The sequence below is a fragment of the Streptomyces sp. NPDC037421 genome (assembly GCF_055602105.1).
The window spans coordinates 42,550-85,734 of sequence record NZ_JBVJWV010000004.1 but is presented as its reverse complement, the minus strand read 5'-3'; the positions used below and the strand labels follow the sequence as shown (position 1 = coordinate 85,734).

42 protein-coding genes are annotated in these 43,185 nt (G+C 72.3%); 12 read left to right on the top strand and 30 right to left on the bottom strand.

Annotated features, from left to right (window positions below):
• Positions 1–120: 120 nt before the first annotated feature.
• From lgt to hisI, 11 genes are all read right to left on the bottom strand, one after another.
• Complete coding sequence (lgt, locus tag ACZ7IF_RS07960; protein ID WP_470964838.1) at positions 121–1,164, bottom strand: prolipoprotein diacylglyceryl transferase; 1,044 nt, start codon at positions 1,162–1,164, stop codon at positions 121–123.
• Between the two features lie 90 nt (positions 1,165–1,254).
• Positions 1,255–2,181: a DsbA family protein gene (locus ACZ7IF_RS07955; protein WP_470964835.1), complete on the bottom strand. Its 927-nt coding sequence runs from the start codon at positions 2,179–2,181 to the stop codon at positions 1,255–1,257.
• 96 nt (positions 2,182–2,277) lie between these two features.
• On the bottom strand, positions 2,278–3,096 hold the full coding sequence (gene trpA, locus ACZ7IF_RS07950; protein ID WP_470964832.1) for a tryptophan synthase subunit alpha: 819 nt from the start codon (positions 3,094–3,096) through the stop codon (positions 2,278–2,280).
• Positions 3,093–4,346: a tryptophan synthase subunit beta gene (gene trpB, locus ACZ7IF_RS07945; protein ID WP_007263564.1), complete on the bottom strand. Its 1,254-nt coding sequence runs from the start codon at positions 4,344–4,346 to the stop codon at positions 3,093–3,095. Before trpB ends, trpA begins: the two co-directional genes overlap by 4 nt.
• Before the next feature lie 205 nt (positions 4,347–4,551).
• Positions 4,552–4,758 carry a tryptophan biosynthesis modulator TrpM gene (gene trpM, locus ACZ7IF_RS07940; RefSeq protein WP_470964829.1) on the bottom strand — a complete coding sequence of 69 codons (207 nt, stop codon included), beginning with the start codon at positions 4,756–4,758 and terminating at the stop codon, positions 4,552–4,554.
• 8 nt (positions 4,759–4,766) lie between these two features.
• A complete protein-coding gene (gene trpC / locus ACZ7IF_RS07935; RefSeq protein WP_007263565.1) occupies positions 4,767–5,576 on the bottom strand; it encodes an indole-3-glycerol phosphate synthase TrpC in 810 nt (269 codons plus the stop codon).
• A gap of 181 nt (positions 5,577–5,757) precedes the next feature.
• Positions 5,758–6,255: a DUF2752 domain-containing protein gene (locus tag ACZ7IF_RS07930; protein WP_470964826.1), complete on the bottom strand. Its 498-nt coding sequence runs from the start codon at positions 6,253–6,255 to the stop codon at positions 5,758–5,760.
• Between the two features lie 68 nt (positions 6,256–6,323).
• Positions 6,324–6,575, bottom strand: a complete 252-nt coding sequence (locus ACZ7IF_RS07925; protein ID WP_470964823.1) for an HGxxPAAW family protein — start codon at positions 6,573–6,575, stop codon at positions 6,324–6,326.
• Between the two features lie 109 nt (positions 6,576–6,684).
• The gene (locus ACZ7IF_RS07920) at positions 6,685–7,323 is read right to left on the bottom strand and encodes a TIGR02234 family membrane protein (protein WP_470964820.1); all 639 of its coding nucleotides are present in this window, start codon (positions 7,321–7,323) and stop codon (positions 6,685–6,687) included.
• 14 nt (positions 7,324–7,337) lie between these two features.
• Positions 7,338–8,828, bottom strand: a complete 1,491-nt coding sequence (locus tag ACZ7IF_RS07915) for an anthranilate synthase component I (RefSeq protein WP_470964817.1) — start codon at positions 8,826–8,828, stop codon at positions 7,338–7,340.
• A gap of 19 nt (positions 8,829–8,847) precedes the next feature.
• Positions 8,848–9,213 (bottom strand): phosphoribosyl-AMP cyclohydrolase, encoded by a 366-nt coding sequence (gene hisI, locus ACZ7IF_RS07910; protein ID WP_405981118.1) that lies wholly within the window; start codon positions 9,211–9,213, stop codon positions 8,848–8,850.
• Between the two features lie 84 nt (positions 9,214–9,297).
• On the opposite strand from hisI, the gene ACZ7IF_RS07905 reads away from it, so the two are divergent.
• A complete protein-coding gene (locus ACZ7IF_RS07905; protein WP_385767872.1) occupies positions 9,298–9,930 on the top strand; it encodes a TIGR03085 family metal-binding protein in 633 nt (210 codons plus the stop codon).
• A 47-nt stretch (positions 9,931–9,977) separates the two neighbouring features.
• Here ACZ7IF_RS07905 and hisF read toward each other — a convergent pair whose 3' ends face one another.
• Genes hisF through hisD form a run of 8 tightly spaced genes read right to left on the bottom strand, consistent with a single transcriptional unit; the run spans position 9,978 to position 15,670 of the window.
• Positions 9,978–10,733: an imidazole glycerol phosphate synthase subunit HisF gene (hisF, locus tag ACZ7IF_RS07900; RefSeq protein ID WP_470964812.1), complete on the bottom strand. Its 756-nt coding sequence runs from the start codon at positions 10,731–10,733 to the stop codon at positions 9,978–9,980.
• Entirely contained in the window at positions 10,730–11,116 is a 387-nt protein-coding gene (locus ACZ7IF_RS07895; protein ID WP_470964809.1) for a RidA family protein, read from the bottom strand. Before ACZ7IF_RS07895 ends, hisF begins: the two co-directional genes overlap by 4 nt.
• Entirely contained in the window at positions 11,113–11,841 is a 729-nt protein-coding gene (gene priA / locus ACZ7IF_RS07890) for a bifunctional 1-(5-phosphoribosyl)-5-((5-phosphoribosylamino)methylideneamino)imidazole-4-carboxamide isomerase/phosphoribosylanthranilate isomerase PriA (protein WP_470964806.1), read from the bottom strand. Before priA ends, ACZ7IF_RS07895 begins: the two co-directional genes overlap by 4 nt.
• A complete protein-coding gene (gene hisH, locus ACZ7IF_RS07885; protein WP_470964803.1) occupies positions 11,841–12,482 on the bottom strand; it encodes an imidazole glycerol phosphate synthase subunit HisH in 642 nt (213 codons plus the stop codon). The genes priA and hisH overlap by 1 nt, the downstream gene beginning before the upstream one ends.
• On the bottom strand, positions 12,479–12,646 hold the full coding sequence (locus tag ACZ7IF_RS07880; protein ID WP_470964800.1) for a hypothetical protein: 168 nt from the start codon (positions 12,644–12,646) through the stop codon (positions 12,479–12,481). The genes hisH and ACZ7IF_RS07880 overlap by 4 nt, the downstream gene beginning before the upstream one ends.
• Before the next feature lie 2 nt (positions 12,647–12,648).
• Positions 12,649–13,242, bottom strand: a complete 594-nt coding sequence (gene hisB, locus ACZ7IF_RS07875) for an imidazoleglycerol-phosphate dehydratase HisB (protein ID WP_007263577.1) — start codon at positions 13,240–13,242, stop codon at positions 12,649–12,651.
• Positions 13,239–14,369 (bottom strand): histidinol-phosphate transaminase, encoded by a 1,131-nt coding sequence (locus ACZ7IF_RS07870; RefSeq protein ID WP_470964797.1) that lies wholly within the window; start codon positions 14,367–14,369, stop codon positions 13,239–13,241. The genes hisB and ACZ7IF_RS07870 overlap by 4 nt, the downstream gene beginning before the upstream one ends.
• Positions 14,348–15,670 carry a histidinol dehydrogenase gene (gene hisD / locus ACZ7IF_RS07865; RefSeq protein WP_470964794.1) on the bottom strand — a complete coding sequence of 441 codons (1,323 nt, stop codon included), beginning with the start codon at positions 15,668–15,670 and terminating at the stop codon, positions 14,348–14,350. The genes ACZ7IF_RS07870 and hisD overlap by 22 nt, the downstream gene beginning before the upstream one ends.
• Positions 15,671–15,792: 122 nt before the next feature.
• On the opposite strand from hisD, the gene ACZ7IF_RS07860 reads away from it, so the two are divergent.
• The 3 genes from ACZ7IF_RS07860 to ybaK are packed head-to-tail and all read left to right on the top strand — an operon-like array spanning position 15,793 to position 18,663.
• The gene (locus ACZ7IF_RS07860; RefSeq protein ID WP_470964791.1) at positions 15,793–17,382 is read left to right on the top strand and encodes an oxidoreductase; all 1,590 of its coding nucleotides are present in this window, start codon (positions 15,793–15,795) and stop codon (positions 17,380–17,382) included.
• A 41-nt stretch (positions 17,383–17,423) separates the two neighbouring features.
• The gene (locus tag ACZ7IF_RS07855; RefSeq protein WP_470964788.1) at positions 17,424–18,164 is read left to right on the top strand and encodes an LON peptidase substrate-binding domain-containing protein; all 741 of its coding nucleotides are present in this window, start codon (positions 17,424–17,426) and stop codon (positions 18,162–18,164) included.
• A gap of 4 nt (positions 18,165–18,168) precedes the next feature.
• A complete protein-coding gene (gene ybaK / locus ACZ7IF_RS07850; RefSeq protein ID WP_470964785.1) occupies positions 18,169–18,663 on the top strand; it encodes a Cys-tRNA(Pro) deacylase in 495 nt (164 codons plus the stop codon).
• A gap of 87 nt (positions 18,664–18,750) precedes the next feature.
• On the opposite strand, the gene ACZ7IF_RS07845 is transcribed toward ybaK, so the two are convergent.
• Genes ACZ7IF_RS07845 through ACZ7IF_RS07830 form a run of 4 tightly spaced genes read right to left on the bottom strand, consistent with a single transcriptional unit; the run spans position 18,751 to position 22,522 of the window.
• Positions 18,751–19,362 carry a hypothetical protein gene (locus ACZ7IF_RS07845; protein ID WP_470964781.1) on the bottom strand — a complete coding sequence of 204 codons (612 nt, stop codon included), beginning with the start codon at positions 19,360–19,362 and terminating at the stop codon, positions 18,751–18,753.
• Between the two features lie 28 nt (positions 19,363–19,390).
• Entirely contained in the window at positions 19,391–20,173 is a 783-nt protein-coding gene (locus ACZ7IF_RS07840) for an ABC transporter permease (protein WP_470964778.1), read from the bottom strand.
• The gene (locus ACZ7IF_RS07835; RefSeq protein WP_470964776.1) at positions 20,170–21,207 is read right to left on the bottom strand and encodes an ABC transporter ATP-binding protein; all 1,038 of its coding nucleotides are present in this window, start codon (positions 21,205–21,207) and stop codon (positions 20,170–20,172) included. The genes ACZ7IF_RS07840 and ACZ7IF_RS07835 overlap by 4 nt, the downstream gene beginning before the upstream one ends.
• 28 nt (positions 21,208–21,235) lie before the next feature.
• The gene (locus ACZ7IF_RS07830) at positions 21,236–22,522 is read right to left on the bottom strand and encodes an NYN domain-containing protein (protein WP_470964773.1); all 1,287 of its coding nucleotides are present in this window, start codon (positions 22,520–22,522) and stop codon (positions 21,236–21,238) included.
• A gap of 214 nt (positions 22,523–22,736) precedes the next feature.
• Here ACZ7IF_RS07830 and ACZ7IF_RS07825 point away from each other — a divergent pair, with 214 nt between their 5' ends.
• On the top strand, positions 22,737–22,901 hold the full coding sequence (locus ACZ7IF_RS07825) for a hypothetical protein (protein ID WP_470964770.1): 165 nt from the start codon (positions 22,737–22,739) through the stop codon (positions 22,899–22,901).
• Positions 22,902–22,987: 86 nt separating this feature from the next.
• Here the strand turns inward: ACZ7IF_RS07825 and dnaE are convergent, their stop codons facing one another.
• Positions 22,988–26,530: a DNA polymerase III subunit alpha gene (gene dnaE / locus ACZ7IF_RS07820; protein WP_470964767.1), complete on the bottom strand. Its 3,543-nt coding sequence runs from the start codon at positions 26,528–26,530 to the stop codon at positions 22,988–22,990.
• Positions 26,531–26,699: 169 nt separating this feature from the next.
• Here dnaE and ACZ7IF_RS07815 point away from each other — a divergent pair, with 169 nt between their 5' ends.
• The 5 genes from ACZ7IF_RS07815 (at position 26,700) to ACZ7IF_RS07795 (ending at position 32,634) form a co-directional block, all read left to right on the top strand.
• Positions 26,700–28,025: a DUF2252 domain-containing protein gene (locus ACZ7IF_RS07815; RefSeq protein WP_470964764.1), complete on the top strand. Its 1,326-nt coding sequence runs from the start codon at positions 26,700–26,702 to the stop codon at positions 28,023–28,025.
• An 84-nt stretch (positions 28,026–28,109) separates the two neighbouring features.
• Entirely contained in the window at positions 28,110–28,799 is a 690-nt protein-coding gene (locus ACZ7IF_RS07810; RefSeq protein WP_470964761.1) for a hypothetical protein, read from the top strand.
• A gap of 74 nt (positions 28,800–28,873) precedes the next feature.
• Entirely contained in the window at positions 28,874–29,668 is a 795-nt protein-coding gene (locus tag ACZ7IF_RS07805; RefSeq protein WP_470964758.1) for a DsbA family protein, read from the top strand.
• Positions 29,669–29,795: 127 nt separating this feature from the next.
• On the top strand, positions 29,796–31,445 hold the full coding sequence (locus ACZ7IF_RS07800; protein ID WP_470964754.1) for an alkaline phosphatase D family protein: 1,650 nt from the start codon (positions 29,796–29,798) through the stop codon (positions 31,443–31,445).
• 223 nt (positions 31,446–31,668) lie between these two features.
• Entirely contained in the window at positions 31,669–32,634 is a 966-nt protein-coding gene (locus tag ACZ7IF_RS07795; RefSeq protein ID WP_470965522.1) for a zinc metalloprotease, read from the top strand.
• Positions 32,635–32,703: 69 nt separating this feature from the next.
• Here the strand turns inward: ACZ7IF_RS07795 and ACZ7IF_RS07790 are convergent, their stop codons facing one another.
• Entirely contained in the window at positions 32,704–33,273 is a 570-nt protein-coding gene (locus tag ACZ7IF_RS07790) for a dienelactone hydrolase family protein (protein WP_385765239.1), read from the bottom strand.
• Between the two features lie 73 nt (positions 33,274–33,346).
• Here ACZ7IF_RS07790 and ACZ7IF_RS07785 point away from each other — a divergent pair, with 73 nt between their 5' ends.
• The gene (locus ACZ7IF_RS07785) at positions 33,347–34,384 is read left to right on the top strand and encodes a mechanosensitive ion channel family protein (protein WP_470965519.1); all 1,038 of its coding nucleotides are present in this window, start codon (positions 33,347–33,349) and stop codon (positions 34,382–34,384) included.
• Between the two features lie 21 nt (positions 34,385–34,405).
• On the opposite strand, the gene ACZ7IF_RS07780 is transcribed toward ACZ7IF_RS07785, so the two are convergent.
• The 5 genes from ACZ7IF_RS07780 to ACZ7IF_RS07760 all read right to left on the bottom strand — a co-directional run bounded on the left by ACZ7IF_RS07780 (position 34,406) and on the right by ACZ7IF_RS07760 (position 39,020).
• Complete coding sequence (locus tag ACZ7IF_RS07780) at positions 34,406–35,998, bottom strand: Na+/H+ antiporter (protein WP_470964751.1); 1,593 nt, start codon at positions 35,996–35,998, stop codon at positions 34,406–34,408.
• Positions 35,999–36,099: 101 nt separating this feature from the next.
• Positions 36,100–36,570, bottom strand: a complete 471-nt coding sequence (locus ACZ7IF_RS07775; protein WP_470964747.1) for a GNAT family N-acetyltransferase — start codon at positions 36,568–36,570, stop codon at positions 36,100–36,102.
• Complete coding sequence (locus ACZ7IF_RS07770) at positions 36,567–37,508, bottom strand: RluA family pseudouridine synthase (RefSeq protein WP_007263598.1); 942 nt, start codon at positions 37,506–37,508, stop codon at positions 36,567–36,569. Before ACZ7IF_RS07770 ends, ACZ7IF_RS07775 begins: the two co-directional genes overlap by 4 nt.
• Positions 37,509–37,572: 64 nt before the next feature.
• Positions 37,573–38,139 carry a signal peptidase II gene (gene lspA, locus ACZ7IF_RS07765; RefSeq protein ID WP_470964742.1) on the bottom strand — a complete coding sequence of 189 codons (567 nt, stop codon included), beginning with the start codon at positions 38,137–38,139 and terminating at the stop codon, positions 37,573–37,575.
• Between the two features lie 86 nt (positions 38,140–38,225).
• Positions 38,226–39,020, bottom strand: a complete 795-nt coding sequence (locus tag ACZ7IF_RS07760) for a TraR/DksA family transcriptional regulator (protein WP_470964739.1) — start codon at positions 39,018–39,020, stop codon at positions 38,226–38,228.
• Positions 39,021–39,576: 556 nt separating this feature from the next.
• Here ACZ7IF_RS07760 and ileS point away from each other — a divergent pair.
• Positions 39,577–42,723, top strand: coding sequence for an isoleucine--tRNA ligase (ileS, locus tag ACZ7IF_RS07755; RefSeq protein WP_470964736.1), 3,147 nt, complete (start codon positions 39,577–39,579; stop codon positions 42,721–42,723).
• Positions 42,724–43,185 lie beyond the last annotated feature (462 nt).

Genomic DNA, 43,185 nt, shown 5'->3' with positions numbered 1-43,185 from the left:
TGGCTGTCAGGAATCGCGGGTACCCCCTCCCCCCCACTACCCCCCCCCTGCCCCCCGTCGCCCCCCGCCCCCCCCTCCCCCTCCCCCCGGCCCCCCCCCCCCCCCTCCGGTACGACTGGTTCAGCTCTTGTCGGCCTCCGCGGCCTTCGTGAGGCTGGTCGGCTTCTTCGCCTCGGCGTCCGCGACGGGCTCGGCGTCGGCCTTGGCGTCCGCACCCGCCGGGACGGCCTTCGCCTCCGCACCCCCCGGGACGGCCTTGGCGTCGGCCGCGGCCTCCTTCGGCTCGCCCGGGACGGCCTTGGCGTCCGCACCGGCCGGGACGGCGCCCGCACCCTCACCGGAACCGCCGGAGGCGACCGGCTCGACGACCGGCTCCCGCCCCGGCCGCAGCTTCGCCGAGAGCACGAAGTACACCACCGCGAGCACGAAGACCACGATCGCGGTCCACACGTTCAGCCGCAGGCCCAGGATGTGGTGCGCCTCGTCGACGCGCATGTACTCGATCCACACGCGCCCGGAGCAGTACGCCGCCACGTACAGGGCGAACGCCCGCCCGTGCCCCAGCTTGAAGCGCCGGTCGGCCCAGATGACCAGGGCGGCCACGCCCAGGCACCACAGGGACTCGTAGAGGAAGGTCGGGTGGTAGGTCCCGGCCACCCGGTTCGGGCCCTCGCTGATCTTCAGCGCCCACGGCAGGTCGGTCGCGCGGCCGTACAGCTCCTGGTTGAACCAGTTGCCCCAGCGTCCGCAGGCCTGGGCGATGGCGATGCCCGGGGCGAGCGCGTCGGCCCAGGCGGGCAGCGGGATGCCGCGCAGCCGGCAGCCGATCCAGGCGCCGACCGCGCCGAGCGCGATCGCGCCCCAGATGCCGAGGCCGCCCTCCCAGATCTTGAAGGCGTCGACCCAGTCCCGGCCCTCGCCGAAGTAGAGCTGGTAGTCGGTGATCACGTGGTAGAGGCGACCGCCGACCAGGCCGAAGGGCACCGCCCACACGGCGATGTCCGCGACCGTGCCCGGCTTTCCGCCGCGCGCGATCCACCGCTTGTTGCCGAGCCAGACGGCGACGAAGACGCCGATGATGATGCAGAACGCGTAGCCGCGCAGCGGGATCGGTCCGAGATGGATCACGCCGGTCGACGGGCTGGGGATGTAAGCAAGGTCCATGGCAGACCTGACGCTACCCTGCCGGGCGGTGCGCACCGCAACCCGCCCGGCAAGCTGAAACCAAAACCACACATGGCGGGGCCGCCCCGGTCAGCCTCCCGACCCCGCGCGGGAGCCGGAAGCGGAACCGGAGCCGGCGGCCGGGGCGCCCTTGGTGCCGCTCTTGGAACCGCCGTTCCCGGAGGCGGAGGCGGAGGGGGACGCCGACGGTGACGGGGCGGTCTTGCCGGCCGTGCCCTCGACCTTCTCCTTCAGCTTCTGCGGGGTCAGCGGGTTCGCCTGGTCGGAGAAGATGTCCTTGCCGTCGAGCAGCACGGTGGGGGTGCCCCGGAACTTTCCGGCGAGGAAGGCCTCGTGCGACTTGCCCACCCAGCTGTTGTGGGTGCCGTCCTCCACGCAGGAGCGGAAGGCGGGGGTGTCCAGCCCGTCGACCTTGCCCGCCAGCTCCAGCAGCTTGGCGTTCTTGCCGAAGGCGTCGTCGGTCTCCGGCGGCTGGTTCTGGAAGAGGACGTCGTGGTAGGCGGAGAACTTGCCGGCGTCCTGGGAGCAGGCGGCGGCGTTCGCCCCCTTCAGGGAGCCGGTGCCGCCCATGTTCCCGTCGATCAGGGTGACCAGGTGGTACTCGACCTTGAGCAGCCCCTTGGCCTCCAGGTCGTGGATGGTGGTGCGGTAGTTGTCCTCGAAGGCCTTGCAGGCGGGGCAGCGGAAGTCCTCCCACACCGTGAGGGTGGACTTGGCCTCGTTCTTGCCCGTCTGGATGGCGAGCGCGTCCTTGCCGGTGGCTCCGGAGGGCGCGGCCACCGGGCCGGCCTTGGCGGACTTGTCGCCCTTGCCGGTGTTGGCCGCGATCACGCCGACGACGGCGGCCAGGCCGAGCACGCCGACGACGGCTCCGGCGACCAGGAGGGTCCGCCGGCGCCTGTCCCGGGCCTTCTGCCGCTCGCGCTCCTCCTGGAGTCGCTCCCGGGCCGATCGTTTCGTCGCATCGCGGTTCGCACCGTCGTTCTTCTCGCTCACGTTCGGCCAAACGAAGCGGGGAGGCACTCGCGTGCCTCCCCGCTGCCGAATCCACCCGATCGGGCTACAGAACCTCGTCCTGGACCCGGTCGCGGGTCAGGACCTGCGTACGCCTTCCGCAAGCTCGCCCGCCAGTGCCCGCACGGCCGACAGGCCCGCCGGCAGGTCCGGGGCGTCCAGGAGCAGCTTCACGAAGGCCGAGCCGACGATCACACCGTCGGCGAAGCCGGCGACCTGTTTGGCCTGTACGGCGTTGGAGACGCCCAGGCCCACGCAGACCGGGAGGTCGGTGGTCGTGCGGGTGCGGCGCACCAGATCCTGGGCCTCGTTGCCGACGGACTCGCGGGTGCCGGTGACGCCCATGAGGGAGGCGGCGTAGACGAAGCCGGAGCCGGCGGCGGTGATGGTCGCCAGGCGCTCGTCCTTGCTGCTGGGGGCCACGACGAAGACGGTCGCCAGACCGTGCTTGGCGGCGTGCTCCCGCCACAGCGCGGACTCCTGGACCGGCAGGTCGGGCAGGATGCATCCCGCGCCGCCGGCGGCGGCCAGCTCTGCGGTGAACCGCTCGACGCCGTAGCGGTCGATGGGGTTCCAGTACGTCATCACCAGGATCGGGACCCCGGTGGCCTCGAAGGCCTCGCGGACGGTGCGCAGCACGTCGGCGATCTTGACGCCGCCGCGCAGGGCGATGTCGTCGGCGGTCTGGATGACGGCGCCGTCCAGGACCGGGTCACTGTGCGGCAGGCCGATCTCGACGACGTCGGCGCCGCCCGCGATGACCGCCTTGACGGCCTCGATGCCGCCGTCGACGGTCGGGAAGCCGGCCGGGAGGTAGGCGACGAGGGCGGCGCGGTCCTCGGACTTGGCCTTGGCGAGGGTCGCGCTCAGCAGTTCGATGTTGCCCTGGTTGCTCACTTGTTCTCCCCCTCGGGCTCCGTGCCGTCGTACAGCCCGAAGTAGCGGGCGGCCGTGTCCATGTCCTTGTCGCCGCGGCCGGACAGGTTGACGACGATGAGGCCGTCCTTGCCCAGCTCCTTGCCCAGGTCGAGGGCGCCCGCGAGGGCGTGTGCCGACTCGATGGCCGGGATGATGCCCTCGGTGCGCGACAGCAGGCGCAGGGCCTGCATGGCGGCGTCGTCGGTGACCGCGCGGTACTCGCCGCGGCCGGTGTCCTTGAGGTAGGAGTGCTCGGGACCGATGCCGGGGTAGTCCAGGCCGGCGGAGATGGAGTAGGGCTCGGTGATCTGGCCCTCCTCGTCCTGGAGGACGTAGCTGCGGGAGCCGTGCAGGATGCCGGGCTCGCCCGCGGTGAGGGTGGCGGCGTGCTCGCCGGTCTCCACTCCGTGTCCGGCGGGCTCGAAGCCGACCAGGCGGACGTCCGCGTCGGGGATGAAGGCGTGGAAGAGGCCGATGGCGTTGGAGCCGCCGCCGACGCAGGCGGCGACGGCGTCGGGGAGCCGGCCGGCGCGCTCGATGATCTGGCGGCGGGCCTCGACGCCGATGACGCGGTGGAAGTCGCGGACCATGGCCGGGAAGGGGTGGGGGCCGGCGACGGTGCCGAAGAGGTAGTGGGTCTGGTCCACGTTGGCGACCCAGTCGCGGAACGCCTCGTTGATGGCGTCCTTGAGGGTCCGGGAGCCGGACTTCACGGCGATGACCTCGGCACCGAGCATGCGCATGCGGGCCACGTTGAGGGCCTGGCGCTGGGTGTCGATCTCGCCCATGTAGATGGTGCAGTCGAGGCCGAAGAGGGCGCAGGCGGTGGCGGTGGCCACGCCGTGCTGGCCGGCGCCGGTCTCGGCGATGACGCGGGTCTTGCCCATGCGCTTGGTGAGCAGCGCCTGGCCCAGCACGTTGTTGATCTTGTGCGAGCCGGTGTGGTTGAGGTCCTCGCGCTTGAGGAAGATCCGGGCGCCGCCGGCGTGCTCGGCGAACCGGGGCACCTCGGTCAGGGCACTGGGCCGGCCGGTGTAGTTGACCATGAGGTCGTTGAGCTCGGCGGCGAAGGCCGGGTCGCCCTTGGCCTTCTCGTACTCGACGGCGACCTCGTCCACGGCGGCGACGAGGGCCTCCGGGATGAACTTGCCGCCGAAGTCACCGAAGTAGCCCTCGGTGTTGGGGACGTGACCCTCCGGGTCCGGGATGAAGAACGAGCTGGTGGACATGTGCCACTACTCCTACGGGTACGGAATGCGAGGTTTCGCTCGACGCGGGCTGGATGCACCGTATTGCGCCGCCGGTCCACGGCCCGCGCACCCCGCTGGGAGGGTGGGAGCGTGCGGACGGGACGGCCCGCGCCCACGAGGGGGCGGGGCCGTACGAGGGGCCCTCGGCCGGCACCTCAGGGGTACCGGGCCGGGAGGGCCGCCGTTACGGCGCGACCGCGCCGCGCCATCGCATGCCGTTGACCTGTCCGGGCTCGGACCCGATCACGTAGCGCACCCGCCTGCCGTGCACGCGGCGGGCCGGGGCGCGGCAGCCGCGGGGGCGGCAGCCGCGCGCCAGCGGCGCGTGCGCCGTCGGCACGCCGGCCGGGCCGTGGCCCGGGCGGGTGCGGACGGAGGAGGAGGGAGGCATGGGAGTGGTCAGCTCCGCCCGTGCCGCAGGGCGGGGTGGGCGCCGGCGGCGACGAGGTCGGCCACGGCCGCCTTCGGGTCGCGGCCGGTGACCAGGGACTCGCCGACGAGGACGGCGTCGGCGCCCTCGTTGGCGTAGGCGATCAGGTCGTGGGGTCCGCGGATGCCGGACTCGGCGACCTTCACGATGTGGGGCGGGATCTCGCCGACGACCCGCTCGAAGGTGGAGCGGTCGACCTTGAGGTCCTTCAGGTTGCGCGCGTTGACGCCGATGATCTTGGCGCCGGCGGCGACGGCACGCTCGATCTCCTCCTCGTCGTGCACCTCGACGAGCGGGGTGAGGCCGATGGACTCGGCCCGCTCGATGAGGGAGACCAGGGCCTCCTGCTCCAGGGCCGCGACGATCAGCAGCACGAGGTCGGCGCCGTAGGCACGGGCCTCCCACAGCTGGTACGCCGTGACGATGAAGTCCTTGCGCAGGATCGGGATGTCCACGCGGGCGCGGACGGCCTCCAGGTCGGCGAGCGAGCCGCCGAAGCGGCGCTGCTCTGTGAGGACGGAGATGACCGCCGCCCCGCCTGCCTCGTAATCGGCGGCGAGCCCGGCCGGATCCGCGATCGCGGCCAGCGCGCCCTTGGAGGGGCTGGAGCGCTTGACCTCGCAGATCACCTTGACGCCGTCGCCACGCAGGGCGGCGACGCCGTCCTTGGCCTGGGGCGCCTTGGCGGCACGCTCCTTGAGCTCGTCGAGGCTCACGCGGGCCTGCCGTTCGGCAAGGTCTTCGCGGACCCCTTCGATGATCTCGTCGAGCACACTCACGCGAGCGGCCCCCTTCCGGGTTGATGACGGTCGGCCGCCTTGCAGACACGTTCCACTGCAAGGTCAGCACTCAAATGGTATCCGCAGGTCGCCGAGGCCTCCGCACGGACTTCTCGGTTTCCCAGGGACTGGACACTCGGAATATGGCCTTCCCGTAGTTCCCGCAAGGCCTCCGCCGGGGTCAGGGAGCCAGGGCGGAACCGAACGGGAGGTTCCGGACAATCGAGAACACCAGCACCAGGGACCCGATGCCCCACCACCAGGCCGGCCGCAGGGCGATCCGGGGGACCGGGCCGCCGCGGAAGGCCCGCAGCAGCCACAGGGCCGTGAAGGCGGCGAAGACGAGGTAGCCGGCCACCGCCACGGCGTTGGCGCCCAGCGCCGCCGCCAGGTCGCCGGTGGCGAAGGCGTGCGCACTGCGCAGCCCGCCGCAGCCGGGGCACAGCACCCCGGTCAGCCGGAACAGCGGGCAGACCGGATAGTGCCCCGGTTCGCCCGGGTCCACTGCGCCCACGTACGCGAACGCCGCCACCGCCCCGGCCAGGGTCAGCACGGGGGCGGCCAGCCGCCGGGCCCTGGAGGCCCGTACGGGCACCCGGGCGGACGGCAGCGGCTCCCAGGGGCCCGCGTGCGGGGCGTCGGTACGAGAGGCGTCCACCCGCTGATTCTCTCCGCTCATGACAAAAGGCGCAGCCCGACGGGGCCGCGCCTTTCGAACAGCGGACCGGCAGACCCGCGGGATCGCGCTCAGACCTTGGCGGGAACCCGGTTGGCCGCGATGACCTCGGCGAGGTCGCGGTGGGGGGCCTTCGGCGCGCCCATGCCGGCGGCCCGCATCGCCATGCCGACCACACCGCCGAGCGCTACGACGACCAGGCCCGCCCAGAACCCGAGCGGGTTCGCCAGCACCATGAAGGCGCCGGATACGCAGAAACCGATGAAGGCGATGACGACACCGGTCCAGGCGGCCGGGGTGTGTCCGTGGCTCGTGCCCGCCATGAGTTGCTCCTCGTTGCTCTGTCTCGCGTGCGGTGCCGCACGCTCGCTGTCATTGTCCCGCACGACGCCGCCGGTTTCTCCAGTGGGTGGCGGTCTCCGGCGGCCCCGTCTAGCGGGTGGGGTCCTCGCCGCGGTCCAGCGCCTTCCACAGGTCCTCCGGCCGGTCCGGGTCCACCGGGGCCGGGGTGCGCCCGCGGGGGCTCCCGTCGCGCTCGTAGCGGCCCCCCATCGCGGGCCAGCTGCGGCCGAAGCGCAGCGCGAGCAGTCCCGCGAGCAGGATCAGGGCAGCGCCGGAGGCGGTGACGTACGGCCACGCCGTATGGGTCAGCTCCACCACCCGGGCGGCGGTGTCGGCGGTCGCGGTGGCGGCCCGCTCGTCCAGCGCGCGCCGGTCGTCGGCGGCGGCCACCGCGGCCAGGGCGGCGCCCAGGCCGCTCAGCGCGAGCAGGCCGGAGACCAGCAGCCGCCCCCGGCCCCGTACGGCGAACACCGCGACCAGGGCCGCGAGGCCGACGATGGCCAGGGCCGCCGGAAGGCCCGTGACGGCCCGCCCGTCCGCGGTCAGGGGAAGGGTCCCGCCCCCGATGGAGGCGCTGCCCCGGGCCCAGGTGCGGCCGGAGGCGAGCAGGACGACGGTGGCGCCGAGCGCGCCGAGCAGCAGGGCGACGGCCACGGTGCGGCGGCCGGTGCTGCTCTCGGGGGCCTCGGCCTCGCTGGGGGGGTGGGGTACGGCACTCACGTACCCCACTATCCCTTACGGCCTCAGGCGCGGTGGAGGCGGTTCGCCGCTCCGACGGCGCGGAGCACGGCCGCCGCCTTGTTGCGGCACTCGCGGTCCTCCAGCTCGGGCACCGAGTCCGCGACCACGCCCGCCCCGGCCTGCACGTACGCCGTGCCGTCGCGCAGCAGCGCGGTGCGGATGGCGATGGCCGTGTCGGAGTCCCCCGCGAAGTCGAGGTAGCCGACGCAGCCGCCGTACAGGCCGCGGCGGGAGGGCTCCAGTTCCTCGATGATCTGCATGGCGCGCGGCTTGGGCGCACCCGACAGGGTGCCGGCGGGGAAGCAGGCGGTGAGCACGTCGAAGGCGGTCTTGCCCTCGGCGACGCGCCCGGTGACGGTGGAGACGATGTGCATGACGTGCGAGTAGCGCTCGATGCTCATGAAGTCGACGACCTCGACGGAGCCCGGCTCGCACACCCGGCCCAGGTCGTTGCGGCCGAGGTCGACGAGCATCAGGTGCTCGGCGCGCTCCTTGGGGTCGGCCAGCAGCTCCTCGGCGAGGTCGTTGTCCTCCTGCGGGGTCGCGCCCCGGTGCCGGGTGCCCGCGATCGGGTGGACCATGGCCCGGCCGTCCTCGACCTTGACCAGCGCCTCGGGGCTGGACCCGACCACGTCGAAGCCGTTCTCGAAGCGGAAGAGGTACATGTACGGGGACGGGTTGGTGGCCCGCAGCACCCGGTAGACGTCCAGGGCGGAGGCCTGGCAGGGGGTCTCGAACCGCTGCGAGGGCACCACCTGGAAGGCCTCGCCGGCCCGGATGCGCTCCTTCACGTCCTCGACGGCCGCCTGGTACTTCTCGCCGCCCCACAGGGCGTCGAAGGGCGGCAGCTCGGACTCCGGGAGCGCGGCGGGCGCGTAGGGCGCGGGCCGCGCGAGGTCGGCCTCCATCGCGTCGAGGCGGGCGACCGCGTCCGCGTGGGCCTCGTCGGCGCCGGTGTCGAGTGCGTTGTGGTTGATCGCGTTGGCGATGAGCAGGACCGTGCCGTCCCAGTGGTCCAGGACCGCCAGGTCGGAGGTGAGGAGCATGGTCAGCTCGGGGAGCTCCAGGTCGTCCTCGGCGTGGTCGCCGATGCGCTCCAGGCGGCGGACGATGTCGTAGCCCAGGTAGCCCACCATGCCGCCGGTGAAGGGCGGCATGCCGCCCGCGAGGTCGCGGGGGGTGTGCAGGGCCTCGACGGTGGCGCGCAGGGCGTCGAGGGGGTCGCCGTCGACCGGGACGCCGACGGGCGGGGTGCCGATCCAGTGCGCCTGCCCGTCCTTGACGGTGAGGGTGGAGTCGCTGCGGACGCCGACGAAGGAGTAGCGGGACCAGGAGCGGCCGTTCTCGGCGGATTCCAGCAGGAAGGTGCCGGGGCGTTCGGCGGCCAGCTTCCGGTAGAGCCCGACGGGGGTGTCCCCGTCGGCCAGCAGCCTGCGGCTCACGGGGATGACGCGGCGGTCGGCCGCGAGCTTGCGGAACGTCTCGAGATCCATGGGGTGGGACCCTAACTGGCTAGCTGGCGTCGCTGAAAAGGACATCGTCGTCGAAGCAGGTGCGGGCGCCGGTGTGGCAGGCGGCGCCGACCTGGTCGACCTTGACGAGCACGGTGTCCGCGTCGCAGTCGAGGGCGACGGACTTCACGTACTGGAAGTGGCCGGAGGTGTCCCCCTTGACCCAGTACTCCTGGCGGCTGCGGGACCAGTAGGTGCAGCGGCCGGTGGTGAGGGTGCGGTGCAGGGCCTCGTCGTCCATCCAGCCGAGCATGAGCACCTCACCGGTGTCGTACTGCTGGGCGATGGCCGGGACCAGGCCGTCCGGGGAGCGCTTGAGGCGGGCGGCGACGGCGGGGTCGAGGGAGGACGTACTCATGGGCCCCATTGTGCCGGGCGGAAGGACCTGTTACGGATCACCGTCCGCCTGATGGGCAGCCGCGCGGCGGGGCGCGGCCGTAGGCTGGCCCGCATGTCTACCCATGCGAAGCGTGAACGCCTGCTGCTGGCGGACCTTCTGGAGGCGGCGGGACCGGAGGCGCCGACCCTGTGCGACGGCTGGACCTGCCGGGACCTGGCGGCGCACGTCGTGGTGCGCGAGCGCCGTCCGGACGCGGCGGGCGGGCTGCTGCTGAACGTGCTGAAGGACCGCCTCGACCGGGCGATGGCCGAGTACACGGCCAAGCCGTACGAGGAGCTCATCCAGCTGATCCGCACCGGCCCGCCGAAGCTGTCCGTGTACGCGCTGAAGCAGATCGACGAGGCGGCGAACGCGGTGGAGTTCTACGTCCACGCGGAGGACGTGCGGCGCGCGCAGCCGGACTGGTCGCCGCGGACCCTGGACCCGGTGTTCTCGGACGCGCTCTGGTCCCGGCTGGAGAAGCTGGCCCGGCTGACGGGCCGCCGCTCGCCGGTGGGCCTGGTGCTGCGCCGCCCGGACGGGCGCACGGCGGTGGCGCACAAGGGCGTACCGGTGGTGACGGTGACCGGGGAGCCGGGTGAGCTGACGCTGTTCTGCTTCGGCCGGCAGAGCTCGGCCGCGGTGGAGCTGGACGGCGAGAAGGAGGCCGTGGCGAAGCTGACGGTGGCCCAGCTGGGCATCTGAGGCGCACCCGCCGACGGGGCCCGGCCGGGCCCCGTCGGCGTGGCGGCTCAGCGGACCGGGTGGCCGGCTTCGCGCAGGGCTTCCTTGACCTGGCCGATGCGCAGGTCGCCGAAGTGGAACACCGAGGCGGCGAGGACCGCGTCGGCGCCCGCGCCGATGGCGGGCGCGAAGTGCTCCAGCTTGCCGGCGCCGCCCGAGGCGATCACCGGGACGGTGACGTGCCGGCGCACGGCGGCGATCATCTCGGTGTCGTAGCCGTCCTTGGTGCCGTCGGCGTCCATGGAGTTCAACAGGATCTCCCCGGCGCCCAGTTCGGCCGCGCGGTGCGCCCACTCGACGGCGTCGATGCCGGTGCCCCGGCGGCCGCCGTGGGTGGTGACCTCGAAGGAGCCGGTCCCGGTGCGGCGGGCGTCGACCGACAGCACGAGGACCTGGCGGCCGAAGCGCTCGGCGATCTCCTGGATCAGCTCGGGCCGGGCGATGGCGGCGGTGTTGACGCCCACCTTGTCGGCGCCGGCCCGCAGCAGCCTGTCGACGTCGTCGGCCGTGCGGACGCCGCCGCCGACCGTGAGCGGGATGAACACCTGTTCGGCGGTGCGCCGGACCACGTCGTAGGTGGTCTCGCGGTTGCCGGAGGAGGCGGTGATGTCGAGGAAGGTCAGCTCGTCGGCGCCCTCGGCGTCGTAGAGCTTGGCCATCTCGACCGGGTCGCCGGCGTCGCGCAGGTTCTGGAAGTTGACGCCCTTGACGACCCGGCCGTTGTCCACGTCCAGGCAGGGGATCACTCGTACGGCGAGGGTCATCGCGCGACCTCCTTGAAGGCCTCGACCTCCACCTCGACGACCATGTTCGGCTCGACGAAGCCGGAGACGATGATCATGGAGGCGGCGGGGCGGACGGCGTCGAAGAGGGTCTTGTGGGCGCGGCCCACCTCTTCCACGTCCCGGGCGTGGGTGAGGTACATCCGGGTGCGGACCACGTCCTCGGCGCCCAGGCCGGCCTCGGCGAGCGCCTTGAAGGCGACCTCGAAGGCCTTCACCGTCTGGTCGTACGGGCCGCCCGCGTCGGCCCCGGTGCAGCCGGACACCAGCACCAGGCCGTTGGGCAGGGCAACGGCGCGGGAGTAGCCGATCACGTCCTCGTAGGGGCCGCCGGAGGAGATCCGGCGTACGTCGGAGGAACTCATGCGCGCACCGCCTCCAGGGCCTCTTCCAGGGTGAAGGCCTTGGCGTACAGGGCCTTGCCGACGATGGCGCCCTCGACGCCCAGGGGGACCAGCTCGGACAGGGCCCGCAGGTCGTCCAGGGAAGACACGCCGCCGGAGGCGACGACGGGCCGGTCGGTGGCGGCGCAGACGTTCCGCAGCAGCTCCAGGTTGGGGCCGGTCAGCGTGCCGTCCTTGCCGATGTCGGTGACGACGTAGCGGGCGCAGCCCTCGGAGTCCAGGCGGGCGAGGGTCTCGTAGAGGTCGCCGCCCTCGCTGGTCCAGCCCCGGCCCTTGAGGGTGGTGCCGCGCACGTCGAGGCCGATGGCGATCTTGTCGCCGTGCTCGGCGATGGCCTTGGCGGCCCACTCGGGGGTCTCCAGGGCGGCGGTGCCGAGGTTGACGCGGGTGCAGCCGGTGGCGAGGGCCGCGGCGAGCGAGGCGTCGTCGCGGATGCCGCCGGACAGCTCGACCTTGATGTCCATGGCGCGGGTGATCTCGGCGACCAGGGCGCGGTTGTCGCCGGTCCCGAAGGCGGCGTCCAGGTCGACGAGGTGCAGCCACTCGGCGCCGGAGGCCTGCCAGGCGAGGGCCGCCTCCAGCGGGGAGCCGTAGGAGGTCTCGCTGCCCGACACGCCGTGCACGAGGCGTACGGCCTGGCCGTCGCGGACGTCGACCGCGGGAAGCAGTTCAAGCGTGTTCGGCATCAGAGGGTCTCGATCCAGTTGGTGAGGAGCTGGGCTCCGGCGTCGCCGGACTTCTCGGGGTGGAACTGGGTGGCCCACAGGGCGCCGTTCTCCACCGCCGCCACGAACCGCTCGCCGTGGGTGGCCCAGGTGACCCTGGGGCCCCTGATCCTGGGGTTGGTGACCTCCAGCGACCAGTCGTGGGCCGCGTAGGAGTGCACGAAGTAGAAGCGGGCGTCGGCGTCCAGCCCGGCGAAGGCCTGGCTGTCGGCCGGGGCCTCGACGGTGTTCCAGCCCATGTGCGGGACGACGGGCGCCTTCAGCGGGCCGACCGTGCCGGGCCACTCGTCGAGGCCCTCGGTCTCCACGCCGTGCTCGATGCCGCGCTCGAAGAGGATCTGCATGCCGACGCAGATGCCCATGACGGGGCGCCCGCCGGACAGCCGGCGGCCGATGATCCAGTCGCCGCGCGCGTCCTTGAGGCCCTTCATGCAAGCGGAGAAGGCGCCGACACCGGGGACGAGGAGCCCGTCGGCGTCCATGGCCTTGTCGTAGTCGCGGGTGATCTCGACGTCCGCGCCGACGCGCGCGAGGGCGCGCTCGGCGGAGCGGATGTTGCCGAAGCCGTAGTCGAAGACCACGACGTTCTTCTTGGCGCTCATTCCCAAATCCCCTGGATTCGCAGGATCCCCGCGGCCAGGCACATCACGGAGCCGAGGGCGAGCAGAATGATCACCGATTTCGGCATCTTCTGCTTCTGGAAGGAGTAGACGCCCCCGGCCAGGAACAGGCCGAGGACGATCAGGATGGTGTTCAGGCCGTTCACGGCTAGAGGGCGCCCTTCGTCGAGGGCAGGATGCCGGCGGCGCGCGGGTCGAACTCGGCGGCGTAGCGCAGGGCCCGGGCGAGGGCCTTGAACTGGCACTCCACGATGTGGTGGGCGTTGCGGCCGTACGGGACGTGGATGTGCAGCGCGATCTGGGCCTGCGCGACGAAGGACTCGAAGATGTGCCGGGTCATCGTCGTGTCGTACTCGCCGATCATCGGCGCCATGTTCTCGGGCTCGGTGTGCACGAGGTAGGGGCGGCCGGAGAGGTCGACGGTCACCTGGGCCAGGGACTCGTCCAGCGGGACGGTGCAGTTGCCGAAGCGGTAGATGCCCACCTTGTCGCCGAGGGCCTGCTTGAAGGCGGCGCCCAGCGCGAGGGCGGTGTCCTCGATGGTGTGGTGGCTGTCGATGTGCAGGTCGCCGTCCGTCTTGACCGTGAGGTCGAAGAGGCCGTGGCGGCCGAGCTGGTCGAGCATGTGGTCGTAGAAGCCGACACCCGTCGAGACGTCGACCTTGCCGGTGCCGTCGAGGTCTATCTCGACGAGGACCGTGGTCTCCTTCGTGGTGCGCTCGACCCGTCCGATGCGGCTCATGCCTGCTGCTCCTTCTTCAGTGCGCGAACCGCTTCCAGGAACGCGTCGTTCTCGGCCGGCGTGCCGGCGGTGACCCGCAGCCGGCCCGGTACGCCGTTGTCCCGGACCAGGACGCCCTGGTCGAGGATCTTCTGCCATGCGGTGTGGGAGTCCTCGAACCTGCCGAACTGGATGAAGTTCGCGTCGGACTCGGTGACCTCGTAGCCGATGGCCCGCAGCTCGGTGACGAGGCGGTCCCGTTCGGCCTTGAGCTGCTCGACGTAGCCGAGCAGGGTGTCGGTGTGCTCCAGCGCGGCCAGCGCGGTCGCCTGGGTGACGGCGGACAGGTGGTACGGCAGGCGTACGAGCTGCACGGCGTCGACGACGGCGGGGTGCGCGGCCAGGTAGCCCAGGCGCAGGCCCGCGGCGCCGAAGGCCTTGGACATGGTCCGGGAGACCACCAGGTTGGGGCGGCCCTCGATCAGCGGGAGGAGGGAGTCGCGGTGGGAGAACTCCACGTAGGCCTCGTCGACGACGACCAGCGAGGGCTTGGCGGCCTGCGCGGCCTCGTAGAGGGCGAGGACCGTCTCCGCCTCGACCGCGGTACCCGTGGGGTTGTTGGGCGAGGTGATGAAGACGACGTCGGGGGTGTGCTCGGCGATGGCCCGCTCCGCCGCCTCCACGTCGATGGTGAAGTCCTCACGGCGCGGGCCGGAGATCCACCCCGTGCCGGTGCCGCGCGCGATGAGCGCGTGCATCGAGTACGAGGGCTCGAAGCCGATGGCCGTGCGCCCGGGGCCGCCGAAGGTCTGGAGCAGCTGCTGGATGACCTCGTTGGAGCCGTTGGCGGCCCAGACGTTCTCCTTGGCGACGGGGTGCTTGCCCGTGCGGGTGAGGTAGGCGGCCAGCTGGGTGCGCAGCTCGACCGCGTCCCGGTCGGGGTAGCGGTTGAGGGTGCGGGCGGCGTCGGCGACGCGCTCGGCGATGCGCCGGACGAGCGGCTCGGGCAGCTCGTACGGGTTCTCGTTGGTGTTCAGCTGGACGGGCACGTCGAGCTGCGGGGCGCCGTAGGGCGTCTTGCCGCGGAGCTCGTCCCGGATGGGGAGGTCGTCGATCCCGATGGTGCTCACTGTCCCGGCACCTTCCATCCGAAGCGGGCCTTGAGGGCCGCGCCGTGCGCGGGCAGGTCCTCGGCCTCGGCCAGCGTCACCACGTGGTGGGTGACCTCGGCGAGGGCGTCGCGCGTGTAGTCGACGATGTGGATGCCGCGCAGGAAGGACTGCACGGACAGCCCCGAGGAGTGGCAGGCGCAGCCGCCGGTGGGCAGCACGTGGTTGGAGCCGGCGCAGTAGTCGCCGAGGGAGACGGGCGCCCAGGGGCCGACGAAGATCGCGCCGGCGTTGCGGACCCGGGCGGCCCAGGCGGCGGCGTCGGCGGTCTGGATCTCCAGGTGCTCGGCGCCGTACGCGTCGACGACCTTGAGGCCGTCCTCCAGGCTGTCGACCAGCACGATCGCGGACTGCCTGCCGGCGAGGGCGGGCTTGATCCGGTCCTCGACGTGCTTGGTCGCGGCGACCTGCGGCTCCAGCTCCTTCTCGACGGCGGCCGCGAGCTCCGCGGAGTCCGTGACGAGGACGGCGGCGGCGAGCGGGTCGTGCTCGGCCTGGCTGATCAGGTCGGCGGCGACGTGGACCGGGTCGGCCGTGGAGTCCGCGAGGACCGCGATCTCGGTGGGGCCGGCCTCGGTGTCGATGCCGATCTTCCCGGTGAAGTAGCGCTTGGCGGCGGCGACCCAGATGTTGCCGGGGCCGGTCACCATGTTGACCGGCAGGCAATCCTGCGTGCCGTACGCGAACATCGCGACGGCGACGGCGCCGCCGGCCGCGTACACCTCGTCCACGCCGAGCAGCGCGCACGCCGCCAGGATGGTGGGGTGCGGCAGGCCGCCGAACTCCTTCTGGGGCGGGGACGCGAGCGCGATCGACTCGACGCCCGCCTCCTGGGCCGGGACCACGTTCATGACGACGGAGGAGGGGTACACGGAGCGGCCGCCGGGGGCGTACAGGCCCACGCGCTCGACCGGAACCCACTTCTCGGTCACGGTGCCGCCGGGGACCACCTGGGTGGTGTGCTCGCTGCGGCGCTGGTTCCGGTGCACGATGCGGGCGCGCCGGATCGACTCCTCCAGGGCGGCCCGGACGGCCGGGTCCAGCTGCTCCAGGGCGGCCGTGAGGGCCTCCGCGGGCACCCGGACCTGCGTGAGTTCGACCCCGTCGAACTTCTGCGCGTACTCGATCAGCGCCGCCGTGCCACGATGATGGACGTCCTCGCAGATGGGCCGCACTTTCTCCAGGGCGGCTTCCACGTCGAACTCGGCACGGGGCAGCAGGTCGCGCAGGGCGCCGCCCTCGGGGAGGGCGTCACCGCGCAGGTCGATACGAGAGATCACCTCCCAATTCTCTCAGACCGCCTCCCACCGCCGTCCGCCCGTATCACTGGCTGATACACGCCCCGGACGTCACCGCCGCCCCTTAGCGTTCTCCTACACGTAAATGACAGCGGGGGGCTGCCATGACCGAAGCGCACGAGGACGGACGGCCGGACGGCCTGACCGGGCCCGAACAGCGGATGTGGGAGGCCTTCCGCGCGGGCACCGTCTGCGACCTCGGAGCCCGTACCGCCGGCCTGGACGATCCGCACGCGGGGCCGGCCTGGGGGCCCGAGCGCCGGGTCCGGGCGGAGGTCGTGGCGCACCTGCTGCTGGCCGGGCCCGCGCCGGTCCCGGGGCGGGTGGGGCGGCTGAAGCTGCGCGGTGCGCAGATCACCGGGCGGCTGGATCTGTCCGGTGCGGCGGTGGCTCCGTACGTGGAGATCCGCTCGTGCCGCTTCGACGGCGAGATCCAGGTGTCCGAGACCCGGTTCGGCACGCTCCGGCTGGACAACTGCGCGGTGCCCCGGCTGGAGGGTGCCCGCCTGCACACCGAGGGCGACCTGCACCTGGCGCGCTGCCGGGTGGCGCGCGGGATCCGGCTGACCGACGCGCAGATCGGCACCGACCTGCTGCTCAGCCACGCGGTGGTCCAGCGGGACAACCGGGGCCGGGCCATCGCCGCGGACGGGCTGGCGGTGGCGCAGGACCTCCAGGCGGACATGCTGGAGACGCACGGCGAGGTGAGCCTGCGCGGGGCGAAGGTGGGCGCCTCGATGAGCCTGCGCGGGGCACGGCTGAGCAACCGCTACGGCCGGCGGGCGCTGAACGCCCCGACGCTGACCGTCGAGCGGACCCTGTACCTGACGTCCATCGGCCTGGCCTCCCCGACGAGCGACCCGGAGCGCCCGTACGACTGGGGCCAGACCCCGACGACGGGCGGGCCGGCGCAGCGCTTCGAGTGCCGGGGCGGGCTTCGGCTGGACGACGGCCGGTTCGGCGACTCGGCCGACTTCTACGGTGCCCGCTTCGACCTGCGCGCGGACCAGGAGGTGTCGCTGCGGCGGGTCCAGACGCCCGAGCTGCGGTTCGTGGGCGAGGCCCCGGAGCTGGGCCGGGTGGTGGTCTCGGGCGCGAAGGTGGTCAAGCTCGTCGACCGGTCGACGAGCTGGCCCGGGCGCGGCCGGGTGTCGATGGAGGGTTTCGTCTACGAGGAGCTCGCGCCCCGCGGCCACTTCCCGCTCTCCCGCCGGCTGGAGTGGCTGGAGGCGGCCACCCCCGAGTACTCGCCGGAGCCGTACGAGCGGCTCGCCGCCGTGCTGCGGGCGGGCGGGGAGGACTCCGGCGCCCGCGAGGTGCTGGTGGCCAAGCAGCGCTGCCGCCGGGCCGCGCTGCCGCCGGCGGCGAAGGCCTGGGGGTACCTCCAGGACTGGACGGTGGTCTACGGGTACCGGCCGGGACGGGCGGCGCTGTGGATGGCGGTGCTGTGGGCGGCGGGCACCCTGCTGTTCCTGCGGCACGAGCCGGCGCCGATCAAGGCGGACGAGCATCCGCAGTGGGACGCGGCGCTGTACGCGCTGGACCTGCTGCTCCCGGTGATCGATCTCGGCCAGCAGGGGCAGTGGAAGCTGGAGGGCGGCTGGCAGTGGGGTTCGGCGGCGCTGGTGCTGCTGGGCTGGATCCTGGCGACGACGGTGGCGGCGGGTGCGTCGCGGCTGCTGAGGCGGGGTTAACGGGTGACGGCCCGGGCCGTCCGGCCACTACCCTGTGCCAGGTGACCACCGTTCGCCTGCCCCTCTTCCCGCTGAACTCGGTGCTGTTCCCGGGCCTCGTGCTGCCGCTGAACGTCTTCGAGGAGCGCTATCGCGCCATGATGCGCGAGCTGCTGAAGACCCGGGAGGACGAGCCGCGCCGGTTCGCGGTCGTCGCGATCCGCGACGGCCGGGAGGTCGCCCCGACCGCGCCCGGGCTGCCCGACCAGACGGCCCTGCCCGAAAAGGGCCCGGCGGCGGGCTTCGGCTCCGACCCGATCCAGGCGTTCCACCGGGTGGGCTGCATCGCGGACGCGGCGACGATCCGGGAGCGGGAGGACGGCAGCTTCGAGGTGCTGGCCACCGGCACGACCCGGGTGCGGCTGCTGTCGGTCGACGCGTCGGGGCCGTTCCTGGTGGCGGAGCTGGAGGAGCTCGCGGAGGACGCGGGCGACGGCGCGGGCGCCCTGTCCGAGGGGGTGCTCCGGGCCTTCCGCAGCTACCAGAAGCGGCTGGCGGGGGCCCGTGAGCGGACCCTGGCCTCGGCGCCGGACCTGCCGGACGAGCCGTCGGTGGTGTCGTACCTGGTGGCGGCCGCCGCCGTGCTGGACACCCCGTCGAAGCAGCGCCTGCTCCAGGCCCCGGACACCGCGACGCGCCTCGCGGAGGAGCTGAAGCTGCTCCGTACCGAGACGGCCGTGATCCGCCACCTGCCGTCCCTGCCGGCGGTGGACCTGACCCGAACCCCGACGAGCCCGAACTGAGGCCATGGCGAAGAAGAAGCCGCAGCCGGCCGGCACCCCTGCCATCACCGCCCTCACCAGTTCGGGCGTGGCGTTCACCACCCACTCCTACGAGCACGACCCCGCACACCCCTCGTACGGCGAGGAGGCGGCCGAGGCGCTGGGCGTCTCCCCGGAGCAGGTGTTCAAGACCCTGGTCGCCGACGTGGACGGGGCCCTGACGGTGGCGGTGGTCCCGGTGTCGGGCTCGCTGGACCTCAAGGCCCTGGCGGGCGCGGTGGGCGGGAAGCGGGCGGCAATGGCCGATCCGGCGCTGGCGGAGCGCACCACGGGCTACGTGCGGGGCGGCATCTCCCCGCTGGGGCAGCGCAAGCGGCTGCGTACGGTCCTGGACGCCTCAGCCTCCGGCCACACCACGATCTGCGTCTCGGCGGGCCGCCGGGGCCTGGAGGTGGAACTCTCCCCCACGGACCTGGCCGCCCTCACCGGGGCCGTGCTCGCCCCGATCGGCCGCCCGTAGCCCCCGGAAGGGGCCGGGCGCAGAGCCTGGGGAACGGGCGGAGGGCGGGTGGGGGAACCGGCCCCGCGCGGCGGCAGGCCACCCGCGTCAGGAAGAGTGGACGTGGGGCGGGGGGTACGTGCCCTCCCAGGGCTTCGGCTCGGGGTCGCGCGGACCCCACAGGGCCGTCAGGCCCAGGTGCACGGCGACGGCCGCCATCGGCCACACCAGCAGGACCCCGTACGCGAGGAGCTGGAGCGGCGCGTCGAACGGTACGCCCTTGCCCGCCTTGGCGGCGGTGGCCGGGACGTCCGCGCCGGGGCTCAGCCAGAGCCCGAGCCGCCACCCCACCAGGGAGGCGAAGCAGGCCCCGAGGGCCAGCCCGATCACCAGGGGGACGCCCCCGCGCCGGCGCCACAGGAACACCCCGACCGCGCTGAGCGCGCCGAGCCCCAGGGCCAGCAGGAAGAAGGTCCCGTCGGCGCCGATCCGCGCCTCGCTCTCGGTGTTGCGCAGGAAGACGGCCTCACCGTTGGAGACGTACTGCACGCGCGGCGCGAGCCACATCCACAGCAGCCCGAGGAGCACCCCGGACACGCCCACCACCAGGGTGACGGCGGCCCCGTCGCGGATGTCCGCCGGGGTGACGGCGGCCTCCGGCTCGGGGAGCGGGGGGACGGTCGGCTGCTGCTGCGGGGTCACGGCTTCGGTCACCCCCACATCGTGCCAGGTGCGGCGGCGACCGGCGTCAGCGGACCGCGGCCCGCCGGTACGCCCAGGTGGCGAGGGTCAGCGACAGCACCCCGACGGCCGCGCACACTCCGAGGTCGAGCAGGACGGCCGTCCAGTCGGGGTGCGGGGCGAAGGTCTCCGCGAAGGCCTCGACCCCGTACGTGGACGGCAGCAGGTCCCGCGCCCACACGATGACGTCCGGCATCCGCTCCGCGGGCAGCACGCCCAGCAGCAGCGCCGCCGACATGCCCAGCTGCCCGGCAAGGGTGGCCAGCTCCTGGCGCGGCGCGAGCAGCCCCAGCGCGGCGCCGAGTCCGGCGAGCGCGGCCCCGGCCAGGGGGACGACGGCGGCGAGGATCCACAGCCCGCCCATCGGCAGGCCGAACAGCACGCAGCCGAAGACGGCCGTCACCAGCGTCCCCGGCAGGGTGAAGGAGGCGTAGGCGGCGGCGGCTCCGAGCACCACCGAGGCGGGCGGCACGGGCAGGGTGGCGTAGTGGTCGAGGCCGCCGCCGGCCCGCAGCTGCCCGAAGTACTGCGCGAGCAGGTTCAGCGCGACGAAGGCGACGACGAGGACCGAGGAGCCGGCGACGACGGCCCGGGCCTCCGAGCCGCCGCCCCCGTCGACCACGCCCCGCATCAGGATCATGATCCCGACGGACTGGAAGGTGGCGACGAACAGCAGCGGTATCCGGGCGACCCGCGCCCGGGACAGCTGGGCCCGGTAGACGGCGGCGAGGGCGGGGAACAGCCGCGCCCTGGGAGCCAGGACCCCGACGGGGGCGGCAGCGGTGGTCACGACTTGACCAGACCCTTCATCCGGCCGCCCAGCGCGAGGTACACGTCCTCCAGGCTCGGCGTGGCCAACGTGAAATCGTCGAGGGCCGCGAAGGCCGGGCCGCCGGTGACGGCGGCGACGGCCGCGCGGGCCTCGTCCGGTGGCAGCCGCAGCACCCAGCGGCGGCCGGACTCGGCGGCCTTCGCGGCGAGCGCGGCGACCTCGGGCACGTCCGGCGGCGGGGCCGTGCGCCAGACCAGCTCCAGGCGGACCTCGTCGGAGACCCGGGCCTTGAGGCCGGCCGGGGTGTCGCAGGCGATGACCTTGCCCTGGTCGACGACGGCGACCCGGTCGAGGACGGTCTCGGCCTCGATGACGTTGTGGGTGACGAGCAGGACGGTGGCCCCCTGGGCGAGGCGGCGGCGGTCCACGGCCTCCCAGACGGCCCGCCGGGCCACCGGGTCCATGCCGGTGGTCGGCTCGTCGAGGACGAGGACGGGCCGCTCCCCCACCAGCGCCGTGGCGAAGCAGGCCAGCCGGCGCTGTCCGCCGGAGAGCTTCTTGAGGGGGCGCGCGGCGATCCCGGTGAGGCCGAGCTCCTCCAGTACGTCGTCCCGTACGGCCCGCGCCTCGCGTGCGCCGAGCCCGCGCAGCCGGCCGGTGGTCTCGGCGGCCAGCGCGACGGTGAGCTCGTCGAGGGCGGTGGATTCCTGTCCGAGGTAGGCCAGCAGCCGGGAGGCCCGCTCGGGGTGGCGTACGAGGTCGTGGCCGAGCATGGTCACGGAGCCGGAGTCGGGCCGCAGCAGCCCGGTGAGCTGGCGGACCAGGGTGGACTTGCCGGCGCCGTTGGGGCCGAGCAGGCCGAAGACCTCGCCGCGCCGGACCTCCAGGCAGATCCCGTCGTTGGCGCGGGTCTCGGGCAGGGCGGGGGCCCCGCGCCGGCCGCGTACGGCGGGGTACGTCTTGACCAGGTCACGCACCGCGCAGACCACGTCCGAAGCGGCTCCGTCGGCCGCCGCCGTGGTTGTTCCTGCCTGTGCTGTGCCCGTACTCACGAGGGAGCAGCCTACGCGGCTTCCGGCCCTACTCGGCCGCCGGGGTCATCGGCGCCCCGGGTACGGCCGCCGCCGGACCGCCCACGTGCTCGGCCGCGGCACGCACGTCGATCTCCCTCCAGAACCCGGCACGGATGGCGTAGCGGTCGTGCTCGTCGATCTGGTCGTCCTTGTGCGCGAGGAGCCCGAACCGGGCGGCGTAGCGCAGCAGCTCCCCGTCGATGCGGTGCGGGACGCGGGGGTACATGGTGGCGAGCCTCTGCAGGTGGGCGGCTTCCGGGAGGCGTTCCATCCAGCGCCGGGCGAAGACCTGGCCGACCTCGAAGGGGTCGCCGCCGACGGTGGTGATGTCCTCCTCGCGGTCGGCCCAGCGCTGCTCGGCGCTGGTGAGCTGGGCGAGGGTGGGCAGTGAGGCGGTCTCGGCCGGTTCGCCGAGCGGGCCGGCGCGGTCGACCCAGCCCTTGTCCGAGGACCAGCGCAGGGCGCTGCCGGCCGGGCTGGCGGCGGCGTGGCCGGCCGGCGCGGCGGCGGGGACCGGGGCGGGGGCGCGGAGCGCGGCGAGGTCCTTGGGGGTGGGGACGGGCTTGGCCCCTTCGGTGGCGGGGGCCGGTACGGGTGCTCCGGTCGGGCGGGCCTCGGGGGTGGCGGGGGCGCCGTTGCGGGCGGCCTCGGCGAGGGCCGCCTCGGGCAGGGGCGCGGAGAGGATCGCGGCGATCTCGGGGCGCGGGGCGGGCGGCGGGGGGCAGAGTCCGGCGAGGTCGCGGGCGCGGACGGCGCGGGTGATCCAGGCCCGGTCGAGGACGCGGCGCTCGTCGGCCTCGGCGACGAGGTCCTCGGACTGGTTGTAGTCCCCGTCGGCGGCCTGCACGGCCCAGAGGTGGACGGCGACGCCGTGTTCCTTGGCGGACATCAGTCCGGGCAGCAGGTCGCCGTCGCCGGTGACGAGGACCACGTCGGAGCAGGCCCGGTTGCGGGCGAGTTCGGTGAGCTCGGCGTGCATGGCGGCGTCGACGCCCTTCTGCGCCCAGCGGCCGTCGCTGCGGGTCAGGGCGCCGAGCCGGACGGTCACGCGGGGCATGACGCGCAGCCGGCGGTGCTCGGGCTGGGGGACCCGGTCGGGGGCGCCGTCGAACCAGTAGATCCGCAGGAGGGGCTGCTGGGTGTCGGCCTCGGCGCGCTCGCGCAGGCCCTGGATGAGGGCGGAGTGGTCGACGGTGATGCGGGAGCGGGAGGGTTCCCCGGCGAGGAGGCTCGCGGCGGCGCCCAGCAGGTATCCGGCGTCCACCAGGACGACGCAGCGGTCCACGCGTTCCACCCTCTTCCGTGGGGGTCCTCGACAGGTTTTCCCCGAGTCTGCCCGACCGCAAGGGTGTTGACGGCCGGAACTCGATCATCGGCGTGGCGTATCTCCCGGGGGGGCCTCGAAAGCGAGCCCCACCACGCACGGCAATGATCCAAAATGCGGGGTTTGTGGCGGTATGTGAATGTGAAGGCGGCCCTGGCCCCTACACCCCCCACGGAGGCATTCCATGGCCAAGAACAAGAACCAGAAGCAGCCCGCCAAGCAGCAACAGCGTTCGTCCACCCCGGAGCGCAGTTCGACCGAGGCTTCGCCGGAAGAGCGCTCCTCGCAGTCGCCGAGCCCGCTGGACATGGCCCACAAGAGCAAGCAGAAGCGCTTCGGCCACAACTGACGCCGCGCGCGGACGACGGAAGGGGCCCCACCGGCAGCGTCGCCGGTGGGGCCCCTTCCGTACGCGCGTACGCGCCCCCGTGCCGGCTAGCCGGCCAGGCAGGAGGGGCCGAGCAGCACCTTGAGGTCGCCGAAGAGGGCGGGGTCGGGCTGGACCCGGTGCCGGTCGAGGCGCAGCACGGTGGTGGTGCGCGGGCCCTGGAGCTTGATCCGCACCTCGGTGTTGCCCTTGTGGTGGCGCAGGATCTCGCCCAGACGGGTCACCATCGGCGGGGTGACCTTGACCGTGGGGATGGTGAGGACGACGGGGGCGTTCGTGCCGGCCGACGAGAGGTCGGGGACCATCATCTCCATGGCGACCAGCCGGGGGACGTCCTCGCGCTTGTCCAGGCGGCCCTTGACGAAGACGACGGTGTCCTCGACCAGCTGGGTGGAGACGAGCTGGTAGGTCGCGGGGAAGAACATGCACTCGATGGAGCCGGCCAGGTCCTCGACGGTGGCGATGGCCCAGGCGTTGCCCTGCTTGGTCATCTTGCGCTGGAGGCCCGAGATGATGCCGCCGATGGTGACGACGGCGCCGTCGGAGTGCTCCCCGCCGGTGAGCTGGGAGATTCCGGCGTCCGTCTTGTCGGACAGGACGTGCTCCAGGCCGAAGAGCGGGTGGTCGGAGACGTAGAGGCCGAGCATCTCGCGCTCCTGGGCGAGCAGGTAGGACTTCTCCCACTCGACGTCGGAGAACTCCACGTCGAGGCCGAAGCCGGGCTCGTCGCCGCCGTCCTCTTCACCCATTCCGCCGAACAGGTCGAACTGTCCCTCGGCCTCCTTGCGCTTGACCGCGACCACGTTGTCGATCATCGATTCGTGATGGGCGACCAGGCCCTTGCGGGTGTGCCCCATCTCGTCGTAGGCGCCGGCCTTGATCAGCGACTCGATCGTGCGCTTGTTGCAGACGACGGCCTCGACCTTGTCGAGGAAGTCGGGGAAGGAGGAGTACTTCCCCTTGGACTTCCTGGTCTTGATGATCGAGTCGACGACGTTCTGTCCGACGTTGCGCACGGCGGTGAGGCCGAAGAGGATCACGTCGTCGCCCTGGGCGGCGAAGTTGGACTCCGACTCGTTGACGTTCGGCGGGAGCACCTTGATGCCCATGCGCCGGCACTCGTTGAGGTAGATCGCGGACTTGTCCTTGTCGTCCTTGACCGAGGTGAGGAGTCCCGCCATGTACTCCGCCGGGTAGTTCGCCTTGAGGTAGGCGGTCCAGTAGGAGACCAGGCCGTAGGCGGCCGAGTGGGCCTTGTTGAAGGCGTAGCCGGCGAAGGGGACCAGGACGTCCCAGAGGGCCTTGATCGCCTGGTCGCTGAAGCCGTTCTTCTTGGCGCCCTCCTCGAAGATGACGAAGTTCTTCGCCAGCTCCTCGGGCTTCTTCTTGCCCATCACGCGGCGCAGGATGTCGGCCTCGCCGAGGGAGTACCCGGCGATGATCTGGGCGGCCTTCTGGACCTGCTCCTGGTAGACGATCAGGCCGTAGGTGACCGCGAGCACCTCTTCGAGCGGCCCCTCCAGCTCGGGGTGGATCGGGGTGATCTCCTGCTGCTTGTTCTTGCGCAGCGCGTAGTTCGTGTGCGAGTTCATGCCCATCGGGCCCGGCCGGTACAGGGCGGACACGGCGGAGATGTCTTCGAAGTTGTCGGGCTTCATCAGGCGCAGCAGGGAGCGCATGGGTCCGCCGTCGAACTGGAAGACGCCGAGGGTGTCACCGCGGCCGAGGAGCTCGAAGGTCTTGGGGTCGTCGAGCGGGAGGGCCAGGAGGTCGATGTCGATCCCCTTGTTGGCCTTCACCATCTTGACGGCGTCGTCCATGATCGTGAGGTTGCGCAGGCCGAGGAAGTCCATCTTCAGCAGGCCGAGCGACTCGCAGCTCGGGTAGTCCCACTGGGTGATGGTGACGCCGTCGGTGTGCCGCACCCAGACGGGTACGTGGTCGGTGATCGTCTCGCTGGACATGATCACGCCGGCGGCGTGGACGCCCATCTGGCGGACCAGGCCCTCGACGCCGCGGGCGGTGTCGATGACCTTCTTCACGTCGGGCTCGTTCTCGTACATCCCGCGGATCTCGCCGGCCTCGCCGTAGCGGGGGTGCGAGGGGTCGAGGATGCCGGAGAGCGGGATGCCCTTGCCGAGGACGTCGGCGGGCATGGCCTTGGTGAGCCGGTCGCCCATGGCGTAGGGGTAGCCGAGGACGCGCGCGGAGTCCTTGATCGCGTTCTTGGCCTTGATGGTGCCGTAGGTGCCGATCATGGCGACCTTGTCGGCGCCGTACTTCTCCGTGACGTACCGGATCACCTCGACGCGCCGGCGCTCGTCGAAGTCGATGTCGACGTCGGGCATGGAGACGCGCTCGGGGTTCAGGAAGCGCTCGAAGATCAGGCCGTGCGGGATCGGGTCGAGGTCGGTGATGCCCATGGCGTACGCGACGATCGAGCCGGCCGCGGAGCCTCGGCCGGGGCCCACCGCGATGCCCTGGTTCTTGGCCCACATGATGAAGTCGGCGACCACGAGGAAGTAGCCGGGGAAGCCCATCGAGATGATCGTGTCCATCTCGTACTCGACCTGCTTCATGCGGTCCTCGGGGATGCCGCCCGGGAAGCGGCGGTGCATCCCCTTCATGGTCTCCTCGCGGAACCAGGTGACCTCGGTGTAGCCCTCCGGGATGTCGAACTTCGGCATCAGGTTCCGGAACTTGAACATGCCCTCGGTGTCGATCTGGTCCGCGACCAGCTTCGTGTTGGCGCAGCCCTCCTGCCAGGCGTCCGAGGAGTCGATCGCGTACATCTCGTCGGTCGACTTCAGGTAGTAGCCGGAGCCGTCGAAGCGGAAGCGGTCGGGGTCCGAGAGGTTCTTGCCGGTCTGGATGCACAGCAGGGCGTCGTGGGCGCCGGCCTCGCTCGCGTAGGTGTAGTGCGAGTCGTTCGTGACCAGCGGCGGGATGCCGAGCTTCTTGCCGATCTCCAGGAGGCCGTCCCGGACGCGGCGCTCGATCTCGATGCCGTGGTCCATCAGCTCCAGGAAGTAGCGGTCCTTGCCGAAGATGTCCTGGTACTCGGAGGCCGACTTCAGGGCCTCGTCGAACTGGCCGAGGCGGAGGCGCGTCTGGAGCTCGCCGGAGGGACAGCCGGTGGAGGCGATCAGGCCCTCGGACCACTTGCTGATGGTCTCCTTGTCCATGCGCGGCCACTTCGTGAGCCAGCCCTCGGCGTACGCGTCGGAGGACAGCCGGAAGAGGTTGTGCAGGCCGGTGGCGTTCGCCGCCCAGATCGTCTTGTGGGTGTAACCGCCGGAACCGGAGACGTCGTCCCGCTTCTGGTGGGGCTGGCCCCACTGGATGCGGCGCTTGTTGCGCCGGGACTCGGGGGCGACGTACGCCTCGATGCCGATGATCGGGGTGATCCCGGACTTCTGCGCGGTGTGGAAGAAGTCGTACGCCCCGTGGAGGTTGCCGTGGTCGGACATGGCGATGTGCGTCATGCCCATTTCATTGCAGGCAGCGAACATGTCCTTCAGCCGCGCGGCACCGTCCAGCAGCGAGTACTGGGTGTGGACGTGCAGGTGCGTGAACGGCGTCTTGGTCACGGTGGGGGCCTCCTGAGGAGAGAGGGGCGGCAGCTATGAATCCTACGTCCCAGGAGTGACAGACCCGGGGCACCGACGGGTACGGTCATGCGTTGCAGAACCGGGAAGACCGGTCCGGCGTCCAGTCGGTCAGAAGCCGTACCACCCCTTGCACCAGGAGGCATCCGCCATGGCGGTCACCGAGACCACCGACGAGCAGCGCGCCGAGCAGATACTCGATGTGTTCGACACCGCATTCGGTCAGCTGCTCGCCGCCGACCCCGCTGCCTTCCAGGTCAAGTTCCGGAAGATGGCGGCCTCGGCCTTCGCCTTCTACCGGGGCACGGCCTGCCTCTTCTACGCCGACCTGGAGCGCGACCGGCACGGCGGCCCCTTCCTGGACGAGCGCACCGGCCGGGTGTGGATCCACGGTGATCTGCACGCCGAGAACTTCGGCACGTACATGGACGCCAACGGCCGGCTGGTGTTCAACGTGAACGACTTCGACGAGGCGTACGTGGGCCCCTTCACCTGGGACCTCAAGCGCTTCGCCGCCTCCGTCGCCCTGATCGGCTACACCAAGGCGCTCAGCGACGAGCAGATCAGCTCCCTCGTGCGGACCTACGCGGCGGCCTACCGGGAGCGGATCCACCAGCTGGCGACCGGCGCGAAGAACGAGGAGGTCCCCTCCTTCACCCTGGACACCGCCGACGGCGCCCTGCTGGCTGCCCTGCGGGCGGCCCGCGCCCGCACCCGCTTCGCCCTGCTGGACTCGATGACCGAGATCCGCGACCACGAGCGCCGCTTCACGTCGGGCGGCGGGGCGATCGAGCTGGACGCGGCCACCCGGTACAAGGTGCTGGCCGCCTTCGACGGGTACCTGGAGACCCTGCCGGAGGAGTCCCTGGTGCGCCCCGACTCCTACCGGGTCAAGGACGTGGTGGGCCGCCGGGGCGTGGGCATCGGCTCGGCGGGCCTGCCCTCGTACAACATCCTGCTGGAGGGGCACAGCGACGCCCTGGAGAACGACGTCGTGATCTACCTCAAGCAGGCGCAGACCCCGGCCGTGTCCCGGCACATCACCGACCGGGCGGTCCGGGAGTACTTCCAGCACGAGGGCCACCGCACGGTGATCTCGCAGCGCGCCCTCCAGGCGCACGCCGACCCGTGGCTCGGCTGGACCGAGCTGGACGGTGCCGGGCAGCTGGTCGCGGAGGTCTCCCCGTACGCGGTGGACCTGGACTGGTCGGACCTGGACGACCCGGAGGAGATCGCGGCGGTGGTGGCGGACCTGGGCCGGGCCACGGCCACCATGCACGCCTCGGCGGACGAGGCCGAGAGCGGGCAGTCCCTGGTGCCGTTCTCCACCGAGCGGGCCATCGACGCGGTGATCGCCGCCGACGAGGAGGGCTTCCCGGAGCTGCTGGTCGACTTCGCCCACGCCTACGGGGCCCGGGCGCGCGCCGACCACCAGATCTTCGTGGACCTGTTCCGCAACGGCCGGATCATGTCGTAAGTCCTGGGGCGCGAGGTGCTCCGGGCGCTGATTCACAGGGACCGGGGCGCCTCCCTCACAGGAACTCATGGCAGACTCGCGGCGATGGACATATCAGGGGTGAGGATCCGGGGGCTGCGGGCCGCGCTGTTCAGCGCGCTCGTCGTGCTGCTCTCGGCCGGGTCCCACGTGCTCATGTCCCGGGTCCCGCTGCCGCCCGCGATGGTCGCCGGGGCTTTCGCCGGGGTCTTCGCGATCGCCTTCGCACTGGCCGGCCGGGAGCGGGGCTTCGGCCCGATCGCCGGGCTGCTGGTGCCGCTGGAGCTGGCGGCCGACACCGTCTTCACCGCCGGCCAGCACCTCTGCTACGGCCCCGCGGGCGGCCCGGTGGCCGGGCCGCTGCGCGCGCTGGGCCTGGACGAGCTGTGCGGCGGGACCCCGGTGGGCGGCCCGCTGACCGGGGTGGCCGGGCCCGCCGGGGATCCGGCGGCGCTGCTGGCCTCGCCGGGGCCGTGGACGCCCTGGCTGCTGCTCGGTGCGCACGTCACCGTCGGGCTGGTGGCCGCCGCCTGGCTGCGGCACGGCGAGCGGGCCCTGGTGCGGCTGCTGCGGGCGGTCGCCGCCTTCGCGTTCCGGCCGCTGCTGCTGGCCGCCGCCTCGGCCGGGGCCGTCCCCGGGCGGGCCGGGCGGGCGCTGCGGCCGGTGTTCCGCGGCACGGTGGCCCGTACCCGCTTCCCGGCGCATTCCGTGGGCCGGCGGGGCCCTCCCGTACGCGCGGCGCTCGCGAGCGCCTGAGCGCGTACCGGAGCACCTCCCAGCGGCAGCCGGGGGAGAGCCCTCTCGTCCCTTCCCGTTCCACGGAGATCATCATGAGTTCACGCAACAGCCAGCAGAACAAGGCCGCCGCCCGCGAGCGGCTGCGCATCGAGCGCGAGCAGCAGGCGAAGAAGGACAAGGCCCGCCGCCAGCTGGTCGTGGCCGGCGCGGTCGTCGCGGTCCTCGCACTGGCCGGCGGCGTCGGCTACGCGGTCGTCCAGGCCAACGAGCCCGGCTACTGGGACAAGGCCGCCAAGGCCGAGCTGGTCAAGCCGAAGAACACCACGGGCGAGGACGGCCTGACCGTGGTCATCGGCAAGCCCGAGGCGAAGAAGACCCTGGAGCTGTACGAGGACTCGCGCTGCCCGGCCTGCGCCGCCTTCGAGCAGTCGGTCGGCGAGCAGGTCAAGAAGGACGTGGACGCGGGCAAGTACAAGCTCCGCTACTTCGGCGCGACCTTCATCGACAACGGCGTCAAGGGCGAGGGTTCGAAGAACGCCCTGAGCGCGCTGGGCGCGGCCCTGAACGTGAGCCCGCAGGCCTTCCTCGACTACAAGGGCGCGCTCTACTCGAAGGCGCTGCACCCCGAGGAGACGAACGACGCCTTCGCCAAGGACGACTACCTGCTGAAGGTCGCGGACACCGTCCCGGCACTGAAGGACAACGCCGAGTTCAAGAAGGCGGTCCAGGACGGCACCTACGACCGGTGGGCGATGGACATGTCGGACGCCTTCAACAAGTCCGGGGTGACGGGCACCCCGACGCTGAAGATGGACGGCAAGAAGATCGAGACCCCGGCGACGCCGGAGGCCTTCACCGCGGCGATCGACAAGGCGCTCGCGGGCTGATGACCTGACAGATCCGGACATCACACCGGAACCGTCACGAACGGGCGGGCGAGCTCTCGGAGTTCGCCCGCCCGTTGCCGTTCCGTGGCTGTTCCAAGCCACATACCGATCAGTAATATGATCGGCCGTGACCAGTCATCTCACCCCTTCACACCCGCGCCGCCGTACGGTCGTCCTGGCCGCCGCGGCCACGGCCGCGCTCGCGCCGATCACCACCCTCGGCGCCCAGGCGGCCCACGCGGCGGGGGCCGCGCCCGCCTTCCTCCACGGCGTCGCCTCCGGCGACCCCCTGCCCGACGGGGTCCTGCTCTGGACCCGCGTCACCCCGACTCCCGAAGCGATACCCGGCTCCGGCCTGGGCCCGGCCACCGCGGTGGGCTGGGAGGTGGCCGAGGACAAGGCCTTCTCCCGGATCGTCGCGAGCGGTTCCGTCACCGCGACCGCCGCCTCCGACCACACCGTCAAGGCGGACGTGCGCGGCCTGCGGCCGCAGACCCCGTACTGGTACCGGTTCACCGCCGGCGGGACCGTCTCCCCGGCCGGCCGCACCCTGACCGCCCCGGCGGCCGGCACGACCACGCCCGGCATCCGCTTCGGCGTGGTCTCCTGCGCCAACTGGGAGTCCGGCTACTTCTCCGCGTACCGGCACCTGGCCGCCCGCACCGACCTGCACGCGGTGCTGCACCTGGGCGACTACATCTACGAGTACCAGACCGGCGGCTACCCCGAGGCCAAGTACGTCGTACGCCAGCACGAGCCGAAGAACGAGATCGTCTCGCTCTCCGACTACCGAACCCGGCACGGCAAGTACAAGACGGACGGCGACCTCCAGGCCCTGCACGCGGCCCACCCCATCGTGGCCATCTGGGACGACCACGAGTTCGCCGACAACTCCTGGTCCGACGGCGCCGGGAACCACACCCCGGACGCCGAGGGCGACTGGGCGGCCCGCGCGGCCGCCGCCAAGCAGGCGTACTTCGAGTGGATGCCCGTACGCCCCTCCATCGCGGGTACCGTCTACCGGCGGCTCCAGTTCGGCACCCTCGCCGACCTGCACCTGCTGGACCTGCGCTCCTTCCGCTCGCAGCAGGCCAAGACGGGCAGCGGCTCGGTGGACGACCCGGAGCGCACCCTCACCGGGCGCGCCCAGCTGGACTGGCTCAAGTCCGGGCTGGCGGCCTCGAACGCGACCTGGAAGCTGGTCGGCACCTCGGTGATGATCTCGCCGGTGGCCTTCGCCTCGCTGCCCGCGCACCTGCTGAAGCCGCTCGCGCACCTGCTGGGCCTGCCCGAGGGCGGGATCGCGGTCAACACGGACCAGTGGGACGGCTACACGGACGACCGCAAGGAACTCCTGGGCCACTTGAAGGACCGGAACATCAAGAACACGGTGTTCCTGACCGGCGACATCCACATGGCGTGGGCGAACGACGTCCCCGTGAACATGGCGACGTACCCGGGTTCGGGCACGGTGGCCACCGAGTTCGTGGTCACCTCGGTGACCTCCGACAACATCGACGACATGCTGCACGTGGCGCCGCACACCCTCTCGGTCGTGGCGGAAGGCGCCGTCAAGGCGGCGAACTGGCACGTGAAGTGGCTGGACATGGACTCGCACGGCTACGGCGTGCTGGACGTGACGGCCGAGCGCTCACAGATGGACTACTACGTGGTCTCGGACAAGCGGCGGCAGGACGCGAGCTCCTCCTGGGCCCGCTCGTACCGCACGCTGAACGGCAGCCAGAAGGTGGAACGGGCCGACCGTCCGGTTAACTGACCCCCCGTCAAATCTGCTGCGGAAGGGGGCTCCTGGTGCAGACCAGGAGCCCCATCCGCCACATCGGCAACAAATCTTTAACCTACGGGTACTTGCCATCTTGATGACATGCACACATAAACTTCCGGCCAGCGTGAGGAAATCCCTCACCCCCCACCACGCTTGCCGAGGAGCCATCGTGCGCGCTGCCGCCCGCATATCCCCCCTTCTCCGCCGCCGCCTCATGGGTACGGCCGTCCTGGCCTCCACCCTGGCGTTCGCCCCGCTGACCGCCCCCACCACGGTCGCCGCGGCTGCTTCCAAGACCGGCGCCGAGGCCTGTGCCGAGCAGGGCTCCGCCCCTGCCAACGCCCGTGTCGCCAAGCCCAAGGACGACCACGCGGCCGAGCCCAACGAGGTCAGCGAGGCCCAGGTCAAGGCCATGGACGCCGACCTGAAGAAGAAGCTCGGCCAGATCCAGCTGTCCCCGCAGCAGGTCTTCGGCTCCGGTGCGGGCGCCTCGCTCGCCACCGCCGCCACGAACATCCCGGTGTACGTCCACGTCATCACCTCCGGCACCGCCGGAAAGCTGACCGCCACGGACATCAACAACCAGATCGCCGTCCTCAACGCCGCCTACAGCGGCCAGGGCAGCGGCAACGTCGACTCCGGCTTCCAGTTCACCCTGGCCGGCACCGACTACACGGACAACGCCGCCTGGTACAACGTCTCCGACGGCACCCAGGCCGAGAAGGACATGAAGAACGCCCTGCGCAAGGGCGACAAGAACGCGCTCAACATCTACACCGCCAACCTCGGCGGCGGCCTCCTCGGCTGGGCGACCTTCCCGAGCTCCTACGCCTCCCAGCCCAAGATGGACGGCGTGGTCCTCCTCAACACCTCGCTGCCCGGCGGCTCCGCCGCCAACTACAACGAGGGCGACACCGCCACCCACGAGGTCGGCCACTGGATGGGCCTGTACCACACCTTCCAGGGCGGCTGCACGGGCAGCGGCGACTCCGTCTCCGACACCCCGGCCGAGAAGAGCGCGGCCTTCGAGTGCCCGACCGGCCGCGACTCCTGCGCCAGCAAGGCCGGCGTCGACCCGATCCACAACTTCATGGACTACACGTACGACTCCTGCATGTACCAGTTCTCCGCGGGCCAGGTCTCGCGCATGAAGAGCATGTGGACCGCCTACCGCGGCTGACCCACCGGGTCCACCGCACCGACGACGATGCCCCCCGGCGCCCTGCGCCGGGGGGCATCGCCCGTGTCCCTACAGCGTGTCGAGGAACGCCAGTGCGGCCTTCCAGGTCTCCTCGGCGGCCTCCGCGTCGTAGTCCTCCAGGTCCGGGTCCGTGAACAGGTGCCCCGCGCCCGCGTAGCCGTGCACCTCCACGTCCGCCCCGGCCCGCCGCATCCGCAGGTACCAGGCGGTCAGCCAGTCGTGCGTCTCGTACGGGTCCGGGTCCGCGATGTGCAGCTGCACCGGCAGCTCGTCGGCAGAGGCGTCCTCGTCCAGGTCCGCCGTGCCGTGCAGGAGCAGCAGACCGCGCGCCTTGTCGTCGGCCAGCGCCAGGTGCTGCGCGACGGAGCCGCCGAAGGAGAAGCCCGCGTAGACCAGGCCCCGGTCGGAGAAGGGCGCCGACGCCAGCACCGCCCGCTTGAGCAGCTCGTCGCGGCCCACCTCCTCCTGGTAGGCCGCACCCTCCTCGAACGTGGCGAACGTACGGCCCTCGAAGAGGTCCGGCACCTGGACCTCGTGCCCGGCCGCGCGCAGCCGGTCGGCCGCGGCGTGGACCGCGGGCCGCAGCCCGTACGTCGAATGGAAGAGCATGATGTTCATGCCCTCCATCGTGCCATTCGCGCGGAAAGCAGGAGTCCGGGGGCGCCCCGTGGATACGTTCTCCAGCATGGAGATGGAGAACGTCCTGCGTCCCGTCCTGGTCGTCGGCGCCGCCCTGGTCCTCACCCTGATCGCCGGCTGGGTGCTCGACCTGCTGCTGCGCAAGGCCGACGCCCGGCACACCGAAACCCCGCTGTGGGGCCTGCTGCGCCGCTGCGGCCTGCCCTTCCGGCTCGTCCTCGCCACCGCGGTGCTCCAGGCCGCGTACCGCCCCGCGGGCATCCTCCCCGCCCACGCGGCCGGGGTGGGCCACGCCCTGACCCTGGTCCAGATCGCCTCGACCGCCTGGCTGCTCGTCGGCATCGCGGCGGCGGTCGTCGAGGCCACGTACGCCCGCTACGCCGCCGCCTCCCCCGACGACGCCCGGGTGCGCCGGGTCCGCACCCAGGTCACGCTGATCCAGCGGGTGCTCACCGCCGTGGCCGTGGTGGTCGCCGCCGCCGCGATGCTGCTGACCTTCCCGCCGATGCGCACGGTCGGCGCCTCGGTGCTGGCCTCCGCCGGGGTGCTCGGCATCGTCGCGGGCATCGCCGCGCAGGCCTCCCTCGGCAACCTGTTCGCCGGCCTGCAGATCGCCTTCGGGGACACCGTGCGCATCGGGGACACGGTGGTCGTCGACAAGGAGTGGGGCAAGGTCGAGGAGATCACCCTGACCTTCCTGGTGGTGCGCACCTGGGACGAGCGCCGGATCACGATGCCCGTCTCGTACTTCACCAGCAAGCCGTACGAGAACTGGTCGCGCGGCGGCGCCCAGATGACCGGCACGGTCTTCTGGCACCTGGACCACTCGGCGCCGGTCCCCCTCATGCGGGACAAGCTCGCCGAGCTCCTCAAGGACATCCCCGAGTGGGACGGCCGCACCGGCAGCCTGGCCGTCACCGACACCACCCCGCACACCATCGTGGTCCGCGCGGTGGTCACGGCGAAGGACGCCGACGACGTGTGGACCCTGCGCTGCGCGGTCCGCGAGCGGCTGATCGCCTGGCTCGCCGCCCAGCACCCGTACGCCCTCCCCCGCGTCACCACCTCGGAGGCGGCCCGCCCCGAATAGCGGGGCCGACTGCCGCCCGGCTTACGGGCTGCGCAGGCTCCGTACGTCCAGGTGCCGCAGCACCCGGTCGACGATCTCCGGGTCGGAGCCCGGTTCGCTGCGCGCCGCCAGGACCTCGTGCCGGGCGGCGGACATCATCTCCCGCTGGATGCGCTGCACGTCGCGGATCCGCTCCACCCGCTTCGCGTAGGCCTCCCGCCGCTCCTCGTCGACCAGGTCCGGGCTGATCCTGGCCCCGACGTCGTAAGCGCGCCGGTACAGGATCTCGACCAGGTCCTCGGGGAGGTCCTCGACCTCCTCGATCTCCCTGAGCCGCCGCTTGGCCGCCTTCGCCGCGCGCAGCGCCAGCCGCCGCTCGGTCTCCCGCTCCACGTCCGCGTCCGCCTCCACCCCCAGCCGGCGCACCAGCCACGGCAGGGTCAGCCCCTGGAACACCAGCGTGGTCATGATCACCGCGAAGGCGATGAAGACGATCTCGTCCCGCGCGGGGAAGGGCTCCCCGGAGTCGGTACGGAAGGGCAGGGCCAGGGCCAGCGCCACCGAGGCCACCCCGCGCATCCCGGCCCACCACATCACGAGGCTCTCCCGCCAGCTCAGCGGGATCTCCTCGTCGTAGTCGCGGCGCCGGTGCAGCTTCTTCGCCAGCCAGGCCGCGGGCAGCAGCCAGACCAGCCGTACGCCGACCACCACCGCGATCACCGCCGCCGCCCAGCCGGCCATGTCCCGCTCGCGGCCCCCGGCCACCCCGAAGACGTTGTGCAGCTCCAGCCCGATCAGCCCGAACGCCACCCCGGTGACCAGCATGTCGACGATCTCCCAGAAGGTGTGCCCGGCGAGCCGCCCCAGCACGTCATCGGCATCACCCGCGTACTCGGCGAGGAACAGGGCCGTCGTCAGCACGGCCAGCACCCCCGAGCCCTGGAGCTCCTCCGCCATCACGTACGCCACGAACGGCACCAGCAGCGTCAGCCCGATCCGGAGCGTGGCGTCGCCGAGCCGGCCCATCAGCCGGTTCGCGGCCCAGCCGAGCGCCAGCCCGACGGCCACCGCCACCACGGCGGACAGCACGAACTCCCCGAGCGCGTCGGGCCAGGAGAAGCCGCCGCTCACGGCGGCGGCGACGGCGACGTGGTAGAGCACGATGGCGGTGACGTCGTTGAACAGGCCCTCGCCCTCCAGGATCGACACCATCCGGCGCGGCAGCCCGAGCGCCCCGGCCACGGCGGTGGCCGCGACGGGGTCGGGCGGGGCGACGAGAGCGCCGAGCGCGACGGCGGCGGCCAGCGGCAGCCCGGGCACGACGGCGTGCGCGACCCCGGCCACGGCGGCGGTGGTCACGAACACCAGGGCCACGGCCAGCAGCAGGATCGGCCGGAAGTTTGCGGCGAACTGCCGCCAGGAAGTGCGCTGCGCGGAGGCGTACAGCAGCGGCGGCAGCACCAGCGGCAGGATGAACTCGGGCGGGACGTCCACATTGGGAACGACCGGCACCAGCGCCAGCCCGACCCCGCCGAGGGTCATCAGCACGGGCGCGGGCAACCCGAGCCGGTCCCCGAGCGGTACGGTCACCACGGCCCCGAGCAGCAGCGCGAAGAGCAGAGCGAGCTGATCCACTCCCCCACCCTGTCAGCCCGCCGCCCCACCCCCGCAGGGGCGCGCGGGGTCCCGCTGGGCGGAGCCTCCCCGCCCCGGGCCCGAGGAAGGAGTCCGGCGCGTCAGGAAGGAGTCAGCGCTCGGCGCATCGCCCGGTGCGGGATGCCCGCGTCGTCGAACTCCGGCCCGTACGCCTCGTACCCCAGCCGCTCGTAGAAGCCCAGCGCATGCGTCTGCGCGCCGAGCGACACCACGGCGAGCCCCCGCCGCCCGGCCTCCGCCTCGATCGCGCGGACCAGCGCCACCCCGACGCCCAGCCCGCGCGCGGACTTGCGTACGGCCAGCCGCCCCAGGGAGCCGGCCTCCGGGGAGCCGGTCTTGGCCAGGGCCTCGGGCCCGTACAGCAGTCGGCCGGTGCCGAGCGGTTCGCCGTCCGCGCCGACGGCCAGTACGTGCACCGCGACCGCGTCGTACGCGTCGTACTCGATCGACTCCGGAACGGACTGCTCCACCACGAACACCTCGGTCCGCACGGCGTAGCAGGCCGCCAGGTCGGCCTCCGAGGAGGCCACCCTCACGGAGACGGCGGTCACTGGCTCTCGGCCCGGATCACATCCAGCGCGTGCTGCAGGTCCGCCGGGTAGCCGCTCTCGAACTCCACCCACTGCCCGTCGGCCGGGTGCTCGAAGCCGAGCCGCACCGCGTGCAGCCACTGCCGGGTCAGCCCGAGCCGCTTCGCGACGGTCGGGTCGGCCCCGTAGGTCAGGTCGCCGACGCAGGGGTGGCGGTGCGCGGACATGTGCACGCGGATCTGGTGCGTGCGGCCCGTCTCCAGCTTGATGTCCAGCAGGGAGGCGGCCCGGAAGGCCTCGATGAGGTCGTAGTGGGTGACCGACGCCTTGCCGTCCTGGGTCACCGCCCACTTGTAGTCGGCGCTCGGGTGGCGCCCGATCGGCGCGTCGATCGTGCCGCTCATCGGGTCCGGGTGGCCCTGCACCAGCGCGTGGTAGCGCTTGTCGACCACGCGCTCGCGGAACTGGTTCTTCAGCGAGGTGTAGGCGCGCTCGGACTTGGCGACGGCCATCAGGCCGGAGGTGCCGACGTCGAGGCGGTGCACGATGCCCTGGCGCTCGGAGGCGCCGGAGGTGGAGATCCGGTAGCCGGCGGCGGCGAGGCCGCCGATGACGGTGGTGCCGGTCCAGCCGGGGCTGGGGTGGGCGGCGACACCGACCGGCTTCATGATGACCACGACGTCGTCGTCGTCGTGGATGATCTCCATGCCGGGCACGGGCTCGGCCACGAGCTCGACGGGCCGCGGCGGGGCGGGCATCTCGACTTCCAGCCAGGCGCCGCCGTGGACGCGCTCGGACTTGCCGACGACGCTGCCGTCGACCGAGACCTTCCCCTCCGCCGCCAGCTCGGCCGCCTTCGTCCGGGAGAAACCGAACATACGGGCGATGGCGGCGTCGACGCGCTCGCCTTCGAGGCCATCGGGAACGGGCAGGGTGCGGATCTCGGGAATCGTACTCACCTGTCGAGTATGCAGGACTCGACGCGCGGGCATGCCCGCCCGAGCTCCACGACCGGCTCCGCGATCAGTCCTTGTGGACGGTGCCGTCCGGGTCCAGGCCCTTGAAGGACAGCAGGACGATCAGGATCCCTCCGCACACGATCGCCGAGTCCGCGAGGTTGAACACGGCGAAGTGGGCCGGCGCGATGAAGTCGACGACCGCACCCCGGAACACGCCCGGCGAACGGAAGATCCGGTCGGTGAGATTGCCCAGCGCACCGCCCAGCAGCAGGCCCAGGGCGATCGCCCACGGCAGGCTGTACAGCTTGCGGGACAGCCGGACGATCACCACGATCACGGTCGCGGCGATGCCGGTGAAGATGATCGTGAAGGCCTCGCCGATGCCGAAGGCGGCGCCGGGGTTGCGGATGGCGGAGAACTTCAGCCACTCGCCGACGATCTCGATCGGCGGCTGGTGTTCCAGTTTGGCCACGACGACCATCTTGCTGCCGAGGTCGAGCAGGTACGCGAGCACCGCGACGACCAGCAGCGCGGCGATCCGCCTGCGCCCCCGGGGCGCGGCGGGCTCCGACTGCGGCTCGGCGTCGTCCCCGACTTCCGGCATACCGATGATGCGCTCCGCCTCTGCCACGTGAGTCCCTCGAACTAGCTCGAACCAGGTACGGGAACCTTCATCCCGACGAGACACGAGAGTACGTCAGTACGCGTAGGTCCTGGCTAGTGCCTCCGCTCCTGCTTCTGCTTGCAGTCCACGCACAGGGTCGCCCTCGGGAAGGCCTGCATGCGCGCCTTGCCGATGGGCCGGCCGCAGTTCTCGCAGAGGCCGTACGTGCCCGCCTCCAGGCGCTCCAGGGCCCGCTCGGTCTGCTCCAGCATCGACGTGGCGTTCGCGGCGAGGGCCAGCTCCGACTCCCGGGTGATGTTCTTGGTGCCGGTGTCGGCCTGGTCGTCGCCCGCGCCGTCGCCCGAGTCCCGCATCAGGCCCGAGATGGCCACTTCGGAGGCGTCCAGCTCGGCCCGCAGCCGCAGCACCTCGCTCTCCAGCTCGCCCCGCGCCTCGGCGACCTCCCCGGGGGTCCAGGGGTCCTCCCCCTCGCGCACGGCGAGCTCGCCGGGGGCCGTGGCGGCCTTCACCTTGGGGAGCCCGCTGGTGGCGGTCCCGGCCGTCTTCCTGGCCGTACCCGCAGTCTTCTTGGCAACCACTTTCCGAGCTCCCGTCTTCCGCGCGGCCGGGGCCGCCCCCTCGGACGCGGCCGTCTTGGCCGCGGCCTTGCTCGTGGTACGCCCGGCCGCCGGCTCGGCCGGGGCCTTCGCGGCCGCCGGCTTCTTCGCCGCCGCCTTCTCGGCCGGTGCCTTCTCGGCGGCGGCCGCCTTCTTCGCCGGGGCCTTCTTCACCGCCGTCTTCTCGGCGGCGGCCTTCTTCGCGGCGGCCTTCTTCGCCGGGGCCTTTCCGGCCGCCTTCTTGACCGCGGGCTCGGCCACCTCCCGTGTCCCCGTCTTCTTCGCCACCATGGCCGCGGCCCCTTTTCACATACTGTGATCTTGTTCGCAGATCGTGCCGGAACGATAAATCGCCTCCGACCCCACGGCAACGGGGCACGCGTCCGTCGAGGTCAACCTGCATCCGTTGTGCCCAGCGGGGAGCCCGGTAATCCGCCCCACCCGCCCCAGTGGATCCCGGAGCCGCCCGTCAGCCCATCCGGGTCACGCCGCGGACCGCCCCGCGACGCGCCGCCGGCCTCCGCAAAACCGGTCTGCCGACCCGCGCCCCGGCCCGTACACTGGGCGCAGCGAAAGGCATGGATGGGGACGAGTAGCGTCGGACGCAGCCAGGAGCGACCCGGGGACGGTGAGAGCCCGGGGGCGAGCGCGATGCGAAGGATCACCCCGGAGCCGCCGGAAGAAAGCCCGCACGGATCCCCGTACGGCGAGTAGAACCGGCTTCGCACCCCAATGAGGGGGCCGCCGGACCCGTCCGGAGGCCAAGGAGGGTGGTACCGCGGGAGCAGCAGACGCTCTCGTCCCTCCGGACGGAAGTGACACACCGCCGGAGGAAGAGTTCAGCCTCATGACCACACCGCCCCAGTACCGCCCGGTACCCGCCCAGGTCGACCTGCCCGCACTCGAACACGCCGTCCTCGACTTCTGGCGCGAGAGCAAGACCTTCGCCAAGACGCTGGAGCAGTCCGAGGGCCGCCCCGAGTGGGTCTTCTACGAGGGCCCGCCCACCGCGAACGGCATGCCCGGCGCGCACCACATCGAGGCCCGCGTCTTCAAGGACGTCTTCCCCCGCTTCCGCACCATGCGCGGCTACCACGTGGCCCGCAAGGCCGGCTGGGACTGCCACGGCCTGCCCGTGGAGCTGGCCGTCGAGAAGGAACTGGGCTTCAACGGCAAGCAGGACATCGAGGCGTACGGCATCGCCGAGTTCAACGCCAAGTGCCGCGAGTCCGTGACCCGCCACACCGACGCGTTCACCGAGCTCACGACCCGCATGGGCTACTGGGTCGACCTGGACGACGCCTACCGGACCATGGACCCCGAGTACGTCGAGTCCGTCTGGTGGTCGCTGAAGGAGATCTTCAACAAGGGCCTGCTGACCCAGGACCACCGCGTGGCCCCCTGGTGCCCGCGCTGCGGCACCGGTCTGTCCGACCACGAGCTGGCCCAGGGCTACGAGACGGTCGTCGACCCCTCCGTCTACGTCCGCTTCCCGCTGACCTCCGGCCCGCTGGCCGGCGAGGCGGCGCTGGTCGTGTGGACCACCACCCCCTGGACCCTGGTCTCCAACACCGCCGTCGCGGCCCACCCCGAGGTCACCTACGTCGTCGCCACGAACGGCGAGGAGAACCTCGTGGTCGCCCAGCCGCTGCTGGAGAAGGCGCTCGGCGAGGGCTGGGAGGCCACCGGCCGGACCTTCACCGGCAAGGAGATGGAGCGCTGGACCTACCAGCGCCCCTTCGAGCTGGTCGAGTTCCCGGAGCCGGCCCACTACGTGGTCAACGCCGAGTACGTGACCACGGAGGACGGCACCGGTCTGGTCCACCAGTCCCCCGCCTTCGGCGCCGACGACCTCGCGGTCTGCCGCGCGTACGGCCTGCCCGTCGTGAACCCGGTCCGCCCGGACGGCACCTTCGAGGAGGAGGTCCCGCTCGTCGGCGGCGTCTTCTTCAAGAAGGCCGACGAGCGCCTGACCGCCGACCTCGACGCGCGCGGCCTGCTCTTCAGGCACATCGCCTACGAGCACAGCTACCCGCACTGCTGGCGCTGCCACACCGCGCTGCTCTACTACGCGCAGCCGTCCTGGTACATCCGCACCACCGCCGTCAAGGACGCGATGCTGCGGGAGAACGAGAAGACCAACTGGTTCCCGGACTCGGTCAAGCAGGGCCGCTTCGGCGACTGGCTCAACAACAACATCGACTGGGCGCTCTCCCGCAACCGCTACTGGGGCACCCCGCTGCCCATCTGGCGCTGCGAGGAGAACCACCTCACCTGCGTCGGCTCCCGCGCGGAGCTGAGCGAGCTGTCCGGGCAGGACCACTCCGCCCTGGACCCGCACCGCCCGTACATCGACGACGTGACCTTCACGTGCACGGCCGAGGGCTGCACCCTGACCGCCGTCCGCGTCCCGGAGGTCATCGACGCCTGGTACGACTCGGGCTCGATGCCGTTCGCGCAGTGGGGCTACCCGTACAAGAACAAGGAGATCTTCGAGAAGCGCTACCCGGCGCAGTTCATCTCGGAGGCGATCGACCAGACGCGCGGCTGGTTCTACACGCTCATGGCGGTCGGCACCCTCGTCTTCGACAAGTCGTCCTACGAGAACGTGGTCTGCCTGGGCCACATCCTCGCCGAGGACGGCCGCAAGATGTCCAAGCACCTGGGCAACATCCTCCAGCCGATCCCGCTCATGGACCAGCACGGCGCCGACGCGGTGCGCTGGTTCATGGCGGCCGGCGGCTCCCCGTGGGCGGCGCGCCGCGTCGGCCACGGCACGATCCAGGAGGTCGTCCGCAAGACGCTCCTCACGTACTGGAACACGGTCGCCTTCCAGGCCCTGTACGCCCGTACGTCGAACTGGGCGCCCTCCGCCGCCGACCCGGCGCCGGCCGACCGCACGGTCCTCGACCGCTGGCTGCTCTCCGAGCTCCACACCCTCGTCACCGAGGTCACGGACGCGATGGAGGCCTACGACACCCAGCGCGCGGGCAAGCTGCTCTCCGCCTTCGTGGACGACCTGTCCAACTGGTACGTGCGCCGCTCGCGCCGCCGGTTCTGGCAGGGCGACGCGGCCGCGCTGCGCACGCTGCACGACGTGGTCGAGACGGTGACCCGCCTGATGGCCCCCCTCACCCCGTTCATCACGGAGCGGGTCTGGCAGGACATGATCGTCCCGGTCACCCCGGACGCGCCGGAGTCGGTCCACCTCTCCACCTGGCCGGTGGCCGACACCTCGGCCATCGACCCGGTCCTCTCCCAGCAGATGCTGCTGGTACGCCGCCTCGTGGAGCTGGGCCGCGCCACCCGCGCCGAGTCCGGCGTCAAGACCCGCCAGCCGCTGTCGCGCGCGCTGGTCGGGGCGGTGGGCTTCGACGGGCTGTCCCCGGAGCTCCAGGCGCAGATCACGGAGGAGCTGAACGTCTCCTCCCTGGCCTCCCTGTCCGAGGTCGGCGGCTCGCTGGTGGACACCACGGCCAAGGCCAACTTCCGGGCGCTGGGCAAGCGCTTCGGCAAGGGCGTCCAGGACGTCGCGAAGGCCGTGGCCGCGGCGGACGCGGCGGCGCTGTCCCTGGCCCTGCGCTCCGGCTCGGCGACGATCTCGCTGAACGGCGAGGAGATCTCCCTCTCCCCGGAGGAGGTCATCATCACGGAGACCCCGCGCGAGGGCTGGTCGGTGGCCTCGGACTCCGGTGCGACGGTCGCCCTCGACCTGGAGATCACCCCGGAGCTGCGGCTGGCGGGCCTGGCCCGTGACGCGATCCGGCTGATCCAGGAGGCCCGGAAGAACTCCGGCCTGGACGTGGCGGACCGCATCGCCCTCCGCTGGTCCTCTTCCGACCCGGAGGTCGTGACGGCCCTCACGGACCACGCGGCCCTGATCTCGGACGAGGTCCTGGCCACGGACTACGCGTCCGGCGAGGCCGATGCCGCGTACGGTGACCCGTTCACGGACGAGCCCCTGTCCCTGACGTTCCGCCTCCGCAAGGCGTAACGCCTCCCGGCGCAGAGCTGTGGCCCGGTCCCCCTGCCGAGGGGGGCCGGGCCACAGCCTTCTCTGGTCCCCTCGCCGGCGTTTGAGGCGCGGGGTCTGGGGGCGGAGCCCCCGGAAGGGGTCCGGGGCCGCAGCCCCTGGGGGCACCTCCCAGCGGTGGCTGGGGGAGGAACGGGCGAAGGGCGGGCGGGGGACCCGGCCCCGCGCAGCGGCCGACCACCCGCAGACGACCACCGGCCCCGGCCCGCGGCACCCGCCCCGCCCCGCCCGGCAGGCCGCCGGACGGAGTCCGGCACAGCGGGCCGGAGCCCGCGGCGCGAAGCCGGCAAGGCCCCCAAGGCCGAGCCGCCGCGAGCGGCAGAAGGCGAAACGGGCCGGGGGGGGGGGGGGGCGGGGGGGGGGGGGGGGGGGGAGGGGGGGGGGGGGGGGGAAGAGGGGGGGGGGGGGGGGGGGGGTGGGTGT

Excerpts from the sequence above, each read along its gene's own strand:
- lgt (WP_470964838.1), bottom strand. The coding sequence starts at position 1,164 with ATGGACCTTGCTTACATCCCCAGCCCGTCGACCGGCGTGATCCATCTC.
- trpB (WP_007263564.1), bottom strand. The coding sequence starts at position 4,346 with ATGTCCACCAGCTCGTTCTTCATCCCGGACCCGGAGGGTCACGTCCCC.
- trpM (WP_470964829.1), bottom strand. The coding sequence starts at position 4,758 with ATGCCTCCCTCCTCCTCCGTCCGCACCCGCCCGGGCCACGGCCCGGCC.
- ACZ7IF_RS07930 (WP_470964826.1), bottom strand. The coding sequence starts at position 6,255 with ATGAGCGGAGAGAATCAGCGGGTGGACGCCTCTCGTACCGACGCCCCG.
- ACZ7IF_RS07925 (WP_470964823.1), bottom strand. The coding sequence starts at position 6,575 with ATGGCGGGCACGAGCCACGGACACACCCCGGCCGCCTGGACCGGTGTC.
- ACZ7IF_RS07915 (WP_470964817.1), bottom strand. The coding sequence starts at position 8,828 with ATGGATCTCGAGACGTTCCGCAAGCTCGCGGCCGACCGCCGCGTCATC.
- hisI (WP_405981118.1), bottom strand. The coding sequence starts at position 9,213 with ATGGGGCCCATGAGTACGTCCTCCCTCGACCCCGCCGTCGCCGCCCGC.
- ACZ7IF_RS07905 (WP_385767872.1), top strand. The coding sequence starts at position 9,298 with ATGTCTACCCATGCGAAGCGTGAACGCCTGCTGCTGGCGGACCTTCTG.
- hisF (WP_470964812.1), bottom strand. The coding sequence starts at position 10,733 with ATGACCCTCGCCGTACGAGTGATCCCCTGCCTGGACGTGGACAACGGC.
- ACZ7IF_RS07895 (WP_470964809.1), bottom strand. The coding sequence starts at position 11,116 with ATGAGTTCCTCCGACGTACGCCGGATCTCCTCCGGCGGCCCCTACGAG.
- priA (WP_470964806.1), bottom strand. The coding sequence starts at position 11,841 with ATGCCGAACACGCTTGAACTGCTTCCCGCGGTCGACGTCCGCGACGGC.
- hisH (WP_470964803.1), bottom strand. The coding sequence starts at position 12,482 with ATGAGCGCCAAGAAGAACGTCGTGGTCTTCGACTACGGCTTCGGCAAC.
- hisB (WP_007263577.1), bottom strand. The coding sequence starts at position 13,242 with ATGAGCCGCATCGGACGGGTCGAGCGCACCACGAAGGAGACCACGGTC.
- ACZ7IF_RS07870 (WP_470964797.1), bottom strand. The coding sequence starts at position 14,369 with ATGGAAGGTGCCGGGACAGTGAGCACCATCGGGATCGACGACCTCCCC.
- ACZ7IF_RS07860 (WP_470964791.1), top strand. The coding sequence starts at position 15,793 with ATGACCGAAGCGCACGAGGACGGACGGCCGGACGGCCTGACCGGGCCC.
- ybaK (WP_470964785.1), top strand. The coding sequence starts at position 18,169 with ATGGCGAAGAAGAAGCCGCAGCCGGCCGGCACCCCTGCCATCACCGCC.
- ACZ7IF_RS07825 (WP_470964770.1), top strand. The coding sequence starts at position 22,737 with ATGGCCAAGAACAAGAACCAGAAGCAGCCCGCCAAGCAGCAACAGCGT.
- ACZ7IF_RS07815 (WP_470964764.1), top strand. The coding sequence starts at position 26,700 with ATGGCGGTCACCGAGACCACCGACGAGCAGCGCGCCGAGCAGATACTC.
- ACZ7IF_RS07810 (WP_470964761.1), top strand. The coding sequence starts at position 28,110 with ATGGACATATCAGGGGTGAGGATCCGGGGGCTGCGGGCCGCGCTGTTC.
- ACZ7IF_RS07805 (WP_470964758.1), top strand. The coding sequence starts at position 28,874 with ATGAGTTCACGCAACAGCCAGCAGAACAAGGCCGCCGCCCGCGAGCGG.
- ACZ7IF_RS07795 (WP_470965522.1), top strand. The coding sequence starts at position 31,669 with ATGGGTACGGCCGTCCTGGCCTCCACCCTGGCGTTCGCCCCGCTGACC.
- ACZ7IF_RS07790 (WP_385765239.1), bottom strand. The coding sequence starts at position 33,273 with ATGAACATCATGCTCTTCCATTCGACGTACGGGCTGCGGCCCGCGGTC.
- ACZ7IF_RS07785 (WP_470965519.1), top strand. The coding sequence starts at position 33,347 with ATGGAGAACGTCCTGCGTCCCGTCCTGGTCGTCGGCGCCGCCCTGGTC.
- ACZ7IF_RS07760 (WP_470964739.1), bottom strand. The coding sequence starts at position 39,020 with ATGGTGGCGAAGAAGACGGGGACACGGGAGGTGGCCGAGCCCGCGGTC.
- ileS (WP_470964736.1), top strand. The coding sequence starts at position 39,577 with ATGACCACACCGCCCCAGTACCGCCCGGTACCCGCCCAGGTCGACCTG.